50 protein-coding genes (2 of these 50 only partly in view) are annotated in these 57671 nt (G+C 46.8%); 18 read left to right on the top strand and 32 right to left on the bottom strand.

Going from position 1 to position 57671, the window contains the following annotated elements; genetic code table 11:
* From AOT11_RS15720 to AOT11_RS15705, 4 genes are all read right to left on the bottom strand, one after another.
* A protein-coding gene (locus AOT11_RS15720; protein WP_017422116.1) for an ABC transporter permease crosses the window boundary here: on the bottom strand, positions 1-661 show its 5' portion. The gene continues 506 nt to the left of window position 1, outside the view; only the first 661 of its 1167 coding nucleotides appear in the window; its start codon is at positions 659-661; its stop codon lies off the left edge, out of view.
* Positions 662-671: 10 nt separating this feature from the next.
* Entirely contained in the window at positions 672-1646 is a 975-nt protein-coding gene (locus tag AOT11_RS15715; protein WP_017422115.1) for an HlyD family secretion protein, read from the bottom strand.
* Complete coding sequence (locus AOT11_RS15710) at positions 1643-3052, bottom strand: TolC family protein (RefSeq protein ID WP_026050695.1); 1410 nt, start codon at positions 3050-3052, stop codon at positions 1643-1645. Before AOT11_RS15710 ends, AOT11_RS15715 begins: the two co-directional genes overlap by 4 nt.
* 238 nt (positions 3053-3290) lie before the next feature.
* Positions 3291-3518 carry a hypothetical protein gene (locus AOT11_RS15705; RefSeq protein WP_017422113.1) on the bottom strand — a complete coding sequence of 76 codons (228 nt, stop codon included), beginning with the start codon at positions 3516-3518 and terminating at the stop codon, positions 3291-3293.
* A gap of 351 nt (positions 3519-3869) precedes the next feature.
* On the opposite strand from AOT11_RS15705, the gene AOT11_RS15700 reads away from it, so the two are divergent.
* The 5 genes from AOT11_RS15700 (at position 3870) to gnd (ending at position 10303) form a co-directional block, all read left to right on the top strand.
* The gene (locus AOT11_RS15700) at positions 3870-5489 is read left to right on the top strand and encodes an ATP-binding protein (RefSeq protein ID WP_017422112.1); all 1620 of its coding nucleotides are present in this window, start codon (positions 3870-3872) and stop codon (positions 5487-5489) included.
* Positions 5486-6172 (top strand): response regulator, encoded by a 687-nt coding sequence (locus AOT11_RS15695; protein ID WP_017422111.1) that lies wholly within the window; start codon positions 5486-5488, stop codon positions 6170-6172. The genes AOT11_RS15700 and AOT11_RS15695 overlap by 4 nt, the downstream gene beginning before the upstream one ends.
* Before the next feature lie 415 nt (positions 6173-6587).
* Positions 6588-8090, top strand: a complete 1503-nt coding sequence (gene zwf / locus AOT11_RS15690; protein WP_026050694.1) for a glucose-6-phosphate dehydrogenase — start codon at positions 6588-6590, stop codon at positions 8088-8090.
* On the top strand, positions 8087-8821 hold the full coding sequence (gene pgl, locus AOT11_RS15685) for a 6-phosphogluconolactonase (RefSeq protein WP_017422109.1): 735 nt from the start codon (positions 8087-8089) through the stop codon (positions 8819-8821). The genes zwf and pgl overlap by 4 nt, the downstream gene beginning before the upstream one ends.
* A gap of 33 nt (positions 8822-8854) precedes the next feature.
* A complete protein-coding gene (gnd, locus tag AOT11_RS15680) occupies positions 8855-10303 on the top strand; it encodes a decarboxylating NADP(+)-dependent phosphogluconate dehydrogenase (RefSeq protein ID WP_011080524.1) in 1449 nt (482 codons plus the stop codon).
* A gap of 87 nt (positions 10304-10390) precedes the next feature.
* Here gnd and AOT11_RS15675 read toward each other — a convergent pair whose 3' ends face one another.
* Positions 10391-10597, bottom strand: coding sequence for a hypothetical protein (locus tag AOT11_RS15675; RefSeq protein WP_026050693.1), 207 nt, complete (start codon positions 10595-10597; stop codon positions 10391-10393).
* Positions 10598-10942: 345 nt separating this feature from the next.
* On the opposite strand from AOT11_RS15675, the gene AOT11_RS23620 reads away from it, so the two are divergent.
* Positions 10943-11080 carry a hypothetical protein gene (locus AOT11_RS23620; protein ID WP_011080522.1) on the top strand — a complete coding sequence of 46 codons (138 nt, stop codon included), beginning with the start codon at positions 10943-10945 and terminating at the stop codon, positions 11078-11080.
* An 84-nt stretch (positions 11081-11164) separates the two neighbouring features.
* Here the strand turns inward: AOT11_RS23620 and AOT11_RS15670 are convergent, their stop codons facing one another.
* Positions 11165-11800, bottom strand: a complete 636-nt coding sequence (locus AOT11_RS15670) for a lipocalin/fatty-acid binding family protein (protein WP_017422107.1) — start codon at positions 11798-11800, stop codon at positions 11165-11167.
* Positions 11801-12041: 241 nt separating this feature from the next.
* On the opposite strand from AOT11_RS15670, the gene AOT11_RS15665 reads away from it, so the two are divergent.
* A complete protein-coding gene (locus AOT11_RS15665) occupies positions 12042-12422 on the top strand; it encodes a VOC family protein (protein WP_017422106.1) in 381 nt (126 codons plus the stop codon).
* Between the two features lie 92 nt (positions 12423-12514).
* Here the strand turns inward: AOT11_RS15665 and AOT11_RS15660 are convergent, their stop codons facing one another.
* Positions 12515-13003 carry a hypothetical protein gene (locus tag AOT11_RS15660; RefSeq protein WP_017422105.1) on the bottom strand — a complete coding sequence of 163 codons (489 nt, stop codon included), beginning with the start codon at positions 13001-13003 and terminating at the stop codon, positions 12515-12517.
* A gap of 339 nt (positions 13004-13342) precedes the next feature.
* Here AOT11_RS15660 and AOT11_RS15655 point away from each other — a divergent pair, with 339 nt between their 5' ends.
* Positions 13343-13546, top strand: coding sequence for a DUF1289 domain-containing protein (locus AOT11_RS15655; RefSeq protein WP_072609991.1), 204 nt, complete (start codon positions 13343-13345; stop codon positions 13544-13546).
* Positions 13547-13651: 105 nt separating this feature from the next.
* Positions 13652-14044: an ATP-binding protein gene (locus AOT11_RS15650; protein ID WP_026050692.1), complete on the top strand. Its 393-nt coding sequence runs from the start codon at positions 13652-13654 to the stop codon at positions 14042-14044.
* A 1-nt stretch (position 14045) separates the two neighbouring features.
* Here AOT11_RS15650 and AOT11_RS15645 read toward each other — a convergent pair whose 3' ends face one another.
* From AOT11_RS15645 to AOT11_RS15560, 18 genes are all read right to left on the bottom strand, one after another.
* Complete coding sequence (locus AOT11_RS15645) at positions 14046-14687, bottom strand: sugar transferase (protein ID WP_017422104.1); 642 nt, start codon at positions 14685-14687, stop codon at positions 14046-14048.
* A complete protein-coding gene (locus tag AOT11_RS15640; protein WP_017422103.1) occupies positions 14684-15913 on the bottom strand; it encodes a glycosyltransferase family 2 protein in 1230 nt (409 codons plus the stop codon). The genes AOT11_RS15645 and AOT11_RS15640 overlap by 4 nt, the downstream gene beginning before the upstream one ends.
* Entirely contained in the window at positions 15910-17016 is a 1107-nt protein-coding gene (locus AOT11_RS15635; RefSeq protein ID WP_017422102.1) for a glycosyltransferase, read from the bottom strand. The genes AOT11_RS15640 and AOT11_RS15635 overlap by 4 nt, the downstream gene beginning before the upstream one ends.
* A 209-nt stretch (positions 17017-17225) precedes the next feature.
* Complete coding sequence (locus AOT11_RS15630) at positions 17226-18659, bottom strand: GumC family protein (protein WP_017422101.1); 1434 nt, start codon at positions 18657-18659, stop codon at positions 17226-17228.
* Entirely contained in the window at positions 18656-19834 is a 1179-nt protein-coding gene (locus tag AOT11_RS15625) for a glycosyltransferase family protein (RefSeq protein ID WP_017422100.1), read from the bottom strand. The genes AOT11_RS15630 and AOT11_RS15625 overlap by 4 nt, the downstream gene beginning before the upstream one ends.
* Before the next feature lie 10 nt (positions 19835-19844).
* The gene (locus AOT11_RS15620) at positions 19845-20615 is read right to left on the bottom strand and encodes an acyltransferase (RefSeq protein WP_017422099.1); all 771 of its coding nucleotides are present in this window, start codon (positions 20613-20615) and stop codon (positions 19845-19847) included.
* Positions 20616-20730: 115 nt separating this feature from the next.
* The gene (locus AOT11_RS15615) at positions 20731-22092 is read right to left on the bottom strand and encodes an O-antigen ligase family protein (RefSeq protein WP_017422098.1); all 1362 of its coding nucleotides are present in this window, start codon (positions 22090-22092) and stop codon (positions 20731-20733) included.
* Positions 22089-23549 carry a lipopolysaccharide biosynthesis protein gene (locus tag AOT11_RS15610; RefSeq protein WP_017422097.1) on the bottom strand — a complete coding sequence of 487 codons (1461 nt, stop codon included), beginning with the start codon at positions 23547-23549 and terminating at the stop codon, positions 22089-22091. The genes AOT11_RS15615 and AOT11_RS15610 overlap by 4 nt, the downstream gene beginning before the upstream one ends.
* Positions 23546-24724 (bottom strand): glycosyltransferase family 4 protein, encoded by a 1179-nt coding sequence (locus AOT11_RS15605; protein ID WP_017422096.1) that lies wholly within the window; start codon positions 24722-24724, stop codon positions 23546-23548. Before AOT11_RS15605 ends, AOT11_RS15610 begins: the two co-directional genes overlap by 4 nt.
* The gene (locus tag AOT11_RS15600) at positions 24721-25914 is read right to left on the bottom strand and encodes a glycosyltransferase (RefSeq protein ID WP_017422095.1); all 1194 of its coding nucleotides are present in this window, start codon (positions 25912-25914) and stop codon (positions 24721-24723) included. The genes AOT11_RS15605 and AOT11_RS15600 overlap by 4 nt, the downstream gene beginning before the upstream one ends.
* 107 nt (positions 25915-26021) lie before the next feature.
* Positions 26022-27155, bottom strand: coding sequence for a glycosyltransferase (locus AOT11_RS15595; RefSeq protein ID WP_017422094.1), 1134 nt, complete (start codon positions 27153-27155; stop codon positions 26022-26024).
* Positions 27148-28641, bottom strand: coding sequence for a sigma-54-dependent transcriptional regulator (locus AOT11_RS15590; RefSeq protein ID WP_017422093.1), 1494 nt, complete (start codon positions 28639-28641; stop codon positions 27148-27150). The genes AOT11_RS15595 and AOT11_RS15590 overlap by 8 nt, the downstream gene beginning before the upstream one ends.
* Before the next feature lie 156 nt (positions 28642-28797).
* Complete coding sequence (locus tag AOT11_RS15585) at positions 28798-31086, bottom strand: HAMP domain-containing hybrid sensor histidine kinase/response regulator (RefSeq protein WP_017422092.1); 2289 nt, start codon at positions 31084-31086, stop codon at positions 28798-28800.
* Between the two features lie 23 nt (positions 31087-31109).
* A complete protein-coding gene (locus tag AOT11_RS15580) occupies positions 31110-31910 on the bottom strand; it encodes a phosphate/phosphite/phosphonate ABC transporter substrate-binding protein (RefSeq protein WP_039547260.1) in 801 nt (266 codons plus the stop codon).
* Positions 31911-31924: 14 nt separating this feature from the next.
* A complete protein-coding gene (locus AOT11_RS15575; RefSeq protein WP_026050691.1) occupies positions 31925-32617 on the bottom strand; it encodes a P-loop NTPase family protein in 693 nt (230 codons plus the stop codon).
* Positions 32617-34671, bottom strand: coding sequence for an SLBB domain-containing protein (locus AOT11_RS15570; RefSeq protein ID WP_411039865.1), 2055 nt, complete (start codon positions 34669-34671; stop codon positions 32617-32619). The genes AOT11_RS15575 and AOT11_RS15570 overlap by 1 nt, the downstream gene beginning before the upstream one ends.
* A 41-nt stretch (positions 34672-34712) precedes the next feature.
* Complete coding sequence (locus AOT11_RS15565; RefSeq protein ID WP_017422088.1) at positions 34713-35555, bottom strand: OmpA family protein; 843 nt, start codon at positions 35553-35555, stop codon at positions 34713-34715.
* A gap of 31 nt (positions 35556-35586) precedes the next feature.
* A complete protein-coding gene (locus AOT11_RS15560; RefSeq protein ID WP_011080500.1) occupies positions 35587-35907 on the bottom strand; it encodes an STAS domain-containing protein in 321 nt (106 codons plus the stop codon).
* A gap of 297 nt (positions 35908-36204) precedes the next feature.
* On the opposite strand from AOT11_RS15560, the gene AOT11_RS15555 reads away from it, so the two are divergent.
* Positions 36205-37047, top strand: a complete 843-nt coding sequence (locus AOT11_RS15555; RefSeq protein WP_017422087.1) for a DNA ligase — start codon at positions 36205-36207, stop codon at positions 37045-37047.
* Positions 37048-37297: 250 nt separating this feature from the next.
* Positions 37298-39217 (top strand): GGDEF domain-containing protein, encoded by a 1920-nt coding sequence (locus tag AOT11_RS15550; protein WP_017422086.1) that lies wholly within the window; start codon positions 37298-37300, stop codon positions 39215-39217.
* 100 nt (positions 39218-39317) lie between these two features.
* Here AOT11_RS15550 and AOT11_RS15545 read toward each other — a convergent pair whose 3' ends face one another.
* Positions 39318-39800, bottom strand: coding sequence for a YajQ family cyclic di-GMP-binding protein (locus AOT11_RS15545; protein WP_017422085.1), 483 nt, complete (start codon positions 39798-39800; stop codon positions 39318-39320).
* A gap of 25 nt (positions 39801-39825) precedes the next feature.
* Positions 39826-40878 carry a 3-deoxy-7-phosphoheptulonate synthase gene (locus tag AOT11_RS15540; protein ID WP_017422084.1) on the bottom strand — a complete coding sequence of 351 codons (1053 nt, stop codon included), beginning with the start codon at positions 40876-40878 and terminating at the stop codon, positions 39826-39828.
* Between the two features lie 340 nt (positions 40879-41218).
* On the opposite strand from AOT11_RS15540, the gene AOT11_RS15535 reads away from it, so the two are divergent.
* Positions 41219-41704, top strand: coding sequence for a PaaI family thioesterase (locus tag AOT11_RS15535; protein WP_011150249.1), 486 nt, complete (start codon positions 41219-41221; stop codon positions 41702-41704).
* A 2-nt stretch (positions 41705-41706) separates the two neighbouring features.
* On the opposite strand, the gene AOT11_RS15530 is transcribed toward AOT11_RS15535, so the two are convergent.
* The gene (locus AOT11_RS15530; protein WP_011080494.1) at positions 41707-43065 is read right to left on the bottom strand and encodes a hypothetical protein; all 1359 of its coding nucleotides are present in this window, start codon (positions 43063-43065) and stop codon (positions 41707-41709) included.
* Between the two features lie 96 nt (positions 43066-43161).
* Between AOT11_RS15530 and AOT11_RS15525 the strand changes: the two genes are divergently transcribed.
* Positions 43162-43998 (top strand): CvfB family protein, encoded by an 837-nt coding sequence (locus tag AOT11_RS15525; RefSeq protein WP_017422083.1) that lies wholly within the window; start codon positions 43162-43164, stop codon positions 43996-43998.
* Between the two features lie 236 nt (positions 43999-44234).
* On the opposite strand, the gene rsmF is transcribed toward AOT11_RS15525, so the two are convergent.
* The 4 genes from rsmF to AOT11_RS15505 all read right to left on the bottom strand — a co-directional run bounded on the left by rsmF (position 44235) and on the right by AOT11_RS15505 (position 51494).
* The gene (gene rsmF / locus AOT11_RS15520; protein ID WP_026050690.1) at positions 44235-45653 is read right to left on the bottom strand and encodes a 16S rRNA (cytosine(1407)-C(5))-methyltransferase RsmF; all 1419 of its coding nucleotides are present in this window, start codon (positions 45651-45653) and stop codon (positions 44235-44237) included.
* Between the two features lie 98 nt (positions 45654-45751).
* Positions 45752-48409, bottom strand: a complete 2658-nt coding sequence (locus AOT11_RS15515) for an MlaD family protein (protein ID WP_026050689.1) — start codon at positions 48407-48409, stop codon at positions 45752-45754.
* Positions 48393-49655 (bottom strand): paraquat-inducible protein A, encoded by a 1263-nt coding sequence (locus tag AOT11_RS15510; protein WP_017422080.1) that lies wholly within the window; start codon positions 49653-49655, stop codon positions 48393-48395. Before AOT11_RS15510 ends, AOT11_RS15515 begins: the two co-directional genes overlap by 17 nt.
* 39 nt (positions 49656-49694) lie before the next feature.
* The gene (locus AOT11_RS15505; protein ID WP_017422079.1) at positions 49695-51494 is read right to left on the bottom strand and encodes an ABC transporter ATP-binding protein; all 1800 of its coding nucleotides are present in this window, start codon (positions 51492-51494) and stop codon (positions 49695-49697) included.
* A 127-nt stretch (positions 51495-51621) separates the two neighbouring features.
* On the opposite strand from AOT11_RS15505, the gene AOT11_RS15500 reads away from it, so the two are divergent.
* From AOT11_RS15500 to pepN, 5 genes are all read left to right on the top strand, one after another.
* A complete protein-coding gene (locus AOT11_RS15500) occupies positions 51622-52095 on the top strand; it encodes a GAF domain-containing protein (protein WP_017422078.1) in 474 nt (157 codons plus the stop codon).
* Between the two features lie 99 nt (positions 52096-52194).
* The gene (gene proQ / locus AOT11_RS15495) at positions 52195-52818 is read left to right on the top strand and encodes an RNA chaperone ProQ (RefSeq protein ID WP_013571847.1); all 624 of its coding nucleotides are present in this window, start codon (positions 52195-52197) and stop codon (positions 52816-52818) included.
* 17 nt (positions 52819-52835) lie between these two features.
* A complete protein-coding gene (gene prc, locus AOT11_RS15490) occupies positions 52836-54836 on the top strand; it encodes a carboxy terminal-processing peptidase (RefSeq protein WP_017422076.1) in 2001 nt (666 codons plus the stop codon).
* 201 nt (positions 54837-55037) lie between these two features.
* Positions 55038-55706, top strand: a complete 669-nt coding sequence (locus tag AOT11_RS15485; RefSeq protein WP_011080485.1) for a hypothetical protein — start codon at positions 55038-55040, stop codon at positions 55704-55706.
* 279 nt (positions 55707-55985) lie between these two features.
* Positions 55986-57671, top strand: the 5' portion of a protein-coding gene (pepN, locus tag AOT11_RS15480; RefSeq protein WP_017422075.1) for an aminopeptidase N. It continues 924 nt past the right edge of the window; only the first 1686 of its 2610 coding nucleotides appear in the window; its start codon is at positions 55986-55988; its stop codon lies off the right edge, out of view.

Raw genomic sequence — 57671 nt, 5'->3', positions numbered from 1 at the left:
GATCAAGATGTTCCGGTTTTCTCGCATAGACACGCAAATTGGCGGCGAGAATAAGAATGGAACAGACAACGATCATGATTTGCCAAATCGCGGGCACAACAGCAGAAACCAAAAACTGCGCATAGTTGGTGTTTTGGTTAAATAAAGGGGAGATTTGCGTGGAAATAGTGACAGCATTCCCCAAAGCGCCTTGTACCGTGCTATTGCCATGACTCAAGGATTTCATGGTCTCAAGACCTGCATTAAAGAAACCTTGAGCTTGCACGACTGCTGAATTGATTAACCGGCCAATCAATATGTATTGACTGTTATAAAACACCGAGACTTGTGGTGCGCGTTGTAGGTAGATATCGCGGTCGAAATGGTCAGGAATGATGACATAGGCATAAACCTTTCCTTCTATCATGGCATTTTTGGCTTGTAGTACATCGCTAAACTGATAGTCGACACTCATCGTGGATGACGCATCCAGCATGTGAGTAAGCTTTCTCGAGAGTGTGCTGTGTGCGTTATCCACCACGCCGATAGGCAAATCTCGAGCGATGCCCGCTGAGAACACGCCCCAAATCAGCAGTGCCAACAGGATAGGGATCCAAGTGAGACACGACAACAACCATTTGTCGTGTCTCAACACATGCAATTGTGAGAATTGTGGTTTCATTGGCTAACCTTTACAGCTCAACCACTAAACTCATGCCCATGCGCAGATCGTGTGCCGGCGTTACTGGACGCGCTTCGACTTCAAACGTGCGCAGGTCAAACCCTTTGGAAGCATCGGTTGCACGCCATGTCGCGAAATCACCCATCACAGCGATGTGACTCACCTTAAACTCGATCTTTTTGTCCAGCGCAGGTAGGTAGGCTGAAAACGTTTGATCTTTTTGGAAGTGTTTTAATAGGTCTTCTCGAACATTCAGCACCGCCCAAGCGTCTTGTGTATCGATCACCGTGACGACAGGAAAGCCCTGAGGAGCAAGCTCACCACTTTGCAATAGCACTTGTGATACTTCACCGTCAAACCAGCTCTCGATACGAGTGTCGTTGGCGTACGCTTCTACTTCTGCGACAGCACCGGCTGCCATGCGCGCTTTTTCAGCAGCTGCTAGTTTGGTTTCGTCGCGGACACCTTCTTTTGCCATTTCGTACATTTGAAATGCTGCACTTTCGGTGTACTTGGCGGCTTGCCATTGTGTCATGGCTTCATCGCGTTTTTGCTCTGCAACAACACCATCGTTATACAGATTGTTGACGCGTTGGTAGGTCTTCTCCATCAAATCTGCAGCGGCTTTGGCTTTTAGCCATTGGTCTTTCGCTGCTTGAATCTGTTGGCTACGAGCTCCTTTTTCGGCTTCTTGAGCGAGGGCGCCTGCCGCTTTTTCACCGGCTTTCGCTTGTTCGAGCTTGGCTTCGATTTCTGGGCTATGCAGGGTAAAAACCAGTTGCCCCTTGGTGATATTTTCCCCTTTACGCACTAAGACTTGATCGATACGGCCTGGTACTTTAGACGAAATACTGTACTGCTGCGCTTCAATCATGCCTTGCAAGCGGACTGGCTCTGGTTGATAGGCTTGATAAAAGCTGTAACCGACCCAGCTCACGACACCGACGGCACACAGTGACAGCAAAACAGGTTTAAATGATTTCATAGTGACGCCTCTTGAATCGGTTGGTAAGCAGATGATTGATATTGATTGAAGCTATTCATTTCGCTACTGAGCGCCAATAACTTGGTCAAAGAGAGTAAGTAGCGAAATCGTGCGGCAGATTGCTGGGTTTCGACGCTCGCGCGATAGAGCTGCGCATCAACCACTTCCAAAGAGGTGGATAGGCCTTGGTTGAACGCTTTTTCTCTTAAATCTAGGTTCTCTTTGGCTAGGCGAATACTTGATTCAAGGCCGATGACTTCGTCGATGGCTTGTTGCGCTTCCAAATAGGTTTTTTGTACCAGTACCGAAAGATCTTCTTTCGCTTGTGCTTTGAGAGATTGAACTTGAGAGACCATACTGTTGGCAGCCTTCACTTTGTCACTGCGGCCAGTGTTTTCCAATAGCGGAATATTCACGCCCACACCAACCAGCCAATCAGGCTTCATCTCACTGGCTAATGAATCATCTTCGTAAAGGCTGTAATCTCCGTAAAGATAGACCTCAGGGTAGTATTTCCCTTTCTCAGCTTTGATCAGCGCGCTGGCTTGTTTCTCTTTTGCACTGAGTAAATCCAATCCTGGGTAGGTAGCGAGTGTCTGCTCAGTAAAGGCGGAGAGTGGAGGAAGATGTTGGTTGATGAAGAGCCCTTCAGCGGGTTCGACCATGTCATTTTGTGCCAAGATTTTGCTCAAGGCTGATTGCGCGATATCGAGGTTACTTTGAGCTTTTCGTGTTTCGACCTTAGCTTTATCCAGTGAGGCTTCTGCTTGTAAGCGTTCCACATGGGCGATTTGGCCCTGTTTTTCGAGCTTAATAGCGAAATCTCGATGCTGTGTTAAGCCTTGCTCCACCGCTTGGCGTGTTTGTAAGACTTCCTTGGCTAACACGACCGAGAAATAGTATTTACTTAAGTCCTCGTATCTCGCTTGTGTCTCCATCGACAGTTGGCTTCTGGCTTCATCGGTTTTCCCTTCAGCAGCCGCTTGTGCTGCTGAAATACGACCGCCAGTGAAAATTGGCCAAATGGCACGGATGGAAGACGTAAAGATATCTCGCTCTGTGATCGTAGATGTCGTATTGGCCAACGCACCAAAAATTGGCTGGAAGGCAGGAGGAACTGCGATATGTTGCCCTGTGCTGTCGAGAAGTTGTTGTCCAGACACGGTGACATCGGCATCCAAACGAGTGTAGTTAGCCCCAATGCTAATAGAGGGCAGATTTAAACTGCTGGTGGCGCTTTGCATATGTTGCTGGCTTTCAACATTGGCGCGTTGTGCTGCAAGAGAGTGGTTGTTTTCTTGCAAAAGTTGCCATGCTTGCTGAAAGGTAATGGGTGCCGCCTGACAGGCGAGCGATATGGAGCTCGAGAGCAGCCCAATCATCAATAGCTTACTGTGTCGTTTCATGATGGATATCGCAAAATAGAGTAATGACTCTAATATATAGTAATTGTGATCCACTGTTAAGTTGTGGGTTTATCTTTTCGCCAAGATTGCGAAATGAGCAGTTGCTATCTTGGTAAGGAAATGTGTCTATTAAAACATGAAGCCTCACCTATGCAAATTGGAACTTATTATGGGCAAGGTACAGATAATAAAAAGCACAACCCGAAAGCTGTGCTATTTTGCGTAGAGGCGAGCTATCTTACTTCATGGAAGGGCAGAAGAATTCTGCTCTCCATTCAAGTTGTCGAGAACCTTGCATGGTCTGCAAAAGATCCCGTCCGCTCATTTGCGGGAATGATAAAAGGACTTTCAGGTCACTCGGACTCCGGCCGTCTTTTTCATAAGCCCTGACGTGTGTAAAGGTTGAATGCATATTCTTCGACAGCATTGCCTTATTCAGACAAATTCCAAAGGTATCGCGTTCCATATTGATCGTTCCTTATCAATTGACACCACCTTGTCGTTATTATTGTAATCAAGTTTGATGTTGCTTCATTGCCCAAAAAGTATACGCCCTACGCCCTAAAAAGACCTCAAATTTAGCTAAATTCGTAGTGATCTAGATCAATAACTGGTTCGATGGTTATGTAACTTGTTGTTTATTTAAAATCCACTTCTCACATTTGAGAGGTATTACTTGCAGGATAATAAATAGTCATTTCACGAGGATTTATTTCTTGCGATTCACACTTCCGAATGGAGGTAAGAGCATGCATGTTAAAACGGTGTTAAGTTAAATCACTTTTCTCTGTTTTTAAGTGGTACGAAAGAGGTAAGCATGACGTGGCAAAGCATCAGTTTTCGTAAAAGAATGCTGGTCATTATGACGCTCTCTGGTTTGATTGAGTTGCTTATCCTCGTAGCAGCGGGCTTTGCCTACCTCAAATACACACAAGAGCAAGAAATGGGGCAGAAAGCACTGGGTGTGGCTCAATTTCTTGCCAACTCGACCACCGTGGTTGAGCTGGTTGAAAACCGTGACAATGTCACCTATCAAGCAAAGTTTCGTGAACTAACGGAAGCATTAGGTGCTGCGTTCATCGTTGTTGGTGACCGAGAAGGCATTCGTTTAATCCACCCCCTTGATGAACGTCTTGGTTTGCCGATGCGTGGTGGTGATAACGCCCGAGCATTGGAAGAAGGCGAAGCGTATATCTCGACAGCAAGAGGTTCACTGGGCTATTCGGTGCGTGGCAAAGCGGCTGTGTTTAACTCGGCGGGTGAGGTCATCGGCGTGGTCTCTGTGGGTTATCTGCTTGATCGATTGCAAGACAGAATAGAGCCATTTGCGTGGTTTTTAATTGCTATGACGTTACTGGTGGTTGCTGCGAATGCCTTGGTTTCCAATTACGCTTCTCGTAAATTTCAACGGGCGATTTTGGGATTTGAACCAGAAGAAATTGGTCGTTTATATGGTGAGCTTGATGTGACCATGAGTACCATTAAAGAAGGGGTGTTAAGTATTGACGCCAACGGCGTTTTGCGTTCCATCAACCGCAGTGCGGCGCACATTCTCGGGTTAGAACCGACTCAAGTGCTGAACAAACCGCTCTCAGATGCGTTACCTGCCAGTGATCTGTACCGGGTACTCGAGACGGGACAAGAAGATCACGATATTGAACTTTACCTCAACCAAAAGAGGTTGATTGCCAACCGAAGCCCGGTTTACGTGGATGGCAAAATTGTCGGCGCAGTGTCCAGCTTTCGTTTGCGTGATGAAATTTCTGAGCTCACTGAACAGCTTTCTCAAACCAAAGAGTATGCCGATTTATTGCGCTCACAAACGCATGAGCATCGCAACAAACTTAATACCATCAGTGGCCTAGTTCAGATGGGCGAGCTCGACGCGGTTCAACAGCTTATCGGTCAGGAGACGGCACACTATCAGGGGCTGATCGAGTTTCTACGCGATACGATCAAAGATCCATTGGTGGCGGGCATGTTGCTAGGAAAAACAGAACGTGCGCGTGAGCTGGGCTTGGAGTTAGTGGTTGAAGAAGGGGCTCGTTTAGAGCCGCTAAGTGCTTGGCTCAGTCCAGAAGACATCACGACAATACTCGGTAACCTGATTGATAACGCCTTTGACGCGACAATGAGCGCAATTGCACAAGAAGGCAATTTTGCCCGTTCACGTAGAACCATTGAAGTCTCGATCAGTGACTATGGGACGGAAGTGATTCTCGAAGTACAGGACCAAGGTTGTGGTTTACCAACGCAGTTTTCCACTGAGCAGCTGCTTGAGAAAGGGATCTCAAGCAAAGCGACCAGCATGCGTGGGGTTGGGCTCTACTTAGTCAATCAATTAGCCGCACGTTATGGTGGCTCGATAGAGATGGCGGAGAATGACAAATTTGGCACAAGAATGACGGTCTATTTACCCAAGGAAGAACAAAGATGAACGCCAATACCCGAGTGATGATAATTGAAGATGATATGGCGATTGCTCAGCTTCATCATAAGTATTTGCAGCAAATGGACGGCTTCGAGGTGATTGGCATTGCGACCACACAAGCCGAAGCCGAAATGCAGTTGTCCGTGTTCGAGCCCGATTTGGTTTTGCTCGATGTTTACCTTCCTGATGGCAGTGGGTTGGAGATCCTCAATCAAATTCGCGGCAGCAATCGTCATTGTGACGTCATTTTGATTACCGCAGCAAGAGATGTGGAAACGCTACAAACCGCAATGCGTGGCGGTGTGGTGGACTATTTGTTGAAACCCGTGATGTTTCCACGGCTGGAAAGTGCCTTGAACAAATACCGTGCGCAACGAGTGCAACTGGGAACGGTGTCCGATCTCAATCAAGGCTTGGTGGATAAAATGCTGCAAGCAAGCAGTACGCAGGAAATCGTATCCAACCGGCTACCCAAAGGTATCGATGGGGTTACCCTTGATAAAATTCGAACCTTATTTCAAGGCGAGCTTTCTTATACTGCCGATGAAGCGGGGGAGCAAATCGGGGCCAGTCGCACCACGGCAAGGCGCTATCTTGAATATTTGATCAGTTCGGGTGAGCTTGCTGCCGATTTGAATTACGGTACGGTCGGTCGCCCTGAACGAACGTATCGCAAAGTTCATCGTTAATTTGTAGGTTATGCGGCAAATTTAATATGTGAGCGGTGTTTTTCTTACTTATCGTGCAATGGATTACATTTGAGCGAATATTTGCTGATTATTTGTCCACATCTTAATTAAACTGGTCTAATCAGTTTTAAATTAAATAATCTTTAAATAACAAGTGGATATGTCATTTTTGAGTCATAATTTAAACGATTGCGATTCTAACTATTGATGTATGTCAAATTGTCGTAGACAATACGCCCCCGTGTCGGGCAAATCATTCTTATTACCAACCCACACTCACTGTTTTGTAAGGTTTTGTCTATTAGTGGAATAGGCAGGGCCGATTATCAATTTTTAGGTGTCACTGATAGGGTGGGCTCATCCTTTAAGCCGTATCCAGGCACACAACAAGTACCTCGTTTTTAAGGGAAAGATGATGGTAATACCAGAAAACAGCAGCATCGTAATTTTTGGTGCTTCAGGTGATTTAACATATCGCAAGTTGATCCCTGCTTTATACCACCTCTACGCAAGTAAGCAGCTACCAGAAAACTTTGCTATTTTAGGTGTCAGCCGCACTGAATACAGCGATGAATCTTATCGCGAAAAGTTAAAGCGCTCTCTTCAGGAAATGGAGAAAACGGAACCAGCCATTCTGGATTCATTTATCGACCATCTTCACTATCAAGCCATCAACACGTCAGACACAAAAGACTACGCGAAGTTGGTTGTACGTTTAGACGAATTGGCCGCTCAATACCAGTTCGAACAACGTAATACACTGTTTTATCTGGCCACACCGCCAAGCCTTTACAGTGTTATTCCTGCAAGCCTTGCTCATCACGGTCTCAATAGTGAAGAGGATGGTTGGAAGCGCCTGATCATTGAAAAACCGTTTGGTTATGATTTGGCTTCGGCACGTCAGCTCGACAAAGAAATACACGATTGCTTCCAAGAGCATCAGATCTATCGCATCGACCACTACCTTGGAAAAGAGACCGTTCAAAACTTACTTGTTTTCCGTTTCTCTAACGCCATGTTTGAACCTCTGTGGAACCGCAACTTCATTGATTATGTGGAAATCACAGGTGCCGAATTCCTTGGTGTGGAAGAGCGCGGTGGTTATTACGACGGCTCCGGTGCTGTGCGCGATATGTTCCAAAACCACCTACTGCAAGTGTTGGCGATGGTGGGCATGGAGCCGCCAGCACAAATTAACGCCGATTCCATGCGTGATGAAGTAGTGAAAGTTCTCCAGTGTTTAAAACCGCTAGAGGAAGATGATCTGCGTAACAACCTGGTTTTGGGTCAATACACAGCATCAGACGTGCGCGGACAACATCTGCTTGGCTACCGTGAAGAAAACGGCGTAGCGGACGATTCTCGTACTGAGACTTACATTGGTCTGAAAGCGTACATCAATAACTGGCGTTGGAATGGCGTACCATTCTACGTGCGCACGGGTAAGCGTCTTCCAACTCGCGTGACAGAAGTGGTTATCCACTTCAAACAAACACCGCATCCGGTATTTGGCCAAAACGCTCCAGAAAACAAACTGATCATTCGTATTCAGCCTGATGAAGGCATTCAAATGAGCTTCGGTTTGAAAGAACCCGGTGCAGGCTTTAAAGCCAAAGAAGTGAAGATGAACTTCCATTATGCTTCGTTGCAAGAAACGCAAATGCTGACCGCCTATGAGCGTCTGCTTCTAGATGCGTTAAACGGCGATGCAACGCTGTTTGCTCGCAGCGATGCGGTAGAAGCGTGTTGGAAATACGTTCAACCTATCCTCGATTTCAAACAAGATCCACAAGCACTCTTTGGTTATGCCTGCGGTACTTGGGGGCCAAAAGAGTCGGACGATTTGCTGCAGCGTGACGATCGCGCGTGGCGTTTCCCATGCAAAAACCTAACAGATACGGACTACTGCGAACTATGATCAATCACAAGATCTACCAAACAGCAGAGCAGGTAGTAGAAAGCCTAGCAAACGACATGAAAGCGTTTAGCGAAATGGGCCGACCTGTTCATATCTCACTTTCTGGTGGCAGCACGCCTAAAATGCTGTTTAAGCTTTTGGCATCAGAAACGTACGCAACCTCCATTCAGTGGCAAAACCTTCATTTTTGGTGGGGTGATGAACGCTGCGTGGCACCAGACGATGCAGAGAGCAACTACGGTGAAGCGAATGCCCTTTTGTTCTCAAAACTAAGAGAATTGAGCCAAGTGAGCGTTCCTGCGGAAAACATCCACCGTATCCGTGGTGAAGAGCAGCCAGAAGTGGAAGCGGCCCGTTTTGCAAAAGAAATGGCAGACGTTATTCCAACCGATAATGGCACACCTGTGTTCGATTGGATCTTGCTTGGTGTAGGCGCAGATGGCCACACGGCGTCGCTTTTCCCAGGTCAAACGAATTATGACGATGAGAACCTGTCAGTATTGGCTTCTCATCCGGAATCTGGACAAATTCGCGTTTCGAAAACGGCACGAGTACTGGAAGCGGCAAAACGCATTAGCTACCTAGTACTGGGTGCCGGTAAAGCGGACATTGTTGAAGAGATCAACAGCAATCCAGCGGAAGAACTTCCTTACCCGGCAGCGAAAATTCATGCGAAAGCAGGGCTGACGGAATGGTATTTAGATTTAGACGCAGCAGCGAAAATCGCTTAACCGTCGCAGAAAGAAATATATTGGAGAGAAACAATGAAAGGTGATATCGGTGTTATTGGCCTAGCAGTAATGGGTCAAAACCTTATCCTGAACATGAACGACCACGGCTTTAAAGTGGTGGCTCACAACCGTACTGCGGCGAAAGTAGATGAGTTTCTAGAAGGCCCAGCGAAAGGCACCAACATCATTGGCGCATACTCGCTTGAGGAACTGGTTGAGAAACTCGAAACACCACGCAAAGTGATGCTGATGGTTCGTGCTGGCGCGGTAGTAGACCAGTTTATTGATGCACTTGTACCGCTTCTAGATAAAGGCGACATCATCATTGACGGTGGTAACACGAACTACCCAGACACCAACCGTCGTGTAGCGGCACTGCGTGAAAAAGGCATCCACTTCATCGGTACTGGTGTTTCTGGTGGTGAAGAAGGCGCACGTTTCGGCCCTTCAATTATGCCTGGCGGCGCTCCTGAAGCATGGGAAGCGGTTAAGCCTATCTTCCAAGGTATCTCTGCAAAAACTGACGCTGGCGAGCCTTGCTGTGACTGGGTGGGTAACGACGGCGCAGGCCACTTCGTTAAAATGGTTCACAACGGCATCGAATACGGCGACATGCAGTTGATCACCGAAGCGTACCAGTTCATGAAAGATGGCCTTGGTATGTCTGCAGACGAGATGCAAGCCGTTTTCGCCGATTGGAACAAGACTGAGCTAGACAGCTACCTAGTTGAAATCACCGCTGACATCCTTGGCTACAAAGACGAAGATGGCGAGCCACTAGTAGAAAAGATCCTAGACACAGCTGGCCAAAAAGGTACTGGTAAATGGACGGGCATCAACGCGCTGGATCTTGGTATTCCTCTCACGCTTATCTCTGAGTCTGTATTCTCTCGCTGCCTATCGGCACTGAAAGATCAACGTGTTGAAGCGGAGAAGCTCTTTGGCAAGACCATTACTCCAGTGGAAGGCGATAAGAAAGAGTGGGTTGACGCACTTCGCCAAGCGCTTCTAGCATCTAAGATCATCTCTTACGCTCAAGGCTTTATGCTGATGCGTGAAGCGTCTAACGAAAATGGTTGGGATCTCAACTACGGCAACGTGGCACTGATGTGGCGCGGTGGTTGTATCATTCGTTCTGCATTCCTAGGTAACATCCGTGATGCGTACGAAGCGAACCCAGATCTTGCGTTCCTAGGTTCTGATGACTACTTCAAAGGCATCCTACAAAACAGCCTAGTGGCATGGCGTAAAGTAGCGGCGAAGTCGCTAGAAGCGGGCATCCCAATGCCATGTACAACGTCTGCACTGACGTTCCTTGACGGTTACACAACAGCGCGTCTACCTGCAAACTTACTGCAAGCACAACGTGACTACTTCGGTGCTCACACTTATGAGCGTATCGACCGTGAGCGTGGTGAATTCTTCCACACCAACTGGACAGGTACCGGCGGTAACACAGCGTCGACGACTTACGACGTTTAATAGATCGTTAGTTAACCAATAAAACGCAAAAGGATGTCCAAGTGACATCCTTTTTTATTGAATGACGTTTAAAGCTAATGAATAAGCTTACGCGTTCTTTTCTTTGGGTGTGGCAGAATGGTATTTTTTGATGAACTTGTCGCGAAGGTAGAGCAACAAGCTCACAACTAAAGCAACGATAGACACCGTAAACAGAGCATACATACTCAATATCCACGCAAACGTTGCGCTAAGAAAAGCGACGAAAGAGAACATTCTGCTGAATGACATGACATGACCGAGTTTCTGTTGCATAAGAACCTCCAATGGTTTCTGTTTGTCTCTGCCTACAATGCCAGTCAGTGGGGGGGGATACATAAAATGTCGGCTAAATAAATCTCAAAAAGTGTACATCTTTGATGAAGGTAGTGTTTTTATTCAACATGAAAGGCGGTATTTCGTAAAAATGTTGTCAAAAGTCTCACTTTGTCTATCTACGCCCCCGAACTCATCCTATAATTAGCGTGCATATGGAGGATGTTTAATATTTAAACATCCTCTATTTTTTGAAACCGCCAACATGGAGTCGATTCGTTTGTGAGTCGATGTTGTTAAATGCTTACCGGGAAGGTGATTTAAATTACAACCGAGGTTCTTAAGATGACTATTAATAAGTACTTTGTATTTGTTCCACAAGCTGTTGAACAAACTCAGGAAAAGGAAAATAAAGTGGTAACAGATAAGGAAACTCAACGTCAGGCATTAGTAAAGCAAGCTCAGCAGGAAGGCGGGCTATAACGGCTAGGTTTCATAATGAGAGAGCACCCATCGAGGTGCTCTTTTTTTGTCTTTCGCGTGAGAAGAGTGCATTGGCTCTTGCGGCTAAAAAGCAAATTTTACCGCAGTTTGTCCATTAAACTGTTCAGAATCTCGGTAGGTATTGTAGCCTGCTGACACCTCTAACGAGAAAGTCGATCCAAACATAAACTGTCCAGTGAGTTTGAAGTCATTCATCACATCTTGGTCAAGATAAGAAATTCGATATCTTGGCGTGAGGGCTAAAAAGGGCGCAAGCTGGAAACTCACGCCGAGATCGGCTGCCGGGCCAAACTCTCGGAACCTCGCAGAACCTTCACGGGAGCTGTATTCACGCTCTACGTCGTATTTACTGACACCAACAGTGTAGAAAAGCGAAGTGGTATTGAAATTGTTGTAACCGCCTAAGCCAGCAAACGAGCTGGAGATGTCGGTATTTCCTGATGTGGTACCTTCAAACTCGTATTTGACATAAGCATCCATGGTAACGGGTGAATAGCTACCAGTGAAGTTAACACCAAAAAGATCTCTTGAGCCTTTACCATCGAACTCAGAGCCTAGAAATGATCCTAGACTGTCATTTTTCTGCTCGCTGTATTGCAGACCGACACCGATGTAAGAGTATTTTCCAAAAGAGTTTGCGTGTGCAGTTGCGTTAAGGGTCAGTAGCAGCGCTACTGTGGTCAATGTTTTTATTTTCATTGTACTTTCTATGAAGATGATGAATCGAGAAGGCGACCTTAACAATTAATAAAACAATGTTCAATTGTAATATTTATAGTGACCGTAATTGTTCTAAGCAGGGCTTTGTTGATGATTATATTAGTTTAAGTGAATGTATGAATGTAATAGGCGAGATGCTCATTATTAAGACGTCGAAAACTGGCAATTAGGCCCTCATCGACTAGTGTTATGGCGAACATAACAGCGTGTAGGAGGCAAAATGGATAAGAATCCCATCGGTTGGTTTGAGATCTATGTTGATGATGTAGAGAGAGCCAAACATTTTTATCAATCGGTTTTTCAAGTCACTTTTGAACAAATGCTGGATCCGACAGGAACAGATATAGAAATGTGGTTCTTCCCATCGGATATGGAAAGCTATGGCGCAAGTGGAGCATTAGTGAAGATGGACGGTGTTAGCGCCGGAGCAGGCGGTACACTGGTGTACTTTTCTTGTGAAAACTGCGCTGTTGAACAGGAGAGAGCAACGCAACATGGTGGCGTTGTCGTTCAAGCGAAAATGGCCATCGGAGAGTACGGCTTTATCTCCCTAGTGCAGGATTCGGAAGGCAATATGATCGGCTTGCATTCTATGCAGTAGCGAAATTGTTTTGCGTTCTCTTTACATAGAAAAGGCATCTAACAAGATGCCTTTTTGATGTGTGAGCCGTTTATTGACGAATAAGGTGTCGCTTAAACGCCGGCACGTTTCAGTAGGCCTGCCATAAGCGCAGAGCTTGAGCGCGCTTGTTTGCCTTTACCTTGTAGCGTTTTCGCAAGTGAGACGTTATCAATACTCTTGGCAATGTACGCCATTGAGTTGTACAAATCCGTCGCGGATTTGATCTTTGACTTGTCATTCATGGGCGCAAGCAGTTGCACCATTTGAGTACCACTCATCTGTTTCTCTGTTGCGTATTCCTCAACGGCATCTAAAAGAAGATCAAGGTCGACCATGGCTTCTGCACTTTCGATACCTTGTTTTTTCATCTCTTTTTGGTTGCGTCGACGCATTTGCTTAATGATGAAAGCTGGCTTGTTGAGCTTTTTGAAGCCGAAATAGCCGATCAGCGCGACAACCGCGATACCGCCAATCACATAACCCCAAACTGAACCTGTAGATTCAACAACAGGTTGAACAGTTTCTACTGCGTATTCAACGGTAGTAGGTGCATCAGACATAAAATTTACCTTTGAAAATGGCTTCTAAAATGAAGCGTAATACTAAATCTGGCTAGCGAAGCACCGCATTGCGGTGAATCAAAAATCGTTGGATAAGCTACTTTTACTTAAGTAGACAATGCATTTGTTTTATCTCGCTTGCACATGTTATTGGGGCCACATACTGAAATACAAGGCATGAGGAGACGCTATCTTTTAAAGTGCAGCCATTGATCACACTTTTATTGAGCATTGAGACACTATTTGAGCAATGGCTTAGCGCGAAGCGGCGGATGAAAAAGACGTGGCGCTAAAATTGAACGATACTTTAGTGAGGTTTGCAATTGAGGTTGAGCGCATATGGAACAGCGACGATTCGATAATCCATGCATTCGGCATTGCTGTTTGAATGAGGAAGATGTCTGTTTAGGTTGTGGTCGACACCTAAACGAGATTTTAGGTTGGACACAATCGAACGCAGCACAGCAGCAGGAAATATTGGCGCGCAGCCAAGCGCGTTTAGCCGCACTGAAGGCGCGCGTTTATCTCCAGCACCCCAAATGAACTTCACGTAAACACGCTCCCCGTTTGTTCACGAGAATATCGTGACAAAAACTGATAATATGTCCGCCTTATGCTTTATTTCTACTCTCTGTATCTCTACTCGCTATGTCTCAACAAGCCAAATTGACACTCATTCGCGGATTACCTGGTTCTGGTAAAAGTACGCTGGCGCAACAACTCGCGAAGCAAACGCTCGCCGTTCATCTCGAGGCAGACATGTATTTTGTCGATCAGCAAGGCCGCTATCAATTTGACCCAACGCGTTTAGAGCAAGCCCATCGCTGGTGTTTAAACAAAGTGTGCCAATACCTCAAACAGGGCAGAGCGGTGATTGTGAGCAATACCTTTGTTCAGCATTGGGAAATGAAGCCCTACTTGCGTTTTGCAGAGCGTCATGGCCTCAGCGTGGAGATTCTTGTCTGTACAGGTGAATATGGCTCGATTCATGATGTGCCAGCACAGACGATAGAAAAAATGCGTCAGCGCTGGCAAAACTAACTCAACGACCTCGTCCATCCACCATCACAATGATGGTTTTGACGATAATGACTATGTCTGTTTGCAGCCAATTGGAGAAGGAATTGAGGCTCAAGGCATAGCTATGATCAAACCCCACTTTTCGGCGAACATCTTCGATGCTGGTGTCGTAGCCTTGATTGATTTGGGCAAGCCCTGTTATTCCAGGTAAGACACCATAGGTGCGATCGGCAAAATAGGGTATCTCTTGTTCAAGCCGCTGATAAAAATCGGGTCTCTCAGGTCTTGGGCCAATTAACGACATCTCACCTTTTAAAACATTAAACAGCTGTGGCAACTCATCTAGGCGCGTTTTGCGTAAGAATCGCCCCACAGGCGTGATTCTTGGGTCGTTTTCCGTTGCCCACACTGCGCCAGAGCGTGATTCTGCATCGCAGTACATGGTGCGAAACTTCATGATCTCGAACAGTTCCATTTTCTCGGGGGTCGAGCGTCCGACACGCAACTGTTTATAGATGATGTTGCCTTTCGAGGTGACTTTGATTGCCAATGCAATCAGAGGAAAGAGAGGCAAGGTCACGATCAATGCTAATAAGGCAAACACTAGATCGAACAGACGTTTTGCTCGGAAAATATTCGATTCAAACAAGCCATAGCGTTTCATAACTCTTCTCCATTTTGATTAATGCGTGACCACTGGCCATTTTCTTTGCCCAGCAGATAGCGCAAGCCGCCGAGTAAATTGGCAAGGTGGCCCGTGATGAGGTAGTGAATCAGTTTGATCGGTTTGAATTTGGCTGCAGTCGGCCAGTAGTGGCCAAGCATCGCACCGAGATAGATGGCCAACTGTAAACCCAATAACGCGGCAAAAATGGCATGCTGCATCAGCCATAATGACGTGATCAAACACAGCAGCATTAAGTAAGGAGTGAGCAGTCTGAGCCCTTTGCCAGAAAAGAAGGTAAAAGCGGTTCCCCCAAACTTTGGGTTGAGTAACGCCGCCAATGCGATCAATTGTTGCATGTTGCCCGCAGATATGCGTAAACGGCGCGCATAATCTTGTTGAAGCTCGCTATGTTCAAGTTCAAGCGCCACCATTTCCGTCTCATAATCTGCTTTATGGCCTTGTTTGACGATGCTCATTGGCAAAATGAAATCATCATTAATGGTATTGCTGCTCAGGGGCGTAAATAACTTAGTGCGAAAAAGATAGAAGGCGCCGTGTGAACCAATACTTGAGCCGATTGATGACTCGGTCGCCTTGATGCGTGTTTGATACTGCCAGTAGGCATTCTCTGCCGAATTTTCATGGCACCAAATGCGATAACTGGCGTTGACCACGCCAGTTTCTGGCTGTTCAAAATGCGCGGCGGCCAGTAGCAATGCATCGACGGAAATCAATGCTGAGACGTCGCTGAGCGCCGTTATATCACTGGTGATTTGGGCAACTTCGTCATTAATCACCGACACCTTGCCTCGGTTCACTGGATAGTCGTGAATTTCGAACAGTATCTCGGAACAAATTGCTTCTTGGATGGTGTCTTGAGCAATATCAACGGTGTTGTCGGTGCATCCATCGCATGCGATGATCACGCGTAGCTTGTTGGCAGGATAATCTAGGCTCGCAAGGTTACGTATTTTGTCGGCGATCCAATGCGCTTCGTTGTAGGCAGGAATAACAATCGTAATGCTGGGCAACATCTTGTCTTTTTGCTGCACGAGGTAATGGCGTTGGAGTGTGTTTGAACTCAGATTCGACGTCTGTTTTTTTCTTCCGGCCATCCATTTAAGTAAAACGGGATAGCCGACGTGGTGGTAAACAATTAAGCTGGCTGATGTTGCAAAAATGCCAGCCATCATCCACTCATAGAAACTCAATGTTGCCATCATAGAGATGCTCCTAATGCCAATTGGTTGTACTGCGCCACCATGTGACGAATATTATGATGACGCACGACAAAATCGCGCAAAGTATGTGCAGCAGCGGATCGGTCCATGACCAATAACGCATTGATTTCTTGCGCTAACGCGGCTGCGTTAGCAGGAGGGCAGAGCCGACTCAAATGGGGACATAAGGTTTCGTGGGTGCCGCCAACGCTGGTGGCAACCACCGGAACATTGCACGCTTGGGCTTCGAGTGTCGAAAGAGGAAAGCCTTCGTTGAGTGACGGTAAGCAGAAAAGATCAAGCGATTGATAAAAAGTCGGCATCGTGCAGCAAAGGCCGAGAAACGTCACGCGATCTTGCAGTTGCATGGTAAACACCAAACGCTCTAACTCTTGGCGCAAAGAGCCATGACCAGCAATCGCCAAGTGCACATCGTGAGGCAGCATGGGCAGTGCTTGTATCAGCCACTGCTGACCTTTCACCGGTTCCAACCTTCCTGCGCAGCCGACAATGCGCTTGTCCAACGGCAGATCTAATTGCTTACGAGCCCAAGTTTTATCCGCAGGGGCAAAGTAATCACAATCAATGCCGTTTTTAATGGTAATGATGTTTTCACGATGCAGATGTTGTTCAATGCTCAGTTTTACTTCGGTTGCGTCGGCCACCAAGATGGGTTGCACCAGTTTTAACGCCAATGTTTGCAATAACGCGTTTTTAGTCTGGGTAAGGTGCCAACCGTCATGTTCAGTATGAATGCGGCAAGCAACACCGCTTAAACGAGCCGCAAGCCCTCCGTACAGTAACGGACCAATATGATGGGTATGAACCACATCGGGTGAAAACTGGCGAAACAGCTTAACGAGATAGCGAATGCTCTGAACGCGGATACCCGCCCCTTTGTCGAGAAAGACGCATTGGCGAGCGTATTTGCGCAGTTTAGGCCAGTGCGATACGGCATCTTGTTTAGTGCCCTCTAGGCTAATGATGTAGACATCGTGATCCTTCGAGCAGACGTTCATCATGTCCAAAACGAGCGTTTCTAAGCCGCCGGGAGCGAGATGTTGAACAACATGAAAAATGGTTTTTCTCGGCTTGTCTTTGTTCATGGCCTATCCCCATTTCAACTGATTTACGTAAAGCATTGCGTAGTTCTTCAGGGATTTTGCAGGTTATGTGCCAATCATTTAGTTGAATTAAAACATGAGGTTATAATTTTTCTTTGTGTCGTTCTCATATTGAGAATCGCTTTGACGAGCGATAAAAAATGCCCACCGAAGCGGATGCTGTGGTGGGCGAGGCGTGATATTCAGTGGGATCAGTTACGCGGGGCACGAATACGAGGAATCACCGTTAAAACGGGCACATTGATGAGACTGCGTAACTGTTGTTGACTGCGTATGGTTGAGTCAAAGATCTCAAAGAAGATCGCCATGCCTGCGCCGAGTGCGATGCCGCCAAATAGCCCTGCCAGCACGAAGAGAATCACAGGCAAGTTGGCGGTGGAAGATGGCGTGTAGGGGACATCGATGACTTTCACACGTTTATTTTGCTCAAAAATGCCTAATGAGCCTGTCAGTTGCGCCATCTCATAACGCTGAACCAATTCTTCATACAATTGGCGCTTCACGGTGACGTCGCGCTCGAGCCGTGTGATGTCTTTCGCGGTATTGCCGAAGTGGTTGGCTTTTTGTTCCAGCTCGCCAATCATGTTTGCGAGGCTGAGGGTTTCTTCGTTCAGTGCCTCGTAACGGCCTCGTATCGCCTGCAACTGCTGCAACTGAGTGACTAAAAGTGGCTGGCTGTCACTGGGATCGCTGATGGTGCTACTGGCGATATCCCATAGTTGAGCGCTATTGAGCGTGACACTGCGGTTACTCAGCAGTTGATGTCGCTCTTGTTCCAAACGCGAAAGCTCACGCATTTTGGCTTGAACAGAGCTGTGCTGCTCGGTGTACTTAGCGCTTAGCAAGGCAAGCTCACTGCGGATAGTGATAATTTGCTCTTCAATTTTGCCAATCACAGGGTTGGTTTTCGACAGTTGTTGGTCAAGCGAACCTAAAGTTTTTTCCACACCGGCAAGCTCGGCTTCTTTCTCAGCAAGGCTCTGTTTAAGAGAAGCTAAGCGCGTTAAGTTCTGCGCTTGCATTGCAGGTGTGTCGGCAGAATATTGGTTTTGAAAGTCCGCCAACGCTTGCTCAGCCGCGAACAGCTCTTGTTGGCGTTTTTCAATATGCACGGTGAGAAATTCGCTGGAATCGCGGATGGACGAACGCTCTGGAGCCAACAGTTGGTCGATAAATTGATCGCTGACTGCCGAGAGCAGTGAAGCCATGCCTTTGGGCGAGTTGGCGATCAGTTCAATTTGGATAAAATCTTTACCTAACTGCTGAACGTTGAGCTTTCCAGCGAGTTGATGAATGAGACGATCCTGCTCGGCGGTGGTCATGTTGTCATCAATCAGCCCCTCTTGCTTGGCCACGGAATAGAGTACATGGCGGCTTTTCAGCAAGGTGCTGAGAGCACTTAAGCGATCTTTGAGCATGGTAGAGACGGCAATATCTTCAAGAAACGGATTCATTTTGGCGGTTTCTTGGATCAGCATGCTGGTGTGTGAGCGATAAATTGGCGTCGCGGTCATGCCAATCAGCGCACCGACAATCGGCAAAATCACAATGGGCGTCACAATGACGTATCGACGTCGCCATGCGGCCACCAAAATGGAATAGAGGCGCAGTTTTAATCCCATCATAGCTGTTCCACCAAATGTTCAACGTAACGAGCGCGCGCTTCCCAACTTTGCTGGCTTAGCTGTTTATCGAGTGGATGGCGTGCTTTGGGTTGGCTTTGCAATGTGAGCAGTTGCGTCACCATTTCTTGTGCGTTTTCAGCCAACCAAAGATGGCTATAAAACTTCTCTACTGCGGGAAAGTTTTTACTCAGTACAGGTGTGCCTGAAGCCAAATATTCCAATAACTTCAATGGATTGCAGTATTTGATTTGCTGATTGATGACAAAGGGTAACCAACTGACATCCCAATGTTGTGAATACCGAGGCAGTGCATGGTGCGCTTTCTTCCCGAGATAAATTACATTTGGTAACTTGGGTAACGGATTACTATCAAATTCACAGGGGCCAATGAACACAAAACCCCAGTGTGGAAGCTGAGAGGCAACGCGTTCAATTAGGGAGTAGTCAAGCCATTGAGAGAGTGAGCCATAAAAACCGCATAGATGGGTAAAGCCGGTGGGCAAATCATCGGCTCGATGGGCTGGGCGAGTAAAGAGTTCAAGGTCGACGCCATGAGGGAGCAAGAAGGTTTTCTGCGCCGGGAATTTTTCCAACAAACGCTGGCTGGCCACCAATATGCAGTCGCAACGTTGTGCGAGTTTCGTTTCGTGTTGGCTCACCGTATGATGATCCACGCCAGCCAGCGATGCAAAATCATCACCACAATAATAGACCGAACGAAACAGCGGAAAACTGTCGAGTAAATCGGCAGCCGTTGGCAGTGAAGTCCAAAAGACTGGATCGTGCATTCGTAATTGGTTGAGTTTTCGTTGCAACTGTAGCGTCAGCATCTTTTTCGCTAACCAGCGAGCCCAGCGACTGGAGGGGGCAGGAATGGTGAGGAAAGAGACGATCTCGATGTTGCTCGAAACTGTATTGGACTCATCAAACGTTTCGCTATTTCCACCGTTTTCGCCATTTCCACCGTTTTTGACAAAGGACTGACGTTTTTGTAACGCGATGGCAAACAGTTTGGCCATAAGGCGTCTGGCGTCTTTTAAACTCCACTTGGGTTGACGAAGGCCAATTGAATTGACCCACAAAACGCGATGGCGCTTAGCGAGCTGTCGCACGATGTGCTGCGTTGAAGAAGGCAGCCCTCCAAAATCTTCTGCAAAAACAATCATGTCATTCATGATGCTCTCCTCAACGAGGTGTGTTCAATGCCCGGATCACATGGGCTGGATTGCCGCCTGCGATCACACCTTCAGGAATGGAATGTGTCACCACGCTACCTGCGGCGATCACACTGCCAGCTCCGACTGTGACACCCGCCATGATCATCACGTTGCTGCCAATCCAGCAGCCACGTTGTAGGGTAATCGGGCGAATCTGGCTGGGGTCATCGCCTTCACCTGCGGCACGACGTTTGGGATCTAAGGGGTGGCCGGAATAACCAAAAAACATGCAGCGTCCGGCGATCGCGACGTCGTCTTCAATCGTGATGAGATCGCCCACCGCGATGGTCGTTTGCCAGCCAATCGAGACACGATTGCCGATGTTCAATCGAGGCTCTTTGACTGAACTGCAGCCCGTGATGGTCGCTTGACCGGAAAGGTTACAGTCATCACCCATGGAGATACGAACATTGTTAGTGATGAGCGGTAATCCGCCATACAAATAGAGCTGTTTGCCACATGCCTTGACCCTGCCTTTGAATGCTGGTGTGGTGATGAAGGTGCGATAGACATAGTCACTTGACTGGCGAAGTAACACCATCAAGCGGTAGAGCAAGGCATTGTAGAAATGCGGGGTGGGTAAATTGGCACAACGGATCTGTTTGAGCGTGCGAAAAAGCGATCGCATAAGAGGATGGGGATGATGCTTGAGCCAAGATTTTAAGTCGCTTCCTCGAAAGGTTTTCGTGTTTTTCTCAATATCTGGTTTGACTCTGATTTGTGATTTATTCACCAACATAACGCCTCCTACCGAGCATCGAATGTTATCTTTCTCTAACCTCTTGTATCAACAACTATGCCACTTAGAGATTGTATAAAATTCAATAACTTAGTGTTCGTTGTTGCGCTGGTGTTTACGCATTCTCATTTTGAGAATCAATTTTGATGATGTGACTGATGGCAATCGTGAGGGCGGCAAGAATATAAATTGGCCAAGTAAACCCTTGGGTGAGAAAAGTACCGGAGACGATCGTTCCCAAAAGCCCGGCAAAGACCGCGTTGGCGGCAATATCAATGGCGGTCGGTGTTTGGTGGTGAATTTGCCGAATAGAATGCAAAGAGGTTTTGATTAAGCAAACAATGAGGCCAATAAACAGAGTTAGGCCAACAAACCCTGTTTCGGCAAGTACGCCAAACCAAGTGCTGTGCACTGCGTGATTGAGCCCATCCCAGTGCGGGCTGTAGAAGAAATAGTTGTAGTAAAAGTTTTGTAACCCGACGCCAAGTAAAGGATGGGCTAATGCCATTTTAAAAGCGGCCTCCCAAGCGTAGAGTCGCCCCATAGCTGAAGCATCAATGCCTTCTTCGGCTGCGCCGCCAGAAGCGCGCTCGGAGATCCCCGCTACCGCGTAGAGAAGCAAACTGGCCACGCACCCGAGGAGGATCAGCACGGTTTTATTGCGAATGGTTTTGTTAGCAAAGTAACCCAGAACCGCCATGGCACCGAGCAATCCGCCGCGGCTTTGTGTTTCCAACAAGGCCAAGAAGAGGATCGCACACGTCACGCCCGCAAGAAGGCGCACCATCAGGTGGGTTCGGCGATGAAAACTTAAGCTAACGCTGAACGCAAACGGAAACATCAGCACTAACGCCAGATCGTTTGGATCACCAAGCATAGAACCCAGATCGCGACCGATGGTGACACGTGAGCCTTCCACTAGGCCAATCCCTTGCATGGCGTTACTCAGTGCAACGCAACCAATCAGTAGGCCAGAGAGAGTGATGGTAATCGAAATAATGTTGAGATGTTTAGCGCTGGTGAAGAGCCACATGATGGCTAAGGTCATCACCATGATTTTCCAGTAGACACTGGAAAAAGCGCCAAATGCCACTCCTCGATTGCCCGCAAAGAAAAGACCAATGACAACCACAAGCCAAAAGGCGACTAACCAGTTCATTACAGGGTGCCAGTAGGGCTTCAACTGTCGTGTGATGATGAGATGCCAACCCAATGCAGCCAGAGCGCCAAATGAGAGCAATAAGGGAATTTTCAGAGAATAGAGCTGTGGTATGGCTTCATGGATACGAAAAAAAGAGAACACCACAAACAACAGCACCAACCAAAAGGTTTGATTGAGCACATAAAGCGTCGCGATAGGGAGTAAGCAAAGCGCCACCACCACAAGTGGGTTGGGTTGCCATGCCCATACCAGAGCCACCACCACACAAAGTGTCAGAACAAAGGCCAGATGGGGGTAGCGAGGGGTGACGGTCATAACGCCTCCTCATGAGCGTTCAATGAAGGTGTCGTCTGCAAGCCTTGTTGCGAGGGATCGCGTGGGGTGAATTTAAAGTGCAGAATCGGCCATGCCAATGCGATGATCACGCCAAAGCAGAGCAAGATTGAGAGTGCACCCGTTAGCCAATGGCTCGCGAAATAGAGTGCACAAACACCAATTAACGCGCAGAGAAAAATCATCGCCAGACGGGAAAGCTGCCATGGCAGAGTAAAGGCTTGTTGACTTAGTACCATCACGCCAATGGCTCGCACGCCTTGCGTGATCGCAAGGGCAAAACAGACACCGACCACGCCAAAGGATGACAGCCCCCAAAACAAACTCACGGCCAACAGCGCACAGACCAGATTCAATATCAGCAACTGCCGAGTTTGATGACGATAGAGTAGGCCGAGATTCACTATCTCATAACTTTCTTTGAACATCGCCGCTGGAATGAGCAATGCTAAAAAGGTGATCGCAGAGGCAAAGGTGGTGGGTAAGGCGTAGAGAACAAACACTTTTGCAATTGCAAACACCGCGACCGCAAGCAGTGAGATATAAACCAACCCACATTGACTGATCTTGACGGCTTTCGCCTCGCCTGAGTGGGCAAGGCATTCGAAACGTTTTGGCATCCACCACATGCCAAAAGGCTGCACAAATATACACAAGGCGAGCGCAAATTTCGCGGCAATGGCGTAAATGCCCAATTGAGCAAGGGAAGAAAAACCACCGATAAACCATCGTTCTGCCCCATTTAACGTAAAAGCCAGCAACGCAGAGAACATCAGCGGTGCAGCGTAGCGTAACCAACGCTTAAGTTGTGCCGATGAGATGGAAGCGATGCGATAGCGATTTAGCCAGTGTAGCGCCACGCATTGATAAAGTGCGCTGAGTAAGCTGCAAAGTAACAGCCCAGTGACACTCGGCCAATAGTGCAGCACCAGTAATACACAAGAGAGCTGGAGAACGAGTGCACTCACCGTTATCGTGACCAGCGCTTTGGCTTTGTCATCTTGAATTCTTAACCAAGCGGTGCCGATGGCAATCAAACATTCAAGGCTGATGCAGGCGAACAGAAGTGACAGTGTGATGGCATTGAGTTCTCCATTCCACACGATGCTTTGAACGATGGCAAAAGCGAGTAAGAAAAACGTCAGCGCGATGATCGCAGCGAGGGAGTACACCTGATTCACCACCTGCTTTTTCTCGCTCATCAGTTCACAGGGGGCTGCGAAACGGTATAGCACTTCATGCAAGGAGAGCGAAACCAACAGTGCGGAAAAGGTGCCAATTGAGGCCAATAACTCCAACGTGCCCAACTGAGTGGTGGAGAGATAGTACGCCATAATGGGCAGCATCAACAGTGCCGCGCCTTTTTGTAAAATCAGCGCCACGCCAAACAGTGAAATGTTTTGCAGTGAACGGGAGTGGCGCAATTGTCGCAATCTCATAGCGCACCTTTTTCTCGAGTACGGCTAAGTGGGATGACATTGCGAGTGGTTTTTCCCCCTAATGAATCGATGATTGGCTGGTAACAAATATCGGAACGATAAAGCTTGGCTAAGGTTCTGCCATTGCGTGATAAACGTTGACGGTTACAGGGTGAGGCGAGCAGCAGCTCAATTTTCTGCCGTAAATCTTTTGCACTATTGGGTTGGTATTTAATGCAGTGTTCACCATCTGTCAGTTTTTCAGCCCAGAAAGCACCATCGTCGGGGATGACCACACACAGACCCGCAGCCAGAGCTTCGAGAATGGATAAGCCAAAAGGCTCATTTTGGCTGGTGGAAATAAAGATCGAACACTGCGAGCGGATGTGATCAAGATGGTTTGGCTGTTGATACCAATGGCAGCGCGTGAAGGTGAGATCCGGTTCACTTACCGCCAGTTGAGTCTGCTGAGGTTGGATATAGCAAACGTGGCAGTCGATGTCTTGAGGATGAATTTTTAATGCCTCCACCAACAAATCAAGCCCTTTCCATTTGAGTAATGACGCCGCCCAAAAGAGTTGATCGGATAGGACATCGCACTCTGTCGGCCACTGCTCAGCATTTAATCCATTGGTAAAAGGCACAAAGTTGTTGCGCTCAAACACCATTCTGGCGCGGTCTGTGTTGGCCATTGAGGGCGCTGTTTTTTCGTAGTAGCGACACAGTGCCCCGAAGAGGCTCTTTTTTGCGCAAGGTAGATAAAACACCTTCTCTGCTACCGAGAGGCAATAGCCAATTGAGCGAGACCGCGCCACTTTGCCATGAATCACTTGAGTAATCGGTGTTTTGAACATGAGTTTGAAAAGGTAAAGTGGCATATCAAGTCCAGGGCCAGAAATGCCCATTAGCCGATGGATCTTAGGCAAACGCAAAGTGATCACCAGCAAAACCAGCCAATGATAGGCTTGCAGTAGCCAGTACTTTAACCCTTGTTCCGCGAGTAACATGGCTATCGTCGGGTATGAATAGACCGAACAATTGCCATGAGCCAATGCGTTTTGCCAGTTATCGCGATTCGCGGTGACGATATAGAAATGGATTGAGCGCTGTTTGGCGACGTGCAGCATCTCTTGTGTGGCGATTTTAGACCCGCCTAGATAGCTAATGGGATCAAAAATTAACACGTTCTGTTTCATGACAGCAGCTCCTTACGACGAAAGAAGTAAAGAAGAGGACGCAGCATCACACGCCACTGAGGGGCGGGTTGGTCGCGCTTCATCAAGGCGAGATAATGCGCTTGCAACGTTTGGGTGTTGCACTGAATCGTCAGGTTTTCATGCGCATCCACGTAAGCGGTTTGTTTGAGCTTGTGACTCAGCGCCGGATTCAGCATCAGTTTTTGCATGGCTTGCATCAGTGAAAATACGCCGCTGTTGTGATACAGCAGCCCATTTTGGTTATGGGAAACGAATTCGGGAATGCCTCCAGTGCGTGGGGCAATCACAGGCAACTCCGCCATCATGGCTTCTGCTATCACCAATCCAAACGCCTCTTGGTAAGCGCCGCTAACAAAGGCATCCGCATCGGATTTCAGCCATATGGCGGCGTTGGCTTTTTCGCCTAACCAGTGCACTTGCTCGCTTAATCCCAATGTCTCGCTCAAGTGTTCAAGGGTTATACGTTCAGGGCCGTCACCAATGATCACTAAATGGGCTTTCTCGCCATTTTTTTTCAGCAGATAAAGCGCCTTGAGCAAACGATCAACGCCTTTTCTCGCGATCAAGGAGCCAATCGTGATGAAGGTAAAGGCTTGGCGTGGAATCGAAAGTTGAGTTTTGAGGGAAGTTTCAAGTGATGAGGAAGGCAAGCACACGCCGTTGTGCACCACACTCAACTGAGGCAGGGTAAGCCCTTCACTTTGCATTGCTTGGCTAATGGCGTCACTCACGCAAACAATGTTATCGGCGAGATGAAAGCCCATTAAAAAGCGCTCGCGGAGTGGGTAATCGCCATGGAGTTGAAGCAGCAGTGGGCAGTGGCAAAGTCGCGCAGCAATACTCATCCATTGGCAAGGCGCGCCACTGTTGACGTGGATAAGCGCAATATGGTGGCGTTGTATCAAGGTGATCGCCCGTGCGACCAATTTCATCGTGTTAAGGGGGTTAAACTTGTTTGACCCTATGACACCCAATACCGAAAATGGGTCTTGATAGGTGGTGATACCACATTGAGTGAGATGATCGAGCAGAGGCTGACAGTTTGACCATACAATGGGCTCAAACTGTTGGGTGTCTAATGTTGCCAGTAGATGGATGAGCGTTGTCTCGCTGCCTCGAATCCAGTTGTCCCCATAGTGGACAAATAAAATGGGTGTTCGTGTTGTCATTGTGATTCCCTACCCACGATTTATTCTCATGTTAGGTAGGGAGTGCAATGGCAGTGCCAAAGAAATACTCGATTTATCTCACTGAAAAATTGAGTATTTCTTGTCGGCTAATGGTGAGGTGTCAATTTGATTCTCAAATTGGGAGAAGCGTTGTCGATATGATAGGCCGAGAGAATTTGCGGTAAGACGGCTTGAGGCGAATAGTGTTGCATTATGGTCTCGCGAGCCTGAAGCAGTAGGCGTTGCTGTTCCACGGATGGCATCTCCAACCAACGCCGCAAATGCGCCACTAAATCTGCTTCTGTTTGCGCAATAAATCCGTTTTGACCATGTTCGATAAGTTGGCCCAATTGGCCTACGTTCATCGCAATGACAGCGACGCCGTTTGCCATGGCTTCTAACGCGGCCATGGGTAAGCCTTCAAAACGAGAGGGGATGATCAACACGGAAATCTTAGGCCAAACCTTCGTCATGTCGCTGACAAATCCAGAAAACTCGACGTTGTCGTTCGCCAAGGTCTCCAATGGCTCGCGTTCTGGCCCGTCTCCGTACAGATGGAAGGTCAGTGAAGGGAAGTGCTCCGCCAACTCGACATATCGATCGGCGGCTTTTTCGTAACTCAAACGGCCAACAAAGCCGATGTGTTGCGCGCAACACTGATGCGATTCTGACGGCTCTGATACCGGGACAAAATTGTTGATTCGCTCTCCAGCAAAAGGCAAAGAGTGAAGAATGGCATCGCTGACCGCAAAGCGATGATCGCTAATGAAGCTGGTCAGGCGATCGACCCAATCGTACAACCACAGCTTACCCGTTTTGCTTTCTCCTGCATGATAGGTGCTGACTAAACGCAGATGCGGAAAGCTCATCATTCGTGCTAAGCGCGCGTAGATATTGGCTTTGTAGCCATGGGTATGTACGGCGATGGGCCGATAGCGCTTTAGCGCAACCGCTAACTGCATGATGGGCATGGGGTGATTGCCGGATAACTGAGAGATGTAGTTAACGCGGATCCCTCGCTGTCTGAGCTGCTGCATAATCGGAGGGCGACGGACATACTTGTTGGTTAACAACACACGTACCGAATAATGCTGAGCCTTGAGAGCCGAAGCAAGCTCAATCACATGGCTTTCAATCCCACCGTAAATGAGAGAGTCGAGCAGCAGCCATATCTCTTTCCCGACACGATGACTCTTAGCTGGGCGTTTTTTGCCGAGTGTGGCTTTGTTATCGTCAGGCATTTTCTTCTGCCTCCCACGCTTGTTTTTTGCGATACACCGTCGAAGGGCTTAGCTCCAACATCACCGCCGCACTGATCACGTTGCCGTCGCAAAAGGCGATGGCGTTTTGAATCGCTTCGCGTTCAATTTGCCACATTGGACGGATACTGCCGTCAGAATGGTGGAACGCATTGTGAGCGAGTGGATTGGCCTTGGATGTTTGCGTCTCAAGCGAATGATGGTTTAACGCCTCATGTCCGTTGCGCATCTCTTGGATGACCGCTTGAACGGGTTGAGGTGGTGCTGAGAGTTTAGCGGGTTCTTTGACAGTTTGCGGTTTGGTGGTGAGTTGAGCCGGCAAATGTTCCATATTCAGTTGGTTGTCATCGTTGAGAACGACAATGTTACGAATGATGTTTTGTAACTGACGGACATTGCCCGGCCAGTTGTATTTTTTAAGTATTGATTGCGCTTCTTTGCTGATTGAGTTGAATTTTTTGCCGTCCTCTTTGGCGTAAGTTTTGAGGAAGTGATTGGCCAGCTCAACGATGTCGTTACCGCGTTCTCTCAGTGGTGGCATTTCAATTGGAACCACATGGACACGATAGTAGAGATCTTCCCTAAAACGGCCTTCTTCGACCTCTTTGAGGGGATCGCGATTGGTGGCGCAGATGATGCGTACATCCACTTTGATTTCTTTACTGCCGCCGAGTGGGGTGAAGGTGCCGGTCTGAAGAAAACGTAGCAGTTTTTTCTGCATCTCCAGTTCCATCTCGCACAATTCATCGAGAAATAGCGTGCCGCCGTTGGCCAGCATTGCTGCACCTTTGCGATCGGTTGTCGCTCCGGTAAACGCCCCTTTTAAGTGACCAAAGATTTCGCTTTCCATTAAGTCACGAGGAATCGCCCCACAGTTGATTGCGATAAAGGGCTTGTCTTTGCGCAGACTCTGTTTGTGTATCGCTTCAGCACACACTTCTTTCCCTGTGCCACTTTCTCCGTTAATAAAAACACTGGCGGAGGTTGGCGCCACTGAATCAATGGTTTTATATACGGCCTGCATTGGCAGGCACGCGCCGATAAAGCCGTGATAACGTGGTCTGTCGAAGCGAGACTGTATGTTCTCAACTAAATGCTCTAATTTGGCGCGTTTTAGATGAACGGCAATGGATGTTTTTAAACGGTCGGCTTTGATTGGCTTTTCGAGAAAATCTTCCGCCCCTTTGTTCATTAAGCTGACGGCGATGTCGACGGAACCATGAGCGGTGGCAATGATAACCGCGGTCGGAACATCGTTTTGGTTGATCCAGTCAAGCACATCTTCCCCGGACATATCGGGCAACTTGAGATCTAAAATCACCAGTTGCGGTGTATTGCGCTCAATAAACTGAATCGCGTCACGTCCGGTTTCCACGTGAAAAATGTCATAGGGTTCATCTTTGACGTATTGCTTATATAAAATGGCAAGTGAAGTGGAATCCTCGACTAACAGTACTTTTGCTCGCATCTCTTCTCCTTACCCATGTCACCGTCTGTTGCTCGTATATTAATAATAGTTTTAGCACATGGGCGTCGCTTTGTTGGGGTAAGCGACTATTTTTGATTGAAATTTTTTCTAATCTTTGTCGTGCGATCTCGTTTTAGAACAGCAGTATTCAACGCGTTAAATTGAGTTGGGCTCTACAAACCCAAGTTGTTTGCGATCGTTTAGGGCAGACAGCGAATCGTGCGCTAATTGCGCAATACCAGATGCCTCATTCATCACGGTGTCATACTCTTTTGCCAAGCACAGCCGCTCAAGCTTTCTGGCCAGGTTGGATAAGCGTCGATTGCCCAGCGCCAGTGATGAACTGCCTAGCGTGTGTAACTCAAACTCCAGTTGCTGAAAATCGTTGTGAGCGATCGCCTGATCAATCTTCACCAAGCGCCGCTCCGATTCTTCAATGTAATGCTCAATGAGCATCGGCATCACCTCGGCACTGGTGTCACGAATCATTTGTTGAATGATCAATTCATCCACCAATGGGGCGGTTGTGTTTTTCTCTGACGTTAAGGTGATCTGCATATGATTGGTTTTCTCCGTTTCATGGGGCTTATTAGCAGTATCGTAGTGATTGGAGGTGCTTAGAACTTTGTTCAACTCCTCCATTAAATGGCGGCTACGTAGCGGTTTAGAGAGGTAGCCATTCATGCCTGAGCGAAGAAACTTCTCTTTATCGCCATATAGCGCGTGTGCGGTAAGCGCAATAATGGGCGTTGCTGCTTGTTTGGCATTGGGCAATTGACGAATCTCCTTGCACGCTTGCATGCCGTCTTTGCCGGGCATCGAAATATCCATAAAAATAATGTCGTAGTGGTGTTTTGATGCCATGCTCACCGCTTCGTAACCATCGTTGGCTAAGTCGATCGCCACGCCAAGGCGTTCAAACATGGCTTTGATCACCATCTGATTCGCGGTGTTGTCTTCCGCAACCAAGATACGTTTGCCTTGAAGCAATGTGCAGACGCTATCATTGTCAGGCTGAGCCTGTTGCGTGACAGTGTCGTGTTCTGCCAGTGGCATTTCCACACTAAACACAAAGCAAGAGCCTTTTCCCACTTCGCTTTCGACATTGATTTCACCTTCCATCAATTGAGCAAGACGTTTGCAAATCGCAAGACCAAGCCCCGAGCCTTCGCGAGTACGTGAATAGCCCTGATCAACCATAGTGAACTCTTCGAACAAAATGGCCATGGCATCGGGCGCGATACCGATACCGGTGTCGTTGATCTCGCAGCGGATATAGAGCCTATCGCCATTGTTTTGTGCCGTCACATGAAGGGATACGCTTCCTTTTTGGGTAAATTTGACGGCGTTGCCGAGCAAGTTTAGCAGCACTTGGCGATAGCGGTTTGAGTCGCCCACGACCACGTAGTCACACTCATCGTTGAAGGTAAGAGACAAGTACAGCCCTTTGGTTTTGGCGAGCGGCTCAAAGCTGTTGACGATTTCCTCAACGCAACTTTTTAGCTCAAATGGGCGAGGGTAAAGAATCAGCGTATTGGCTTCCATGCGAGAGAAATCGAGAATGTCGTTGATGATGGAAAGCAGCAGCTCGCCAGATTCTTTCGCCGTATGGACTAGGTTTTGCTGATGGTTGTCCAGTTTGGTTTCACCCAGAATGCCGAGTAGCCCAAGAACGCCATTCATTGGCGTGCGAATTTCATGAGACATGGAGGCCAGAAAGCGGCTTTTCGATTCGTTGGCGAGCTCTGCTTGGGTTCGGGCTTGCTCTAGCTCTTGGTAGCTGGTAGCGAGATTGTGCGACATGGAGTCAAACGCGGCGGCCACTTTACCGATTTCATCTCTCGTCTTGAGTTGAAGTTGAAAGCCGGGACCATCACTGGCAACGCGCTCCGCCGCGCGAGTGAGTTGATAAAGATTTTGGCTCAGATAACTCCCTAAAAAATAGGAAAACAGGGCAACAAGAATGATCTCTAGTAAGGCAATAAGGACGATGGCTTTGCTCGCTTCATCAAGCGCGGTTTGAATCGCTGCGGTGTTAAAACCCATACGAATTTCACCATAGGTTACGCCATCGACGGTGATCTTCTCACTCACATCAAACACCAAATCGCCTAAGCTGACGCGGTCATCGACCTGCCAATCGGCACTCTCTTTTGGCAAAGCACCGGCAAACGCCAGTTGCTGATCATTGTTGCGGATATCCACATAGAGGATGTCTGGAAGAGAGAGGATTTCTTGAGTCAAATCATCCAAAGTGGCGAGATCAAGCGAAAGTAGGGCATCTTTAGATGCGCGAGCAAACATCTGTGAGGTGGCATTGGCTTTTTGAATAAATTGCTCTTGGTTAGATTGGCGCATGAAGTTCATGGCGCTGAAAACCAGTAGCATCAACATGACAATTTCAATGCAGGCAATGCCGATGATGGTTTTAATTCGAAAAGACATAGTGACCTCCTGGCAAGATACCTTTAGTCCGTCAGTAACTTAATGTCGAGTTGGCGAATATCGTTCCAATCAGAATCTTGCGCCGCGACAAACGCAGAAATCTTGAGTGGATTCAATAATGACTCTGTCTTGTTACGCTGATGGAGATTGAGCAGAGCGTTTTGCAGCGCCAATACGGTGTTTGCATCAAGGTTCGGTTTTACGGCGATGGGGTGTGGCGTGTAGCCATCGCTGGTCCAAAGTATCTTTAATTGCTGGCGAACATCGGCAGGAGCCGCGTTCAGTGTTCTGGCAATACCACCGCCAGCAGGCAATAAGCCGCGAGCCACATTGAGATAAACAGAATCGTGGGATGAAACGTATTTGGGCTGATATTCAATACCTTGTTGGTTTAAATACCCTTGCGTCAGAATCGTCGCAGCAAAAGCGGCTGGTGACGGGAACGCTAATGTTTGTCCACTCAACTGAGAAATGGAGTTAATGGAATCATTGGCATTCACCACAATTAAGCCATAAATCAACGTATCTTTGGCTTTGGCGATGGCTTGGTAGCCAACTTGCTGGTGGAACACCACGTAGTGATAAGGGTTCATGTAAGCGATGTCGTAATCGCCCTCACTAAGGCGAGCTTCAAACGCCGGAATGTCGGGGGCGGTGGCAAAGACAATCTCGAGTCCGGTTTCCTCGCTGAGTGCTTTGATCACTGGCGTCCAATTGTCGGCCAGACGGCTGGCGGATTGCTGAGGTACTACACCAAAAACCAGTGGTTTACACCAACTGATGGGAGTAAAGAGGAGCAGTGCTGTCAGTATCCATTGCTTCATCGTCAAGTCTCCAATCAATAGGGTAGATTCAAAAATTCGTTTTTATACAACCAGTTTTCTACGCGCTTTCTTAAGCGTAGTGGAAGAAATTTGAATTTATTCAATTGTCTGACTAATTCTTCCGAAAAACTTGGCGAATCTTTCATGTTCAAAATGGTGCCAAGTAGATGAATCGATCGGGCATCGAGCAGACTTTGTGCCTGCAAAATTTGGTTTTCTGTTGTACTGCCATAGCAAGCGACAAGAATGGTGGCATCACACGCACTGGCGACGCTTTGTGCTGGCACATTTCCTTTATTGAGATTAAGCAGCGGCGAGGTATCAATAATGATTCGCTCATAGTGACTTTGCCATTTATTGACGGCTGAGCACAAGTTGGCCGGATCTTTGTAGGAAAGCTGAACGGCCGTCTGGGTGGGCGCCGGTACGCCGACCAATACTTGATGGGTTTCATTGTGTTCGATGAGCATTCCTGGCTGCGCTTCGTGCTCGAAGCTATGCACATCGTGAAAAGCGGGCTTAAACAGATTGAGGTCGACATACAAGGTGTGATGACCCGCAAGAATGAATCGTTCAGCCAGCGCAGTAGCAATGGAGGTGACGCCGTCACCAGAACTGCAGCCCGTGATACAAATGGAGTGAATCTGTTCAAGCTCTGCTTTGAGATAGAGCTGTTCAATTTCGGCGTGAGTCGCGGGAATCATCATCACAACGCTCCTATTAATACCAAGGTGGTGGTGATTTGCAGTACATCACGTAAACCTGCTCGTGCTTTTTCAATCAAGCTTTCATCGCGGCTCGGAATATAAATCGTGTCGCCAGCTCGGATCACGGGAAGATGGTAAATATTTGCGGTTTTGCTGAAACTCACGAGATCGAAGGTACGCGCCTGCCCTTGGCAGCAAGACATGTTCACCACGCTGATTTTCTCCAAATAGGCGCTTGAGCTTGGCCCACCAGCCTCCGCCAGCAAATCGAGGATCGTCATGTTGTCGTTAAAGGCGTAGCGTCCCGGTTTGTTCACCGCTCCTAGCACTCTAACGGTCGATTCTTTACTGGTATCGAGCCAGTTTTTCTCCTTCTCGGGAATGTAGATGGTGTCACCGGGCTTGACGTGAGGAAGAAGAGATTCATCTCCGGTTTCAAAATAGAGTGAGAGATTGAGTTTGCTGACCAGCGAGTAGCTTTTATCTCGGTGCGTGACGCGGATATTGTGAATATCAGCATCTTTGGTTGGTCCGTCAGCGGCAGACAAAATGTCAAGAAAGTGCATTTCATTGGTAAAGCGATAGCGCCCTGGCGCATTGACTTGACCAAAGACATAAATCGAAGCGTCTGAGCTTTGTCTCACCCACTGTGATTTGTTGTCCGAAGGGTCTTGCGGTAAATCGTGCACACGAATGATTGCGCCTGCATCAATGCGAGGTAGGGCTTTCGTTGGCGCACCTTGGCGAATAAAGGCATCGAGGTCAAACACTTGCATTTTGCCACCGTTAACAACTTCGATCTTCGTTGTGTCAGCACGTAATGTTGGGCCACCGACATGCGCCAGTAGATCCATCAAATCCATTTCGTCGGACCACTCGATGCGACCTGGGCGAACCACTTCACCCATGACAGCAACGGCGCGATCGGGGGCCACTTTAAGCCAGGACTTCTCGTTCATGTCGGTTTTTTCCGGGACAAAAATGGCGTCACCGGGCTGTATTTGTGGCACTTTGGTTTTGCCCAATCCTTCCGTGTGTGCGGTCAAATCAAATCGGATCACGCGCCCATCCGCTTTAAGCACACGAATTTGACGAGACTCAGCAAATCGGGTTGGGCCGCCGGCGTTGGCAAGAATGTCCATAAAGGTGGCCCCAGGTTTACCTTCATACGCACCGGGTTGAGCCACTTCTCCCATGATATACACGGTGTTGGATCCGGACTTGATCTCCTCTTCCTGACGAGGAACGAACACGGTAGAGCCGGGGGCGATATCGGGTAAAAGGGAAGAATCGCCGCTATCGAGGTATTTTTTTAGATTGAATACTTTGGGCTCATTGTTGGAAATCACTCGGATCTGTTCTACGCCAGCGTAGCGTGTGACCCCACCTGAGCGCATCAAAATATCAACCAAATTGGTGTCTGGCTTGTAACTGAACGAGCCTGGCGAATTCACCTCACCGAACACTTTGATGCCTTTGGCAGAATCTGCGCTGTCGCCACTGTCAGCCAGTTTCGCAGGATCAAACGTCTGCTCAATGTTGCCCACCAAAGGAGAGGCGGGAACGAAAAGCACGTCAAGCGAACTCAGCTGTGGTAACAACTCATCGTTGCCAGTATCGAGAAATTGTTTGTAGTTAAACTCGCGACGGTCGCTGCCGCGTTTTAGCTGCATTTTGTCGAGTTGAGCACCAGAGCGTAATCCCCCTGCAGCATGGAAAGCCATCTCAACGCTTGCGCCTTGCGGTAATGTGTATTCACCCGGCTGCGTTACATAGCCTTGAACGGAAATCAGCATCTGTTGCTGTTTGATAAACACGCTGAGGTTACTCACATCACGAAAAACGGTGGATAAGGACTGTTTTACCGCGTTTTCCAATTGTGCTGACTGATAACCAGCAACATAAATTGGACCAATTTCTGGCAGAGTGATTCGGCCGCGTTTATCGACTTGGAATCCGCGATTAAGGCTCTCTTCACCAGGTAGGTTAATTTGTATCAGATCACCCACCTGTACGCGCTCATCGGCAGCGTGGCTTAGGATTGGCGCAATCATTAACAGCAAAAGGATGAGAGCGAGATAGCTTTTTGCGATGTTCATTGTACGCCTCCTGTATAGGGAGATGGCTCGGTGCTTGCTGGTGATTGAATTTCGATGCTCACGCGTCGATTGGTCAGGCGCACGGCGGCACTTTCACCATCAAACAAGGGCAGTTTCTCTCCCAGTGAATAGGTGGTGATACGGTTGGGGTCTAAACCGAAAATAGCTAAATAACGTTTGACTTGCTCGGCTCTGTCCATTGCCAGTTTTTCGTTGTATGCCTCGTTACCGGTGGCATCCGCGTGGCCCGTGACGGTAAGGGTTAATGTGGTGTGCTCGCGCAATATATTGGCTGCTTTGGCAAGGTGGCCCATGTATTTCGGATTAATTTCCGCTGAATTCACCGCGAATTGATTGTCAATATTGAGAATGTCATACAGCTCGTTGACCATATCTAACTGAAAACGGAAGGCGTCTTCATCACGTGGGGGAACGCAACGAGTGTGAGAAAGTACGTAGTCGAGCTGCTGCTCTAGTTGGTGCAGACGTTTACGTTGAATCACCAAATCGTTCGCTGCATCGAGCAGTAATCCGCCTTGCAGTTCACGAGCGATGCGGTTTTGCAACTCTAAGGCTTGTACCACAGAGGCAGGAAAGCACCATTTAGCGCCTTCTCGGATCAACGAATCTAAGTGTAATTTTGCCAGTTGCCAATCGAAGCGCATGCCATGTTCAGGACCGAGAGGTTCATCAGGCATGACCGGAGAAAAGTCGGCGTTTTCATAACTGATATTTTGATAACTCTCTGCCAATCCACCGCTGCCATGCTCAGGGTAGCTTGCACAACCTGAGATGAGCAGGGTGAAATAGAGCATTGTAAACAGTAAGTGTTTTTGCATGCCAACCTCCGACGAATTTTTATTGTTATGGCTAAAACTGCTTAGAGTTAACGGGAATCGCGTGGTCAATACGCAGTAAACTGATGATTTCTAGTGGTTGGCCGCGTACGTTTTCAATGCGCATGGTGCGTTCACGTTCAACTAATCTTTTATAGAGATAAACGATCGCCCCAATACCAGATGAATCGAGAAACTCAACACCACTCATATCGACTTCGATATCGGTATGGCGATCGTTGTTGATCAACTCATCAATGTGAATTTGGGCTTGGCGGCTGCCGTGGGCATCAAAATTACCAACGATAGACAGAGTGAGTGTTTGTTGATTGAGGTCGAGTGTGCTGAGTTCCATGTGACGTTCTCCTGTTGGGTGTCTTCAACAAATAGCAGGTTGTATGCCAAAAATTAAACTATAAAAATCAAATGGATAGATTGGTTTGTCTTAGGCTTCTCAAATCGAAATGATTTTTTCTCAATTTGAGAATCAGGAAAACACGTCTGAGAGCATGGAAAAATTGTAATTAATAGAACCCTTTTTCGATTTTTACTGAGTGCTGTCGCACATCGTTTATGAACCTCGCAACTAGACGTGAACATGGTGGGGAAATGCGATAAAAACGCTAGGAAGGAAAGGATTAAGGGAAGCAGGATGCGTTTGACTATGTTATCGATGGCGATTCTCGTCGCCATCCCTGCGATGGCTGAGGAAGAGCCATTGCCAATACCAGAGGTGATGCTTGCACAAACTTATGGGCATGGCGTGAAGATCAATGACTACTGGTACAGCGAAAAATTGGATGGTATTCGGGCGTATTGGACCGGCACTCAATTACTCACTCGCAATGGCAATCGAATTTATGCTCCGAAGTGGTTTATTGAAGCATTGCCACCGATGGCGCTCGATGGTGAGTTATGGGCTGGACGAGGCAATTTTCACATTGTGCAGCAGACGGTGTTGGACACCACGCCTGATGAGCATGCATGGAAGCAGATTGACTTTATGGTTTTTGACCTACCTGAGTCAGCGGGTGATTACCAAAAGCGCTACTATACCCTGATCGATTTAGTAAAAAACATCGACGCAAGGCACATCAAATTTGTTGAGCACAAACCGATTGTCAGCGAAGCACAGCTTTTTGAAAAACTGGATGCCATTACTGGCGTCAGTGGAGAAGGGGTGATGCTTAGGAACATTACCAGTCGCTACCAAGCGGGGCGGGGCAGTGATCTACTAAAACTGAAGAAGTACAGTGATGCAGAAGCGATGGTCATTGGCTATAAACCAGGGAGTGGCCGTTTAATGGGGATGCTAGGTGCTTTGTTAGTGCGGCTCGATGATGGGACTGAGTTCTATATTGGTAGTGGTTTCACTGACGAACAACGCAAAAATCCCCCCGCCATTGGTGCGACCGTTACTTATCGACACAATGGTTTCACTAACAGCGGCAAACCCAAATTTGCCCGATATCTGCGAGAGCGTCTTCCAGAATAAATGGTCTAAATAACAGAACTTCTAACTGAAATGCATTGATTGTGTGACGAATGTCTTGCGTTATAGAGTTGGAAATTATATAACGCAGTCTCCATGTTTTTTGTATGTTTATCATCTATCTGCGCTATGAAATGATAGCTTTCATGGTTCTAACTTATCGTTTTTGCTCTGTCGTCTGCGTTGCTTTGATGGCGTGGCATTGCGGTAGCCCTGTATTCAAGGAAGAGCGAATCTGAGTCAGTAATGCCGAATGTCATCAAAAGTTAAACCGTTATTCATATCACTTTTTTCTGCTCTCATTCCAACTGCGGTTTTTGCCGAGCCTCATGCCTTACCTTGCGATCTCTACCTAGATGAGATCATCTCTGAGCAAGAGCATGTTTACCTTCAGTATTACGTGGATTCGCTACGCTACCCACAAATCACGGCAAATAAAGCGTTCGTTTATCCAGAAAATGGCAGCGATAACGCCAAAGCTTTGTATTTGTTTGCTAAAAACAACCTCTTTAAGTATGAAGGAAAAGAAAGCTCCAACTTACCTGAAGTGCTTGAGTTGGCAGAGCAAACGGATCAGCAATGGATTAAGGCTGAAGCGAAGTTAACGCAAGGTCGTGGGCTGATGGCCCAAAATCATTTTCGCCAAGCAGAGGCGTATTTTCTTGAAGCGCAAGAGATGGCCGATGCGCTTGGCTACCAGTCTTTAGAAGGGCGCGCGCTAAAATGGCTCGGCAACGTAGCCTATGAGTTTACCGATTTTACGGTGGCGCTGAATCAGTATCATCGTGCGTTAGAGATTTTTGAACAGAATGAAGAGCCGCTTCAGGCTTCTATGGTGCTCAATAATATCTCCACTGTGTACATGGATAGTAAAGATTGGCAACGTGCGGAGCAATTCAATCGTCAGTCTAATCGACTCTATGACTCCAATCATTTCAAAAACACTTTGTTTGAAGCCATCTTACTCACGAATGCCAGTGTGATTGATGGGGCCATGGGGCGTAAAGATTCTGAACTCACTAACATCAGATTGGCATATGAAAAGGCCGGCTTGGCAGGGGCCAGCTATCTAAAAATTAAAACCCTAGTCAACATGACGGAAGTATTGCTGAGGCAAGAGCACACGCAACTCGCCATGGAAACAGGTTTAGAATGTCTCAAATTTGCACAGAAAAACGGCACTGAGAGTCAAATTGCTCATTGCCAAGACATTCTTGCGGAAGTGTTCCTCGTCGAAAATGAACTCAAAGATGCTACCAGCTATATCCAGTTGGCATTGAAGCAGTTTGAAGAAGATAAAGAGACCATTGCGATCATTGAGGCGCTAAAAACATTGTCTCGAATTCAACAGCAATCGGGTGAACTCAAGTCTGCGCTGCAAACTTATCAAACCGCGTCGCAGTTAGAGCAAAAATACCTCACAGAATCGTTTAATTCGGACGTGGCGATTGTCAGAGGTCGGCTCGATGAAAAACTCGCGTCGCAAGAGTTGATGTTGCTGGAGGCGCAAAATGCATTGCAACTGACCCAACTGGAAGCGCAAAAATTACGTGAACGGGCCTATATGCTGACCGTGACTCTATTCTCGTTTCTCGCCTATCTGCTTTGGCGTAAACTCAAAGCAAGCCAACGTTTACAACAAACATTGACGCAACAAAACGTGCGGCTAGAGACGCAATCTATGATTGATCCTCTTACGCGGGTAAACAATCGCAGCTATCTGGATAAATGGTGGCAAAGCATCAGCAACAAGTCAGACACCATGAACACGCCGAAATGCTTGGCTGTAGTCGATATCGATCATTTCAAACAGATCAATGATACATATGGACATCAAGTGGGTGATGATGTGTTGTCTAAGGTGGCCGACATGCTTAGCTGCTGTACGCGTGGTGACGACTTGCTGCTGCGATGGGGGGGAGAAGAGTTTGTTCTGGTATTGAATCTAACTTGCCAACAGGCCCATCAGACATTAACCAGGCTGCAAGAAGCGATTTCGCGAACTGAAATTGCCGCATCGGATGAGGTTGTCGCCGTTACGGTTTCGATTGGTGCGGTTTGTGTCTCTTCGGCTCATGAATTGCAGAAAAATTGGGAACCCTATTTATCGCAAGCCGATGAAGCGTTATATGACATCAAACGTGGTGGCAGAAATGGCGTAAAAGTCATCTGAGCCCCTTTTCTTTTTCCTTTCTGCGCAGTGTTTATTCTATCGCAGATAAACAAAAAGCCTCATCAGAGGCTTTTGTCGTTGATATATCGCCATATCGCGATTAATCACGGAAGTTATTGAACTGGAATGGTTGGCCAAGTTCTGCGGCACGAATTGCGGCAATAGCTTCTTGCAAATCGTCGCGTTTTTTACCCGTTACGCGAACTTTGTCGCCTTGGATAGAAGCTTGTACTTTCAGTTTGGCATCTTTAATCAGCTTAACGATTTTTTTCGCCATTGGCGTTTCAATGCCTTGAAGGAAAACAATGTCTTGATGCCAGTTTTTACCTGTCTGCTCAGCTGTTTTCGCATCCATAGAGTTTGCGTCAACACCACGCTTAGCAAGGTGACCACGTAAAATATCGCGCATTTGCTTTAACTGGAAGTCACCTTCAGCAGAGACTTTTACCGTTTGCTCTACTAGCTCAAAGCTAGCTTGCACGTTACGAAAATCAAAACGAGTCGAAAGCTCACGGTTTGAGTTGTCTACAGCGTTGCGTAGTTCAACGGTATCGATTTCAGAAACAATGTCAAATGACGGCATGGTTTAAGTTCCTATAGTTATTATCTTAACGGCTTTCTTTTACAGCAGTCGCAAGCATGTCCAGCATTTGCGCTGTGTGTTCCCAGCTTAGGCAAGGGTCAGTGATCGATTGGCCGTAGGTCAAGTTATCAAGATCAGTCATCGGCTGATTGCCTTCGGTAATAAAGCTTTCTGCCATGATGCCCGCGATATAAGTGCTGCCCGCTTTTAGTTGGTTACAAATGTCTTGCGCGACATCGAGCTGTTTACGATGTTGCTTTTCACAGTTCGCGTGACTGAAATCAACGATCAAACGTTGTGGCAAATCGAATTCAGCCAGTGACTGACATGCAGACTCAACCGATTTTGCATCAAAGTTAGGGCCGGTATCACCACCACGCAGAATAATGTGTCCGTATGGGTTACCACTGGTGCGGTAAACGGTCATGCGGCCATTTTTATCTGGAGAGTAGAAGTAATGTGAAGCTTTTGATGCGCGAATTGCATCAATTGCAATTTTCACGTTGCCGTTGGTGCCGTTTTTAAAGCCAACCGGGCAGGAGAGTGCTGACGCCATTTCACGGTGAATTTGCGATTCAGTGGTTCGTGCACCAATTGCGCCCCAAGTGATCAAATCAGCAATATATTGACCGGTGATCATGTCAAGAAACTCGGTTGCGGTGGCAAGGCCAAGTTTGTTGATGTCGAGCAATAGCTTACGTGCTTTATGTAAGCCAGCTTCTAGCGCATACGAGCCATCCAGATTTGGGTCGGTAATGAGGCCTTTCCAGCCCACCACAGTGCGTGGTTTTTCAAAGTAGGTACGCATAACGATGAACAGCTCATCGCGATACTGCTCTTGAATCGAGCTTAAACGCGTCGCGTAATCAATCGCGGCTTCAGGATCGTGCACAGAGCAAGGACCGACAATCACCAAAAGGCGGTTGTCCTTACCCGTTAAAATATCTTCAATTTGTCTGCGAGATTTCGCAATTCGCTCGGCCACATCGTCGGTAATCGGATGGGCTTGGCTCAACTCAGCGGGAGTTGGCATTGGACCCAAAGGTTGGGTTCTCAATTCATCTGTTTTTAGTGGCATGTGATAGCTTTGTATTTTATTACGAAGCGGTAAAGATAACGGAATTAGCCACAGGAATAAACCATTTAACGGGATTCTTAGCCATCTATTTAAGTGTCAAACTGTAAAGCTGGCGTGAATTAAAATGAATATAAGCGTAAGTGAAACAGTATGAGTAACTGTTAATAAATAAAAGCCTTAATGAAAAGGGAGTTAATGAACATTTTCCACTGAATTGATGATGAATCGTGGGGATAAATTCGTGATGGACTCAGCGACTTGATGATTTTTGTTAACAATTCTTTGACAACTGGCGCTGTGCGCAGGAAACTGGTCTGACTAGTTATAAGGAAACGCCACTATGCTTACGTCACTACAAAAAGCCAATCTTTATCTCAATATGTTTGGGTTTTCAAAAGTTCCCCTGATCTGGTTGTGTCGCCCTAAAATCATTGCCATTGATGAAAAAATGGTGGAAGTGAAAATCCCTCTAAGAAAACGAACAAAGAACCACCTCAATAGCATGTACTTCGGTGCATTAGCGGTAGGTGCGGATGTGGCAGGTGGTTTTTTGGCGATGAGCAAAGCCAAAAATCAAGGAGAGAAAATTTCTTTGGCGTTTAAGGGCGTTAAGGCGGAATTTCTTAAAAGGCCAGAGGCGGATGTGCATTTTGTTTGCCATGATGGTCCTTTGATCGACCAAATGCTCGCGCAAACCATGCAAACGGGTGAGCGGGTGAATCAAGATGTTCGAATTACCGCGCTGTGTCCCACTTTGCACGGAGACGAGCCGATGGCCGAATTTGATTTAACCCTATCGATTAAAAAAGTGGTGCCTAGAGCATAACGCTATGTTTCAGGCTGTTCGATTTTCTCGATGGCAACAATTTTCGAGCGATTCATGACAATTTTCCAGCGGTAGTAAACGGGTTCACCTTGGTGGGTGTTTTCTTTCACGATCAGATTAAAGAGATGGCGTTTTTCCACTGATTCGCGACTGACTTGCCCATCTTGTAACCGATAGATACGGTTACTGCCTTTGTCCATCAAGCGTGTAAATGGTCTTAAACTGATGTTGAATGTTTCTCGTGTTTGTTCATAGCCACTCAAAAAGCGAGATGTCGACATTTCCGTTTTGGCATGGTAGTGAAGAATTTGCTCTTCTCGCTGAACCACGCGTCGTTTCCGAATGGCCTGAATGCGATCCGGCAGTTTATTGATGACGGTGTAATCTAACCATTCCAACTTGTGGCCGACCTCTTTCCCCGTCGTGGGGTCGGTGTATTTACGACGCCACTTCGGCTTACCTTTGCGGATCCAACGCCACATCATGTCGCGCAAGTCATCTTTAAAGATTTCACGTAAAGCATAAATGATCGACATAGCGACGATGAATGACGCAGAAATTTCACCAAGATAATCTCGCGCAGAAATGACCGTGGTTGTTACAAACACCATGACAAGACCGGTTGCCAAGCCTTTGATCATGCGTTTGATGTTCTTGCCTAGTGAGGTGGTTTTCTCATTCAACACAATCGGGTGCTCAATCAAGCGGCGCAGTAAACGCATTTTGTTGGTCATGCGCGTTGCATCGTCTGCTGCGTTGGACGAGTTGTACTTATTGAGCTTTCGATGTGCTTGCTCTTTTTCGCAGAGAGTGATTAAGCGATCCTTGATGGTGCTGTAATCGCCTTCACGCGGTAAGTGGGCAACCAAGGCAAGAAATTTTTGTTCGGTGTACCAAGAAAGATAGTTATCGATGTTGACGTAATAACGCTTAAGAATCTCTTCATAGGGGATAGAGCGGCGCAGTCTTTTGAGGATATCGAGAGAAATCTCTATCACCTCATCGACTTGATCTTCGGTGACGCCGTCACTAGATTGCTCATTCAGCTTAGCCACGGCTTTATCGAGTGCGATGACGTATTGATAGGCAAACAAACTCAAGCTAACACGATACTGAGTATTTGATAAACGCCCCCGCTGCGCTAATCGGCTGTGCACCAGCGGAAGTAGCGTTTTGTCACTGTAATAAGAACGCTTTTGCACAACAGAGGTATAGTAAAACTCAGATTCAGAGAGCACTTCAGGCGTTAGCCCAAGCTCTCCAGGAACGAATAGGTAGAAGTCGAGATCGAGTTTTTTACTTGCCCCCATAATATGGCTGATCTTGAGGGTGATGGAGTCTTGTTTATCGACTGAAATCAACGAAATACCCTATTTGATAAATAATTGTATTGAGACTTGCGCAAGAATAGCAGAGATCACGTATAATCTCTGCAAATTTGCAGTGAGATATATTCAATGATTAAAGTTGGTCAAATTAACAACTTAGAAGTAACTAAACGCACAGATTTTGGTGTATTCCTAGATGGAAAAGACTATGGCAGCATTTTACTGGCAAATAAGCATGTGCCAGAAGGCTGTGAGGTCGGCGCTCAAATCGATGTTTTTATTTACTTTGACTCCGACAATCAGTTGGCTGCTACAACTGAAACGCCAATCGCACAAGTGGGCGAATGGGGCTTGATGAAGGTTGAGGGGGTCAACAGCACGGGTGCTTTTGTTAACTGGGGCATCAAAGAAAAAGATCTGCTAGTGCCATACAGTGAGCAACGCAGTCGTTTTACTGCTGGTCAATCGATTCTCGTGTATGTGTACACCGATAAAGCCTCTGGTCGCATTGTCGGCACCACCAAATTCAATAAGCTGCTTGATAAAACACCAGCGAATTACACCCGCAACGAGCAAGTGGATCTGATCATTGCCGAGCGCAGTCAACTGGGCTTCAAAGCGATTGTGAACGGTTCACACTGGGGCATGATTTTTCCATCGGATGTTTTTGGCAAGCTGTTTATCGGCAAGAAACTGAAGGGATACATCAAAAACGTTCGTGAAGATGGCAAAATTGACCTTGCATTGCAAAAAGTGGGCGTTGCCAAAATGGACGACCTTTCTGAAAAAGTCCTCGAGTTACTTGAAAAGAAAGGGGGCTTTTTGCCACTCAACGATAAGTCGACTCCAGAGGCAATTTTTACGGCTTTTCGCACTAGCAAAGGGACGTACAAGAAAACCATCGGCGGATTGTTTAAAGCAGGCAAGATCGTCATTGAGAAAGATGGTATTCGCGCGGTGAAGTAGTCACTGGTCATTCTTGCCAGCAAAAAAAAGGCCCATCGGTTCCGTCGGTGGGCCTAGGGGAAATGGCTCTTAAGAGCCTGCGCTAAACAGTGTTGCTATGTGAGTGGTAAGAATGTTACAGAAGGGGAGATTCTTACTCGGGTTTCACATCCAACTGATCCTAAGTGTAGTACAGGCTTACTGCGCTGCTTGGTTCTAAGACCCACGCAGCGCTGATTCTGGAAGCAGTCTTAGATTTAGAACAAATTCTTATCTCTGACTAATTCTCGCGGTAATCCATTCTTAATTTTGTTACTTACCCACTTACCCAAACCAATAATTGCGCCTTGGTAGCGAACGAAAACTTCGCCTTTGCCACTGTTTTCTGGGTAGATATCGCGGCCCATAAACCATTCGCGTGCGGCATCGGTGTCAATGTCCACAACGGTTTTCTCATCGCCACTGGCTAGTGTTGTCGCAATCTGATGCTGCCAACGATAGCCATTCTTGTGCTTTTCAGCCAGCTTGATCCCCATACGAGAGAAACGCAGTTCACCCAGCATGGGTTCTAAAGCATTAGGGAAGAGCCAAACATCGTTGTCTCGTAACCAAATGGTGCTGTCCGCTGGTAAACTGATATCGAGTGAATCAGAGAGGGATTTCTCAATCAAAGCGCTCTCTTTTTTACTCGCTTTTTGAAATGGAAACTTACCCATTTTCTTGTTGACGTCTGGAGTGTTGACCGACGCCAGTTTGCGAATACGCGCGACGAAGAAGCCTTCACTGTCGTACACTTGTGGGAAAATATGCAGAAACCCTTCTTCTGTTAACGCTTTTTCTGCGCCATCAAAGAGTGAACTCAAACTTTCAAACGCCACGGCATCGCCAAACGTGTGTTTTAGATGGTGACAAACTTGCTGGTTTTCTTCTTCGCTCAAGGTGCAGGTCGAGTAAACCATGACTCCGCCCGGTTTGAGCGCTTGAAACGCACTTTCAATAAGATCTTTTTGTGTCGCGGCGATTTCCAGTACCGATTCTTGGGACCAGTTTTTCATGGCATCTTCGTCTTTACGCACAGTGCCTTCACCTGAACAAGGGGCGTCAAGCAATACGGCATCAAACGATTCTGGTAGCCAACCACCAAACACGCGGCCATCAAAGTTGCTCAATGCTGCATTCCGAACGCCGCATCGTTCAATGTTGGCGTGAAGCACTTTCACCCGGCTTGCCGCATACTCGTTCGCGACCAAAATGCCTTGGTTGTTCATTAATGCTGCGATTTGTGTGGTTTTAGAACCAGGTGCTGCAGCGGTATCCAGCACCGATTCAAATTGGTTTTCACCTAGAAATAGTGCGCTAACTGGCATCATTGAGCTGGCTTCTTGAATATAGAACAAACCGCACATGTGCTCGGCGGTGTTGCCAAGCGGCACTTTGCTTTCATCTGCCTCAATCCAAAAACCGGTTTCACACCAAGGAACAGGGTGAAGTGTCCAACCTTTCTCTTGCGCGATGGTAAGAAATGCATCAACGGAGATCTTGAGCGTGTTGACGCGGATACTTTTACGCAGTGGCTGCTGACAATAGGCGATGAAGTCGTCCATGTTCAGGGCGCGAGGTAGGATGGTTTTGATTTTGTCCAGAAAGGTTTCTGGCAGATAGACGTTTGAATGCACAGTAGGGTTCCAGGTGCCAATATGGGAGGGGAATGATAAACGAATTGGCGAGCAGACAAAAATAAAAATGCAGCCCGAAAGCTGCATTTAGAGTCACACTAAGGTTTAGGAATGGCTGTTCGCCACTTTTTCCACTCCTCCTCGGCTTTGTCGTAGAGGAAAAACGCTTGGCCTTGTTGCGCGATAGGTTCCAATTGTTTTTGCGGTGGGGTTGCGAAGGCAATACCACCTCGGACCAAGCTATCAAATGAGCCAGCTTTAATGTTGGCACCGGATAGGCCGATTGAGACGTCTACGCCAGACACATTCCAAAACAGGCTGTTTTGTCTGACCAAATATGCGTATTCGTTTTGAACCTCGATACTAAAGACTACACGATCAGCAAACTTACCAAGCTGGACATCGGTCACGCTGCCTACTTCCATATCGCGATAAAGAATCGGCGTTCCAACACTGACCGAGCCACGATGCTCACTTTGTAGTGTAAACATCGTCCCCGTTGGATGAGGTGGCTTATTGGCCAATTCAAAACTGAATGCTGCTTTTCCTTTGCCGGGCTCTACTTGGATGTATTTGCTGAGTAGGGCATCGATGTTTTTTACCCCATTTAGACCAATCTTGGGTTCGGCTAACCAAAAATGCGAATCTTGTAAAGCCACATTGGCGACGTACTCAGGCAGAATTCTTGCCGATGCCTCTACGATGCCTTTGTTGAAATCAGGTGCCACCAGTGTAATTTCTCCCACTTTGACCCCTTGATATTGGATTGCCATTCCTTTGCTGAGGGATTGGCCTCCATCGGTTTTAAGCGTAATGATTCGACCAAATTTACGCGCTTGGTTTTGGTCGGGGTAGAGTTTCCAATGCTGTCCCGTTTTGTTCTCAATGCCAGCGACCGTGTCAAAAGCAATCCCACCTTGTAGTAGGGTTTTAAGCGGAGCGGCTTTGATCGCCACACCAGCCAAGCTGGCGTCCACTTCGACACCCGAGCGGTTCCAAAACACCGTTTGATCATTGATGAGGTGCTTATAACGATTCTCGATGCTGATAGCGACTTCAACCCCACCGTTGGCCAAAGAGAAATCTGAGACGCTACCAACGGGTAGGTTGCGGTAGAGAAGAGGACTTCCTTTTGAAATCGGCGGTAATTCTGCAGCAAACAGGGTCAATGTTTGCGAGCCCGTTTGATTGAACTTTGCCAGCTCGGCAAGTGAGCGACTTTGGAACAGCTGATAGGTTGGATTAGCGCTGTTTTTTCCTTCACTGACGAAGCTAATCGAGCCTGTGAGTAGCTGTTTGGCTGGCGGTACAGTGACACTCAGGCCAGATTCAGTCAGCTCAGCGGTTGCACTGCCTGTGACGAAAAAGCGGTTGTTGGCGCGAATTAAATGGGCGTATTGTTTGTCGATGAGGACATCAAGATACACTTCGTTGGCAGGTTGACGGGCTGTTTTTTCGTCCAGTAAGCCGACTTTGATCACCGAACCAACAACAATCCCTTTGTAAAGGATGTTCGCACCTGCATCGAGACCGTACGAGCTATCTGACAAGAGACGCACAGACAAGGACTTAGCTTGTTGTTGTGAATATTCCTCTTTTTTAATCGCAGTAAAGCGGCGAGATTTTTCACCGTCACCGGGAATGATGGTAAGGAAATTACCGCGAACCAAATTACTGATGTTTTCGACACCAGAAAGCGACACTTTGGCTTCTTCTAACACAAAATCACTGCCTGTTGTCAGCATGTCGCTAAAGGCCGGTTGAATAGCGGCATTGGCAATGATCACTTCACGCCCTTCTGAAAGCGAAAGATTGGTAATTTCACCGACTTCAATGCCTCGGTACATAATCGGTGCCCCGTTTGAGCTAATGTTATGACCATCGGGGAGGGTGATTTGTACCGAAATCCCGCGGCCTGCTGTTTTGAGGTCGCGATATAAACGAAACTGAGCATTTTTCTCCACAGGTTCACCATCATCTGGCGAATCGACCGCGATGGCGCCGCCAAATAATGCGCTCATGCTTTCCAAACGAACGTCCACACCTTCAAAGCCAATGCTGGCCCCAATGCCACTGACATTCCAAAATCGGCTCTGCTGGTTAATGATATGGCGATATTCATCGTCAATTCGAGCAAGAATGGTCACCGACTTACCGTTTTCCGCTAAGCGGTAACTGTATACTTCTCCGATGGGGATTTTCTTGTAAACAATTTTAGAACCAATGGAAACGCCTCCCAGATCGCGGGCACGTAAGGTGATCGTCAGGCCCTTCTCTGCAAGAATATCGGTTGGCGCGCTATCAAGCGCATAAAACACGGTTTCGGCTTCATCGTCGTCATTGCCGGGTTGAATAGCGATGTAGTTACCAGAAACCAACGCATCAAGACCAGAGATACCAGAGAGACTGGCCGTTGGTTTTACCAACCAAAAACGGGTGTTTTTGTTGAGTAGTTGAGTCGCTTCGGGATAAATATCGGCATCGACGTAGATATTAGAAAGGTCTTTGGAGAGGTTAATATCTCGAACCATGCCGACTTCTAAGCCTTGATAGCGAATCGTTGTGCGACCTGCAACCAACCCTTGTGCGTCAGAAAAGTAAATTTGAACTCGTTGTCCTGCATCGTGGATCGCCTTCGCGACCAACCATCCCGCAAGCAGCATGGTTAAGATAGGCAAAATCCAAAGGGGAGAAATCCCTTTGTTTTTTCGCACATCAGGAGTGTAAGATTTTTGCGAACTATTTTGTTTGCTCATGCAATGACTCATCTTTATTTGCATCTGAGTAGTTGTCCCAGATTAATCGGGGATCAATACTTTCTGCGGCCAACATGGTTAACACAACAACCATACCAAATGCGACCGCTCCATATCCGGGAGTAAAATCGAGAATTTGACCTCGATCGACTAAGGTCATCATGATCGAGATGACAAAAAGATCCATCACAGACCATTTACCAATCCATTTAACAAAGAAGTAAATGGTCATTCTCTGGCGATGGTAAATCGTACGTTTGAAATGGATGCACAAAAGTATGTAAGTCAAACCGAGTATCTTAGCGACGGGCACCACAATACTGGCGACAAAAATGATCACGGCGATGCCATGCATGCCGTTTTTAATTAAGGATGCAACACCCGAAAAAATCGTATCTTCTAGCCGTTGTCCATTAGTGATCAGAATCGAAATGGGGATTAAGTTGGCAGGAAAAATCGCGACAGTGGCTGCGATCAAATAGGCCCATGTTTTTTGTAATGAGTGCGGTTTGCGATGGTGTAAAGGGCTATGGCAGCGAATACATTTCTCTGCTTCGGGTTGAGACATATGACAGCTATGGCAGTGGACATGCTTTTCTTCGAGCGAGTAGTGGCTTTCTGCATGCCATGTTTCCCAATATCGCCTGACACTGACGCGAGTTATGAGCAAGACACTAAAAAGTTGCAATAGGAGCAAGCCAACTAAGCCTGGCCCAACGAAAATATCGGAATAGTCTTGCAGTTTAAAACATGAGATGGCAATGCTGACGAGGAAGACATCCAGCATCATCCAGTGTTTAAGATTTTGCACGATTTCCAGTGAATACTTGAGCACTCGAAACCAGCGATAATGCAGCGCCATATGAGCAGTCACCACAGCACTGCACACTAATAAGGGGGCTAATGAGCTGCAAAACATGATCAGCAGTGAAAGAGCAACAAAGCCTTCATCCATTAAGGTCAACATGCCGGAAGGGAGCGTTGCAGGGATCATGACACCAAAAAGTCGGATGCTGATAAAGTTAAAAAAGTGAGATGGGATAAACAGCATCAAACAGGTGATCGCGATGGCAAGGTTACCAGAAAGGCTAGGGTTGCCACCACGATAGAGCTGCGTTCCACACCTTGGACAATATGCGCTGCGACCTTTGGTAACATGCAACACATCGACGGGAAGTTCGCACCCTTGGCACAAACGGACTTTTTCAATTTGGGTTTGATGCTGATGAGTAGTAGGAGAGGTCATTGCGACCTCTCTACATGGGCGACAGAAGACGTGCTGCCACTAGCTGGCATGCGATTGGACACTGCCATAAAGTGTTTGATACAAGCCATCTTGTTCAACCAGCTCACTATGTGTCCCGCTTTGTGTAACTTGCCCATCTTCCAATACATAGATCAAATCCGCTTGTTTTACCGCGGACAATCGGTGTGCCACGATAAGCGTTGTCTTTCCTTTCAAATATTCATTAAGCGCTCTATGGAGCGCCGCTTCGGTTGCGGTATCTAACGCAGAGGTCGCTTCATCCAAAATTACAAATTGAGGATCACTCAATACCATGCGAGCAATGGCTAAACGCTGTCTTTGACCTCCGGATAAACGTATTCCATTTCGGCCCACTTGCGTATCTAACCCAGCAGTTAACTGCGAAATAACATCTTGCAGTTGAGCAATTTCTAACGCTTGCCATAGTACGCTTTCGTCATAGTCGCCACCAAGGGTCAGATTATGCCTTAGGCTGTCATTAAATAGTATAGGTTGTTGTAATACAACAGCAATTTTTTCACGAATTAACTCAAAACCAATATCATCGCTGGACTCATTATTGTAGCGAATGACTCCACTGTCTTGTCGGTACACACCAATAAGCAGCTGAATTAATGTGGACTTTCCACCACCACTTGCGCCAACGAGAGCGACTTTCTTTCCCGCTGGGATTCGTAAATTCAACTGATTTAATACAGTGGTTTCACTGTTGTAAGAGAAGCTGACATTTTCGACCGAAACATCAATTTCTTTGCCATCATTGAAAGGATTGACTTTCGACTCAGGTCTATACTCTTCTTCCAGTTCCAAAAGCGCGTTGATGCGAGCAAGCGCCGCTTTCGCGCTATACCAAGAAAACTGGATACCTAGCAGTTCTTGAACCGGAGTCAGCATGAACCAAAGATAGCCAAAAACAGCAAAAATTTGGCCAATAGTGAGATCACTAAAGAGCACCATGAGCATCGCAACGGCGCGAAACAACTCAAAACCAAGTAAAAAGAGCAAGAAGGAGACTCTACCTGCCGCTTCGGATTGCCAAGCATATTTGTCTGCGTTGAGTCGGACTTGATCGGCTTGCTGTTTGAGCTCTGAGAGAAACTCTCTTTCCTTATTGGCTGCTCTCAATTGATAGATGCCATCAAGGGTTTCAACCAAGCGATTTTGAAACTGCTCAAATGCTTGGTTTTCGCGCTTTTTGAGATGTTTGACTTTACTGCCTAGCTTTCTTGAGAAGTAAATAACGATAGGGTTCACTAAGAGGATAAACAGGCCAAGTCGCCATTCCAACCATAGCAAAACACCCGCAGTGCCGATGACGGTAAGCAAACTAATCACGAACTTCGCTAAGGTGCTGCCGATGAATTGGTCAATGGTTTCGATGTCTGTGATGAGGTGAGCGTTGATGCCTCCGCTACCTCGAGTTTCATATTGACGAATACTGATGCGACCGAGTTTGTCGATCATCTTAGCGCGCATTTGATAAGTAATGGTTTTTGAGACCAAGGTGAACTGGCGGCTCTGTAAAATGTTTAGTGCTTGGCTGGTGATACGCATCAGGATCACCAGTAACAAAGTCAAAAAGATATACCCTGTTGGTGTTTGCCATGCTTGAGGCAATAGGGTATTCATGGCTGCCAATCCTTTACCCGGTTGATCAAGTAACACTTCGTCAACCATGAGTGGCATAAGTAGAGGAATTGGGACGCTAACCAAAGTAGCAACAATGGCAATGAGGTTCGCAAACACAAGCTTAGATTTGTGTTTTTTTGCTTGTGTTAAAAGCCAGGAGCGGCTAATAGTGTCGGATGTCGATAACATTATAATGAGAATAAGTCCTATTTATATTAGAGTCAGCATTCTAGCGGCTGTTGATTCTATTCCAAAGTAAATTCAGGAAATTATTAATGCACGCTTCAGGTGTGCAATAAACAATTGGAAGCTTTATATGACCATAGAACATTACCAAACACTCACCAAACAAGCAGTCGCACTTATTGAATCAGAGCGTGACTTAATCGCCAATCTTTCCAACATTAGTGCGTTGCTGAACATGGGAATGTCCGATCTCAACTGGGTTGGATTTTACTTATATAAAGAAGACGAGTTGGTTTTAGGGCCATTTCAGGGAAAAGTAGCGTGCGTGCGAATTCCTATGGGTAAGGGCGTATGCGGAACGGCAGCGCAAACTTATACTGTTCAACGAGTGCAAGATGTGCACGAGTTTGAAGGACACATTGCCTGCGATGCGGCGAGCAATTCAGAAATTGTGATCCCATTCTCAATCAATGGGCAATTGGCTGGCGTTTTGGATATTGATAGCCCAAGTGTGGGTAGATTTAGTGAAATTGATGAACAAGGGTTAACTTTTTTCATGGCAGAAGTAGAAAAGCTGCTTAATTCACACGCGAACAACGCATAAATTGGGTAACGAGAGTGGTTTTTCGCCCGCATCTCTCTATAATACGAGAATATTTTTATCTTAATGCTCGCGGGCAGGCCGCTCAAACCAGGACAACTCATGACTGAAAAGTTAAAAAACAGCAAAGAAGTTATTGCATATATTGCTGAATGTTTCCCTAAGTGCTTTACTTTAGAAGGTGAAGCGAAACCTCTTAAAATTGGTATTTTTCAAGATCTTGCTGAACGTCTAAGTGAAGACGAAAAAGTAAGCAAGACTCAGCTTCGAGCAGCGTTAAGACAATACACTTCTTCTTGGCGTTACCTACACGGCGTTAAACTAGGCGCAACTCGCGTTGACCTAGATGGTAACGAGTGTGGTGTACTAGAAGAAGAACACGTTGAACATGCGAAAGCAACGCTAGCGGAAAGCAAAGCTAAGGTACAAGCTCGCCGTAAAGAGCAAGCTCAAAAAGCTCGTGACGAAGAGAAGTCAAAGCCAAAAGCTAAAAAAGCACCTCAGCAACGTCGTGCTAACAAACCTCAGGCGCAAAAGCCGGCGAAACAACCTGTGGAAACACGTGCGCTAAACGCAGATGAATTGATCACTGGTAAAGCGGTTAACGTAAACATGGGTAAAGGAAACATGGCTGCGACTATCGTAGAAATTAATAAGGATGATGTGCGAGTTCAACTGTCTAACGGCCTTCAAATGGTTGTGAAAGCGGAGCACCTTCGCGCATAAAGGAGACACTCCTACGCATGAAATGCCGTTCAAAAGTGACTCTGATTGCTGCTAGCCTTTGGCTAGCAGCGTCAGCTCAGGCTCTAGAAGCCAAACTATCAGAAAAAGATCTCCCTTTACTTGCACCTGAAGTTCAACACGAAACTGCAAGCAAAAGGGTCACTTCTCGTTTTACTCGTTCTCATTACAAGCATTTTAATTTCAACGATGATTTCTCTCGAGCGATGTTTAATCGCTATATAGAAATGCTTGATTACAATAAGAACATCTTCACCCAAGCAGACATTGATTCATTTGAAAAGTGGTCAACAGAGTTGGATGACCAACTCAAAGAAGGCAACAATCAAATCGCGTTCGATGTTTACAATCTCTCAATGAAAAAGCGTTTTGAGCGATTCTCCTATGCTCTCAAACTGCTCGATCAAGAAATCACCTTTGATACGAATGATGAGATTGAACTCGATCGTAGTGATGCGGCTTGGCCCAAGGATCAAAACGAGCTCAATGAACTGTGGCGTCAGCGAGTAAAATACGATGCGCTGAACCTCAAGTTGACTGGCAAAGATTGGCCAGAAATTAAAGAAATTCTAGAAAAACGTTATAACAACGCGATGAAGAGAATTACTCAAACGCGCAACGAAGACGTTTTTCAACTTTACATGAACGCGTTTGCACGCGAAGTGGATCCTCATACCAGTTATCTTTCACCAAGAAACGCTGAACAATTCCAGTCCGAGATGAACTTGTCACTGGAAGGTATTGGTGCTGTTTTACAGATGACGGATGATTACACTGTTATCCGTTCTTTGGTTGCTGGTGGCCCTGCGTCTAAAAGTAAACAGTTAGGCGAGGGGGACCGAATCATCGGTGTTGGCCAAGATAAGAAAGACATCGTCGATGTGATCGGCTGGCGTCTTGATGATGTTGTCCAGTTGATTAAAGGTCCTAAAGGAACCAAAGTTCACCTACAAGTTCTGCCAGAAGGTAAAGATTCGAAGAGTTACGTTGTCACTATTGTGCGTGACAAAATTCGCTTGGAAGACCGAGCGGTGAAGGCCGAGGTGATGGAAAAAGATGGCAAGAAAATCGGTGTTCTAGAAGTACCGAGTTTTTATGTGGGTCTTTCTGCCGACACCGATAAGCTGCTGACTGATCTCAAAGGTAAGGGTGTTGACGGCATCATCGTTGATTTGAGAAACAATGGTGGTGGGGCATTAACTGAAGCCACTGCGCTCACGGGTTTGTTTATTGAAAAGGGCCCAGTGGTTCAAGTTCGTGACAGCTATGGTCGAGTGAAAGTCAACGCTGATACGGATGGACAAATCAGTTATTCAGGCCCGATGACGGTGTTGGTGAATCGCTATAGTGCATCAGCTTCTGAAATTTTCGCCGCTGCACTACAAGACTATGGCCGCGCCATTATTCTTGGTGAAAACTCTTTTGGTAAAGGAACCGTACAACAGCACCGCTCGCTGAATCATATCTATGATTTGTTTGACAAAGAAATCGGTTATGTTCAGTACACCATCCAAAAATTCTACCGAATTGATGGAGGCAGTACGCAAAATAAAGGTGTCGTGCCAGACATTCCTTTCCCTACGGCGATTGATCCTGAGGAAACAGGTGAGAGTGTTGAAGATAATGCTCTACCTTGGGACAGTATTGAGAAAGCGGATTATCAAGTGTTACAACGTAATGGTTCTTTAATTGAACAGTTGCGTGTAAAACACGATGAGCGGATCGCTAACGAGCTAGAGTTTAAGTTTATTGCGGAAGACATTGCGAAGTACAAAGCAGAGAAAGACGACAATACGCTTTCTTTGAATGAAAAAGTGCGTAAGCAAGAATCTGAACAGGCTGATAAGCAGCGCCTAGATCGCATCAATCAACGCCAAGCATTAGCGGGTAAAGAAGCGTTTAAGACGTTAGACGATGTACCCAAAGACTATGAAACGCCAGATGCATACCTTGATGAATCTGTTGCCATCATGGTAGACATGCTGAAAAAACCGTCCTAACACCGGTGTGATGATAAAAAGCGAGCGTTAACGCTCGCTTTTTCATTTATAACCCATAGCAAAGTGAAGGAAAGATGACGTATAGATGAAGTTATTTTTCTCTGAACAATAATGTGATTTAAGTCAAAAAAATTCGCCATATGATGACTCCATGCCTAAGCTTTAAGAAAACGGCATACAGCCCAAGTGTGGAGATGAACAATGAAATGGCTCTTAACTTTGCTCGCTGCGCTAACGCTATCTTCGGTTTACGCTCAAGATACGTCCACTAAATCTGCTGATTTAACCTATTTTGACACCCCTTTATTACTTGGCGATTGGTATTTGGTGAATCCGAATGTTGAAGAAAGTCGTGAAGACTTTAGGGCGATCAAGCTCACGTTAAACTCTAAGTATGAGTTCCAAATCGATATCCAAAAACGCGACTACAGCATTGACCATTGGGAAGGGATCTACACCGCAAATGAAGACACCATCATATTAGGACTCAATACGGATGAGCCTCAAGTCTATCAGTATGAAAGTAATCACAATATGCTCAATCTCAACGGCGTGACGTTCACTAAAGGGTTACCCAATGCACTGGCGGGTATTTGGTCGAGTGCGCAATTATCTGGAGAAGGGATGATCGCGAATCAGATAAACAAAATGGACTTAATTTTACAGCCTGATTTTGTCTTCATGTTTAGGGTGACATCTGAGGATGGGGATGAGTCGGTCAAGAAAGGGGTTTACTACACCGAAGGAAATCATTTGGTGTTGTTATACGAAAATGGTGAGCATGATACAACTTATGTCTTAGACACAGATCAGTTAACGTTACAGGAAGAGAGTGGAGAAATGCTCGCAGTACTTAACCGAGTACGTTAACCCAAGTGGGCCTAATAGAGGCTGTCTAAATGGCAGCAAAAGAGACATATTGATGGATTTTTCATCGGAAAAGAGAAGATTTTCAACGAGTCTTCTCTTTTTTTACGTCAAGCCTTGTTTTATTCGTTTCCAAACCGCATCTAACAGAGGTAATTTATCTGTGCCCGAAAAAACAGACACACAGATGCACAAGTGGTAGTTGCGGTTAGCGTAAACCTTTAAAGCAATTATGAAATAACGACGGGCACATTCTGATTCACTGTACAAGGATTTATAGATATGTCTCAAACCCCACAGGCTAAATATCGTAAAGATTACAAAGCGCCTTCACATACGATAACCGACATCGATTTAACCTTTGATCTTTACGATCACAACACCGTCGTCACGGCGGTTTCTCAAGTTAAGCAACAGGGTGAGAGTGATCTCCTAGAGTTAGATGGTGAAGCTCTAAAACTGATTTCTGTTGCTGTGAATGGTGAAGCATGGTCGGCGTTTGAGGTTAAAGAGAGTTCCTTGGTTATCTCGAATCTCCCAGCAGAGTTTGAACTTGTCATCGTGACCGAAATCGATCCAGAAGCCAACACCGCGTTGGAAGGTCTGTATAAATCGGGTGGTGCTTTTTGTACACAATGCGAAGCTGAAGGTTTTAGACGTATCACATATTACCTAGACCGCCCTGATGTGTTAGCGCGTTACCAGACAAAAGTGATTGCCGACAAAGCACAATATCCTTATTTGCTGAGTAATGGTAACCGCATTGCAGAGGGAGAACTGGAAGGTGGCCGTCATTGGGTTCAATGGCAAGATCCGCATCCAAAACCTGCATACTTGTTTGCTCTTGTTGCCGGCGACTTTGATGTGCTTCGTGATAAGTTTGTCACCAAGTCTGGTCGTAGCGTAGATCTTGAAATCTTTGTCGACAAAGGAAACTTAGATCGTGCGCCACATGCGATGACTTCTCTGATCAATTCGATGAAATGGGATGAAGAACGTTTCGACCTCGAGTATGACCTAGATATCTACATGATCGTCGCTGTTGATTTCTTCAACATGGGTGCGATGGAAAACAAAGGTCTCAATATCTTTAACTCAAAGTTTGTTTTAGCCAACTCTCAGACCGCTACCGATGCAGACTACCTAGGCATTGAGCGCGTGATTGGTCATGAGTATTTCCACAACTGGACAGGAAACCGCGTGACTTGTCGCGATTGGTTCCAACTGAGCTTGAAAGAAGGTTTAACCGTTTTCCGCGATCAAGAATTCTCTTCTGATCTTGGCTCCAGAGCAGTGAATCGCATTCAAAACGTGCGTACCATTCGTGGGCCGCAGTTTGCGGAGGATGCTAGCCCAATGTCTCATCCCATTCGCCCTGATAAAGTGATTGAAATGAATAACTTCTACACGCTAACTGTGTATGAAAAAGGCAGTGAAGTTATTCGCATGTATCATACTTTACTGGGTGAAGAAGGTTTCCAAAAAGGGATGAAGCTCTACTTTGAGCGTCACGACGGTACTGCTGCGACTTGTGAAGATTTTGTCTCTGCCATGGAAGATGCAACGGGTGTTGATTTAACACAGTTTCGTTTGTGGTACAGCCAGTCGGGTACACCAACACTTCGTGTAAGTAGCCTATATGATGCCGAGAAACAAACTTACGCATTAACCGTTGAGCAGTCGACCGAGCCAACACACGAGCAAGCGGAAAAGCAACCATTGCATATTCCATTCGATATCGAGCTTTACGCAGCGAATGGTGATGTGATCCCAATGATCATTGCCGGCGAGCCTGTTGGAAACGTGCTGGATGTGAAAGCGGACAAACAAACCTTCGTGTTTGAGAATGTGGCAGAACAGCCAGTGCCTTCTTTGTTACGTGAGTTCTCTGCACCGGTTAAGCTTGAGTACGATTATTCAGATTGTGAGCTGATGTTCCTTATGGTGAATGCTCGTAACGAGTTTTCT

This window comes from Vibrio vulnificus NBRC 15645 = ATCC 27562 (assembly GCF_002224265.1).
In the GTDB taxonomy this organism is placed as follows: Bacteria; Pseudomonadota; Gammaproteobacteria; order Enterobacterales; family Vibrionaceae; genus Vibrio; species Vibrio vulnificus.
This window is presented reverse-complemented; position numbering and strand designations above follow the sequence as displayed.

What these genes read in the sequence shown, in the direction of transcription:
- AOT11_RS15625 (WP_017422100.1), bottom strand. Translation starts at nt 19,834, where the DNA reads ATGAATGACATGATTGTTTTTGCAGAAGATTTTGGAGGGCTGCCTTCT.
- AOT11_RS15585 (WP_017422092.1), bottom strand. Translation starts at nt 31,086, where the DNA reads ATGTCTTTTCGAATTAAAACCATCATCGGCATTGCCTGCATTGAAATT.
- AOT11_RS15575 (WP_026050691.1), bottom strand. Translation starts at nt 32,617, where the DNA reads ATGATGATTCCCGCGACTCACGCCGAAATTGAACAGCTCTATCTCAAA.
- AOT11_RS15565 (WP_017422088.1), bottom strand. Translation starts at nt 35,555, where the DNA reads ATGCAAAAACACTTACTGTTTACAATGCTCTATTTCACCCTGCTCATC.
- AOT11_RS15620 (WP_017422099.1), bottom strand. Translation starts at nt 20,615, where the DNA reads ATGTTGGTGAATAAATCACAAATCAGAGTCAAACCAGATATTGAGAAA.
- AOT11_RS15500 (WP_017422078.1), top strand. Translation starts at nt 51,622, where the DNA reads ATGACCATAGAACATTACCAAACACTCACCAAACAAGCAGTCGCACTT.
- AOT11_RS15715 (WP_017422115.1), bottom strand. Translation starts at nt 1,646, where the DNA reads ATGAAATCATTTAAACCTGTTTTGCTGTCACTGTGTGCCGTCGGTGTC.
- AOT11_RS15550 (WP_017422086.1), top strand. Translation starts at nt 37,298, where the DNA reads ATGTCATCAAAAGTTAAACCGTTATTCATATCACTTTTTTCTGCTCTC.
- AOT11_RS23620 (WP_011080522.1), top strand. Translation starts at nt 10,943, where the DNA reads ATGACTATTAATAAGTACTTTGTATTTGTTCCACAAGCTGTTGAACAA.
- AOT11_RS15705 (WP_017422113.1), bottom strand. Translation starts at nt 3,518, where the DNA reads ATGGAACGCGATACCTTTGGAATTTGTCTGAATAAGGCAATGCTGTCG.
- AOT11_RS15535 (WP_011150249.1), top strand. Translation starts at nt 41,219, where the DNA reads ATGCTTACGTCACTACAAAAAGCCAATCTTTATCTCAATATGTTTGGG.
- AOT11_RS15605 (WP_017422096.1), bottom strand. Translation starts at nt 24,724, where the DNA reads ATGAAACAGAACGTGTTAATTTTTGATCCCATTAGCTATCTAGGCGGG.
- prc (WP_017422076.1), top strand. Translation starts at nt 52,836, where the DNA reads ATGAAATGCCGTTCAAAAGTGACTCTGATTGCTGCTAGCCTTTGGCTA.
- AOT11_RS15485 (WP_011080485.1), top strand. Translation starts at nt 55,038, where the DNA reads ATGAAATGGCTCTTAACTTTGCTCGCTGCGCTAACGCTATCTTCGGTT.
- AOT11_RS15545 (WP_017422085.1), bottom strand. Translation starts at nt 39,800, where the DNA reads ATGCCGTCATTTGACATTGTTTCTGAAATCGATACCGTTGAACTACGC.
- AOT11_RS15595 (WP_017422094.1), bottom strand. Translation starts at nt 27,155, where the DNA reads ATGCCTGACGATAACAAAGCCACACTCGGCAAAAAACGCCCAGCTAAG.
- AOT11_RS15615 (WP_017422098.1), bottom strand. Translation starts at nt 22,092, where the DNA reads ATGACCGTCACCCCTCGCTACCCCCATCTGGCCTTTGTTCTGACACTT.
- AOT11_RS15510 (WP_017422080.1), bottom strand. Translation starts at nt 49,655, where the DNA reads ATGACCTCTCCTACTACTCATCAGCATCAAACCCAAATTGAAAAAGTC.
- zwf (WP_026050694.1), top strand. Translation starts at nt 6,588, where the DNA reads ATGGTAATACCAGAAAACAGCAGCATCGTAATTTTTGGTGCTTCAGGT.
- AOT11_RS15525 (WP_017422083.1), top strand. Translation starts at nt 43,162, where the DNA reads ATGATTAAAGTTGGTCAAATTAACAACTTAGAAGTAACTAAACGCACA.
- AOT11_RS15540 (WP_017422084.1), bottom strand. Translation starts at nt 40,878, where the DNA reads ATGCCACTAAAAACAGATGAATTGAGAACCCAACCTTTGGGTCCAATG.
- AOT11_RS15670 (WP_017422107.1), bottom strand. Translation starts at nt 11,800, where the DNA reads ATGAAAATAAAAACATTGACCACAGTAGCGCTGCTACTGACCCTTAAC.
- AOT11_RS15505 (WP_017422079.1), bottom strand. Translation starts at nt 51,494, where the DNA reads ATGTTATCGACATCCGACACTATTAGCCGCTCCTGGCTTTTAACACAA.
- AOT11_RS15580 (WP_039547260.1), bottom strand. Translation starts at nt 31,910, where the DNA reads ATGAAGCAATGGATACTGACAGCACTGCTCCTCTTTACTCCCATCAGT.
- AOT11_RS15590 (WP_017422093.1), bottom strand. Translation starts at nt 28,641, where the DNA reads ATGCGAGCAAAAGTACTGTTAGTCGAGGATTCCACTTCACTTGCCATT.
- AOT11_RS15655 (WP_072609991.1), top strand. Translation starts at nt 13,343, where the DNA reads ATGGAACAGCGACGATTCGATAATCCATGCATTCGGCATTGCTGTTTG.
- AOT11_RS15660 (WP_017422105.1), bottom strand. Translation starts at nt 13,003, where the DNA reads ATGTCTGATGCACCTACTACCGTTGAATACGCAGTAGAAACTGTTCAA.
- AOT11_RS15675 (WP_026050693.1), bottom strand. Translation starts at nt 10,597, where the DNA reads ATGCAACAGAAACTCGGTCATGTCATGTCATTCAGCAGAATGTTCTCT.
- AOT11_RS15710 (WP_026050695.1), bottom strand. Translation starts at nt 3,052, where the DNA reads ATGAAACGACACAGTAAGCTATTGATGATTGGGCTGCTCTCGAGCTCC.
- proQ (WP_013571847.1), top strand. Translation starts at nt 52,195, where the DNA reads ATGACTGAAAAGTTAAAAAACAGCAAAGAAGTTATTGCATATATTGCT.
- AOT11_RS15700 (WP_017422112.1), top strand. Translation starts at nt 3,870, where the DNA reads ATGACGTGGCAAAGCATCAGTTTTCGTAAAAGAATGCTGGTCATTATG.
- AOT11_RS15650 (WP_026050692.1), top strand. Translation starts at nt 13,652, where the DNA reads ATGTCTCAACAAGCCAAATTGACACTCATTCGCGGATTACCTGGTTCT.
- AOT11_RS15695 (WP_017422111.1), top strand. Translation starts at nt 5,486, where the DNA reads ATGAACGCCAATACCCGAGTGATGATAATTGAAGATGATATGGCGATT.
- AOT11_RS15665 (WP_017422106.1), top strand. Translation starts at nt 12,042, where the DNA reads ATGGATAAGAATCCCATCGGTTGGTTTGAGATCTATGTTGATGATGTA.
- AOT11_RS15610 (WP_017422097.1), bottom strand. Translation starts at nt 23,549, where the DNA reads ATGAGATTGCGACAATTGCGCCACTCCCGTTCACTGCAAAACATTTCA.
- AOT11_RS15630 (WP_017422101.1), bottom strand. Translation starts at nt 18,659, where the DNA reads ATGATGGGATTAAAACTGCGCCTCTATTCCATTTTGGTGGCCGCATGG.
- AOT11_RS15515 (WP_026050689.1), bottom strand. Translation starts at nt 48,409, where the DNA reads ATGAGCAAACAAAATAGTTCGCAAAAATCTTACACTCCTGATGTGCGA.
- AOT11_RS15555 (WP_017422087.1), top strand. Translation starts at nt 36,205, where the DNA reads ATGCGTTTGACTATGTTATCGATGGCGATTCTCGTCGCCATCCCTGCG.
- AOT11_RS15600 (WP_017422095.1), bottom strand. Translation starts at nt 25,914, where the DNA reads ATGACAACACGAACACCCATTTTATTTGTCCACTATGGGGACAACTGG.
- AOT11_RS15635 (WP_017422102.1), bottom strand. Translation starts at nt 17,016, where the DNA reads ATGAACAAAGACAAGCCGAGAAAAACCATTTTTCATGTTGTTCAACAT.
- AOT11_RS15645 (WP_017422104.1), bottom strand. Translation starts at nt 14,687, where the DNA reads ATGAAACGCTATGGCTTGTTTGAATCGAATATTTTCCGAGCAAAACGT.
- AOT11_RS15640 (WP_017422103.1), bottom strand. Translation starts at nt 15,913, where the DNA reads ATGATGGCAACATTGAGTTTCTATGAGTGGATGATGGCTGGCATTTTT.
- gnd (WP_011080524.1), top strand. Translation starts at nt 8,855, where the DNA reads ATGAAAGGTGATATCGGTGTTATTGGCCTAGCAGTAATGGGTCAAAAC.
- AOT11_RS15560 (WP_011080500.1), bottom strand. Translation starts at nt 35,907, where the DNA reads ATGGAACTCAGCACACTCGACCTCAATCAACAAACACTCACTCTGTCT.
- pgl (WP_017422109.1), top strand. Translation starts at nt 8,087, where the DNA reads ATGATCAATCACAAGATCTACCAAACAGCAGAGCAGGTAGTAGAAAGC.
- AOT11_RS15570 (WP_411039865.1), bottom strand. Translation starts at nt 34,671, where the DNA reads ATGATTGCGCCAATCCTAAGCCACGCTGCCGATGAGCGCGTACAGGTG.